The sequence below is a fragment of the Bombilactobacillus sp. ESL1197 genome (assembly GCF_058107145.1).
In genome coordinates, this window is sequence record NZ_JBYLTY010000001.1 from 1 (window position 1) to 57,671 (window position 57,671).

Here is a 57,671-nt window from a genome sequence, read left to right on the forward strand (position 1 = left end):
TGGAAATCGTATAATCTTGATCCGTAGGTAATTCATTAGGATACTCAGTTAAAAAACCGGCGTTCACAAATTTAACTTTGGTCGAGCCTACCCGCGGTTGCACTTGCCCATCGGGCACTGCCACGACTTGAATTCCTAATTTATCGGCTAAATATTTGTTGAAGTTAGCATGTTGTGCTAGCGAATGATTGCCTGCGACAACATCATGACCAATAATCACTGCGCGGCCCGTATTCCCGAACTTGGTCACAGCTTGGCCCGCCACATCACTAATATCTTGATTGCCATTGCTATCTTTGGAGCCAAAAAAAAGAGAATCATATTGATAAGCACCATTTTGATGATTTTGATATAAATAATAATCGGGATTTTTATTAAAAGTCGTCAGTGGCACTTCAGTGATATCTAACAAACTCGAACCGTCAGAGGGATCTTTATCATAGCCAGCAAGCCATTTTTTCAAAAAATTTCCTTTATCCGGATACACATTCAAAACTTTGAGGTGCTTGCCATAATTGATTGGTTCCATCAACCAGCTCGCATTACTCGCTGATGAAGAATAAACTTTATAGCCACCATTAAGCTGATATGGTGCCGCTGGTGCTGTCAAATCATCCCACTTTAACGCCACATCACAGCTTTTCGACTGCGGATTCCAAGTACTCGTACCAGTTAAGCGAAAGTTTGCCGGTTGATAAACCTGCGAGTTATATACAGGTTCACTCATCCGCGTCCAAGGCTCTGTTGCCATCAAACTGGCAGTTGGCGTTTTGCTAAGTTGCTTGCTAGTCCAAGGCAGCAATGACGAAATTTGCGCAGCCACCACTGTGGGATTACAACTTTGCTGATTAAATAAAATAATGCTCACTAAACTAACAGTTACCAAACCCATGAAAATTTGGAAAACTTTTTGCCTTTTTAACATCACTACACCTATTCTCACTGCATCTCTCATGGTTCTCGATGCAAAATTAAACAATTTTTCCAGTAAAGATTTACTTGAAAAATAATACAAATTATCAGTGTCTTTGATATCAAAGAATTTATTTAGCTATAGCATTTAATCAAAAAATAATTAATTATTTTATAAAAAAGTTCAATAAACTGTGTGTGCATCAACTACTACGTAACAATTGATACTCCATTTTAGTGCTCATTAATTCACCAAGTCAATGAAATTTTCCCCTTTAAAAAATCACTTTATTTGATATTAAGGCAAACAAACTGAGTATTTATTGTCAGTAAACCATAATTCATTTAATCTTAAAATCCTTAATAATATTTATGTTATTCTAAGCAGGATAATTATTAGAAAAATATTAAAAAAACACAATTAAAGTTATTCAAACGTCTCTGAACTTTAGTTGTGTTTTTTCAATCAATCAACTTTATGATATTAATTTCTGACGAACTTGGGCGCGAATTTTACGTAAATACCGCGGACTTTTATGAACTTGTTTCGCCAATTGCGTTAGTGGTACTTCTAGAATACAGGCTTGCAAGACTTGCCGTTCTAACGGTGCTAATTGCCGAGCCTTTTGGTGTAACACTACCTGCCAGTCGCTAAGTGCCGTGGTCGTCTGATCTGGTAAATAAAAGAGTTCTTCCACCGACTCATGTTGCTGGCGCTGACTTTGGCGCAACTGATCTTGCGTGCGCCAGACAATCTTTTGAAAAATATACGGTGCAAATTGACCAGCTGATTGCTCAAATTGGACCCACGTCGTGGCATACAGTACTAAGGCATCCTGAAAATAATCTTCATAATTCAGATTATTGCGCCAAACCCCAGCTTGTTTCAAGGCGCCACCAATTAAGCGTTGATTAGTTAAAGCTAAATCAAAACCTTGCTGTAACGAATGTTTCACTAGTTCAAACTCCCATCTTAAGTTTGCACAAGCGCTTGTGTAGCTTTAAGATAACAAGTCTGAACTTCCCATAAAACACGCACTAAACACGACTACCAAAGGATTGAACACAATTTTTTTGAATTAACTACCACTGGTTGTGCGCAACTAATCTGCAACCGCGGGCGCAATTACTACCATAAATAGTGCGCCGCATGTAAATTACTTTGCCAAAAACGCAGTTGCTCTTGCTGCAATTGCTCATTTAAATCCAAGTCGGGATCCTTTAATAAGTGGGTTAAAGACCAGGTCTGAAAACTTTGTAAAAAGTCTTTAACTTCTAAGTATGTGGTTGGTAATTGACGATGTAAGGAGCAGTGACAGTTAATCACCTGCTTCAATAAGCTACTCCAAACGATCGGTTTAAGTTCCAAGCCTAACTCTTGAGCTGCCAGTTCAAATGCCCGCACATTATATTGCGCGTAAAAGCCAGCTTGATGAATTGCCGTCCACAAATCATGCCGGCGGCTATAAGTAAATTGTAATTGCTGTCCGGACTCATCATAAAAAGTTGCTTGTTGGTGTTGAAGGTCTTGTGCACAATCAATCTGCCCGTGCAAACCGACCCAGTCGCTGTTGCCATGACCAATCGCCCCTAATGGAAAATACACCAATGAACCTAAGGACAGCGCCAATAATCGTGAGTGCCCGTGATATTGAATCAAGCGGCGGGTATGGTACAAATCGAAGATATGTTGGTGAAAATAGTTATTCCAAATTTGACGAGTCGTTTGGCGAAGCCCAAAATAGCCCAATTGGCGGTCAAAAATGACGGTTGGATATGCTGCTTGACCTTGTAAATCAAATAAAGCAATGGTTTGTGCCGTTAATTGAAATTCCTGGCGAATGGGTAATTGTTGGTGCGCAATCGCCGTTTTTAACACCTCTTTATTCATCACTGATACTTTGGTTAAATCGTAATCTTTCATATCCCAATACCTCTTCCTTATGATTGGAGCAGCCGCGTGTTAACGGTTGCAACAATAACAATTTAACGCGAATTACTTAAAAAGACTACTCTTTTTGGTAAAAAAGATCACAAAAAAAGACTATTAGCAAAAAATCACTAATAGTCTTTAAATAATTATGATAGTTTAGTGTGTAGAATAGCGTAAAACTGTTGCTTGAGTACTTACAGCCCATTCGTTAGGAGCAACCTTATAATAAGTATTTCCTTGATATTCTACCGACTTATTATAAATCCAGTCACTATTTGGTGCTAAAGCTCGAAGAGGAATTTTGCTAAAACTGCCATCAGAATTTTTTTGCAATAAATCAGCTTCTAAATTATTGATTTGAACAATTCCATCTTTACTGTTACCAGTATTACCGTTCAATTTATCATACTGAGATTGAACTAATTGATAGAATTGATCCATGGAGTAACCCCATTTACTAAACCAACCAATTGGGTCAGTATGACCACCAGCAGAAGGGTGATACTGATTAACCGCATTATGTGACCAAATGGTACCACTACCAGTATGATCAGCCAAGGATGGCTTCAAGCCATATTTCTTTAACATATAAGCGGTAAAGTAAGCTTGATTATTCACTGAACGAGCAAAACCATCATAAGTGTTTTCTTCACACAATTCAATTTGGATAAAGCGTTGGTTCGCCCAATAACCAGCTCCCCAAACACCGTAGTCGGTATTATGAATTTGTAAAATGTGGTTCGCATCCGCAAACGCATGTACATATGTTTGGGCGGTTTGCCATTCGCGGTTGAAGTAGGTTACTTCATCCCAAGCAGTAGCCCCTTGAGTTGCAGTTTCGTGAATAACAACCCCCTCAGGCTTACCAACGCCATTTTCATAGCCAAACATCTGGTCAAAAGTCCCATTGACCTGTTGAATGTTACTTGGTTGAATATTATTGCGTTGGATGTACTCATTAATTGTTTCAGCATGAGCTGGTTGCTGGTTAAAACCAAAGAAAAAAACAATCCCACTTAAAGCTGTTAAAATGAGCATTAATTTTCTTTTAATCATTTTACTTCTCCTCTATCTTTATACTATATATATCTTAGCAAGAATTAAATCAACCAACAATAGATTTAACAAATGTGTAACATAAACGAAAGATATACAGTAATTAATCATAAATTCAAATTTTATATAAAAAAATCTCCAGATTATACACAATCTAGGAGAAAATTAATGATACTTTATTAATTGAAAAATTATTGCATGATAGTTGTATCGTTAGATAATACCCATTGACTACCGTTGGGAGTTCCGGCAACTCGATAATATTGACGTCCGTTCATTGTTTTAATTTTATCGGTTTTCCAATCAGTATTTTTCTGCAGGTAAAGTAATGGAATATTCTTACCAGTATCACCATATATCCAAGCATATGATTCTACATTAGTAATTCGAACAACATGGCGAAAAGTTTGAATTTGTCCTTCGGCTGGAACACCACTTGAATTACTAGACGAGTTACTATTATTTGGTAAAGTAGCATCAGCTGCAGCCGTGTTATCATATTGCGTTAAATTATAAGTGTCGATAATATTATTTAACTTGCTGGCATAAGTGGGATCCGTCGCATAGCGCCCCTGCAACCAAGCTGTTGCATCGCGATAGCTAGTTGTATTCTCACGCCAAGTACCACTGTAATAGGAGCTATCCCAACTGACGCCATAACGTAATTTATCCCCATTATCATTAAAAGATTCCAAATAACTAGGATATTTACGGAAATAGGCATCAACTGAAACGTACTGGCCATTAACCCACTCTAAAGTTGGCATATCCACTGAAGCACCATTATAACTACCTTTAATGCCAAATAAATTATAATTAGGAGCTTGGGATAAAGCCGATGTTCCCCAACCACTTTCCAAAATGGCTTGGGCCATCATGACTGATGGATACAAATTACGAGAATTAGCAGCTTGTTGAGCATAAGGTGCGATTTGCTGAATAAAGGCTTGTTGAGTACTAGTTGTCGCAAAAGTGCCTTCAGTGACCATTTTTGGGCTAATAGCCGGGGTCGCTGCTGGTGATACTGGGCTAACAGTTGGATCACTATTTTGTGTCGAAACCGCATGACCACTATCTTGCGTTGCTTGTGTTGCTTGTGCCGCTGTTTGATCAGTAACCTGTGACTTATTAGCTACTTGTTGTTTTGAATTAACCTGCTCATCACCAATAGTTGATGAGTTATTGTCAGCTGCTTGCGTTAAATTAGCTACACTTGGTAAAACAGAAGTAGTTAACAAAGCAGCTGTTAAAGTTGAAGTTATGAATGTTTTCTTCAAGAAAATCCCTCCAGAATTGATTACACTTTGATACTAATGATTTCACTAAGTAATTGCAAGTTATTCAATCAATTGTAACTAAAATAAAACATACATTTAATAACCGTCACGGATATTATTAAGCAACAAAAAAAAGCCCCCCTGAGGGAGACTTTTCTAGAAGTTTTATTCGAATTATTCAGCTACGGCTTTACCGTAAGTAGAACTTACCCATTCGTTAGGAGCAACTTTATAATAAGTTACACCATCTAAAGTCAACTTCTTATCATAACGCCATTGTGAACCATCAGGAACACTGCGTAATGCGATAGGTGAAATTTTACCATCTTTTAATTCGCCTAATTGATTGACATAAGGCATAACATGAGTATCAACTGTGAAGATACCTTTTTCTTTAACAGCTGCACTATTGGATGTAGATGTTGAAGAACTATCACGTGGTGTGTATGATGCTACATCATCAGCAGAAAGGTATTCATTAGGAGCAACTTTATAATAAGTCTTACCTGTAGCTAAGATTGTTAACTTACCATTTGTATACCATTGAGAACCGTTACCAACAGCAAATCGTAAGTTGATAGCTTTTCCGTTCTTGTCATACAACTGAGAAGCAGGAACATCACTCTTCAATGTAACTACACCATTTAATTTTTCAAGTGTAGAATCTTGGTTAGCATCTGTCAAGTTAATACCTTGATAGAAAGAAACTTGATTGTTTGTAACTGGCAAGTCTTCACCATTAACATGGATTGTCTTGACGTTATTTAAGCTACCATCTTTTGGTAATGTCAAAGTAACTTTTTGGCGGTAAGCTCTAGTAGCACCAGCCACAACATTAGCATTAGTATCATTACCATCTTTAACTACTTTAGTGAAAGTATTAGGGTTATCATATAAATTGGAGTTATCTCCCCAGTCTGAACCAGTATTACCATTCGCTAAAGTAATCTTATTTTCAATAGCAACAGTAGTATTAGCACCTTTATCAAAAGCTGTTACAGCCTTACCATCAGGAGTAACTACAGAAGTAACACCAGCATTGTAACCCATAGAATAATCAGCAATATTAGTTCCACTAACTACGTTAGCTGTTGATGAAGCATTAACGTATAACTTAGTTGCGTTATTATCCTTTGGTGTAACATTTAATGTGAATTTTTGTGACTTAACAGTCTTACCAGAATTAGGATTTACAATATCAAACACAGCAGTTAAAGTACCACCATTAGTCCCTACTGCTTGAATAGCATTTGCATTTTCTGTGATGTCGCCTTTAGCATCCAAAACTTGAGAAACTCGAACTTTATAATTAGCAATATTGGCAACAGGACCACCATCGGGAAGATTTTCATCATTATAATCTTTCTGGAAAGCAGCCAAAAAAGCATCTTTAGTCTTGAACGTAGTTGCACTTGCTAAACTATCTAAAGTAAGAGAATTATTTGATACATCTGAAGCTAAAGCATTTGCAGCATCGGAAGCTTGAGTTGCTTCTTTAGAATTAGCTAAATCTTTAGTAGCAGAAGTTCCAAATAAATTCCAATAATTTGAAACAGCTGTATATTGTGAATCTGATGTATCGTCAGCTTTAACAATTTGTGTACCGGATACAGAGCTTACTGCAGGTGCTGCAATTGGAGCAACAGCTAACAACGCAGCAGCGACAACACTTGCACCCATTAATGAAGTTTTCTTCATAATTGGTATTCCTCCTCAAATTAATCATAATTTATACGATATGGTTATTATATCACAAATTACTTTGATTAGTAAAAGTGTGTAAAAATGATGGTAATTGGTAGTCGTCATGACACACAATAATCAAAGATAGTATACAACCAATATCTTATACCAACAATGTTATTTTAACTCTTAAATAAGCTTTTGCAAGCGATATTGATCAAAAAAACGCGAATATAATCTATTTGTAATTTTTTTGTTACATAATTAACATAACTTGCAAATATACATTATACTGTAACAGTTTTTAATTACTGAATAACGTTATTGAGGGACCAAGTAATTTTGGCGCTATATTGACCACTAACAGGCTTTTGAGAAAGATTCAATTGTGGCCCACCAATTTGTTGATGTTCAGCATTCCACCAACTATCACTAATTACTTTAGTCGTTGCTCCATCAGTATAGTGTTCTATGTTAATAGGCCCTGTTTCAGCAGTAATTGGCAACGAATTGTATTTTAAAATATTATCCAATTTAATTGAACTGTCTTTATCATTAACAAATTTGGTTACTTGTAGGTCCAACTGCCAGTTATTATTCTGAGTAGTATCCGAAACTGACAATTGCCCTGTCATCTTCTTAATAGGAAGTAATTGATTAACAGCAGGAGCAGTATCACTCCCAAAATCCAGCGTAGGCACTGACGTTAAGGTTAATGATCCTATTTTATCGTATGCAACAAAATTACCAGTCATATCATAGTTAATAGGTAATAATCCAAAATATCCACTTAAATCCTGAGTTTTGTTCTTATCAAGTTGATAGACGGAATTATTAACATATAAAGTCGACTTTCGATCAAAAGTTTTCCCCACATCATCATAAGGACCAGCAATTGCAATATCTGGATATCCAGCAGCTACCGCTAAATCAGTAAAATCATTTTTGGTACTAGCAGTTATTTCATAATAATGAAAGCGTCTGATTCTATTGGGAGCAATTTTAATCGTTTGTTGCGTTGCACTACTGTCTGAAGAGTCTTTAGTACCGTTATCTACTGCATAGATAACCACAGCATAAGAAGCAGTATAGTCCATATTCGTAGATGCTGGCGTGGCTATTGTTTGTAAGTCAGCACGATGTAATTCATCGTTAGGGATGGTCAAATTAAAGTGTGTATCCGTGTTAGGAGTAACATTAATAGTCTGTAATTTGTTTTTAGGATCAGTTGGTGGTGCTGTCGGAATAGCAGTCCGGTCATTTATTGTCCTGATTAAATAATAAAAAGTTATTTTAGAACTGTCTGCATCATTAACTGTCCCTGAAAAATTAAAATCCGGTAATTTCTCCGGATATTTATAATCATATCTATATTTCATAAGAGAATTATCAAGCGTCAGAACTGGTGACTGATTAACTATTTTAGTTTGTAAAACATAAGTTTCAGGATTACTGCTGCTACTTCTAGTGTTCATGCCGGTGAAGTTCTGTAGATCCTTAACATTATTAAAGACTTGTCCTTGAGGATGATGTGGTGTTCCTTCAGCAACTAATTGCCATCTGCCAGTAGTTGTGTAAGTGGAATTTTGATCTTGAATAGTGGAACCATCACTAGGAGTTGGCAAGAGATCTATTGCCGAATTAAAGGCATGAAGACCAACCGTGGCTCCTAGCGTTAAGCACCACAGCTTGGGATTATCCACGCTACTATATAAATAGTTATAAGAGTAGTCACCGTCAGCAGGCAAATAATCCTTTTGAACTTGATTAGTATAAGGTATGTTCATTTTCCAACCGCTTAAATTCAAAATTTGCAGATTAGTACAACTAATAAATGGACGAATCATCTCTGTTACTTGATCAGTTTTAAAAGAACCGACATCCAACTTGGTCAAGCTCAAACAATAGGCAAACATATAATTTAAAATCGTTGTTTGACTAGTATCTAAATTATCCAAGCCCTCAAAATCTTTAACATTAATTAATCCACAAAATAGCATTCTAGCATCTGTAGGCGCTTTAACCAAAGGATCGATCTTAACAGTTTGAATATTTCGAAAATATTTAGCAAAATTGCTAACATAATTTTTACGAATATTGTTAGCATTCAATCCTGGATTCATAGCATCAGAAACCTTAAAATCTGCTAATTTGGTTGTTCCAAGTGTTCCTTTATGAATGGTCAATACTCCATCTGTGTTAATATCCCATTTGCACGTTCCTGAAATACCAGATATTGATTCCGTGGGTGCCTGATAAGCATCAGAAGCAGGGATGGTAGACGCACTACTTACTGATATAGAGGAAATTGGCCTTGAACTTTTAGTAACGCTATTTACATCAATATCAGTACTCGTTTGTTTCTGTTTTAAAACTGCTTGTGTCAGTCCTCCATTATGTAAAAGGTTTTGCAACTGTGAGTTTTCACGCTGTACCAAAATAGCAGGTTGTCCAGCCTGAGCTTGCACATTACTCTCACATTCCAAATTTATGAAAGCAATTAATAAAATTATTAACGCCATCGTAATTAACTTCAAACGATAAATAAACTTACAGTTCATTCTAGCACCCCTCATATCGTCTCAAATCAAATTTACATTTCCCCAAATATAAAAATTAACAGTTAAAGTTCAATGAGTTTATCATTAAAATTACAGTAATTTAACTACATTACTAAAGTTTTAAAAGTTAATTAAACAACTCAAAAAAGTTATAAGCAGATACTAATTACATATTTATCTGAGATAGTACTAATAAATATCATTAGTACCTTTAATAAATTTATTTTAAATTATCGTTTTTTAAATTTCAAGCTTTAATAGTGGATAAGAATCCTCAACATTAACGATTTATGATTAGAACAACAAGCTTATTTTCTATAATTTTATCTTAATGAGATAAAAAGTACTCAAGCAATCTAATTAAATTAACAAGTTTAAGATCATCCACTTTTTAATGTGTACTTAATTTTATAGAATTAATACAGATAACAAAATGATATGCATCATAAAATCAGGTCATATTTTTAAAGCTTAGCTTAGGAATAATTTCTTTGATCAATACCATCATCTTTCCATAAATGGAAAATCTAATTTTTCACTTAGATAATTTAGACATAAAATAACCCCCGAAGTTTTTCTAACTTCGGGGGTCACATCAAACAATCTAAAATTTATATTACTTGAATGAGCCAGTATTTGCTAAAATCCATTCATTTGCCGCCACGCGATAATAAGTTTGCCCATTAACAGTAGCTTTTTTGTCAACTTTCCAAGGTGTATTTGCTGCAACTGAACGTAAGTTAATTGCCGTAAAAGTTTCATCTGGACTTAATTTATATAAAACGCTTTGTGTATTACCAACAGTAAACACACCATGCTGTTTTACAATTGAAGCTGCACTCTTGTCAGAAAATGTCACAGCATCTCCTGAAACATATTCATTAGGAGCAACTTTATACAAAACACGACCATCAGTTAATGTTAATTTTTCTGTTGTTTTCCAATCTGTACCTGCAGCTAGCGAAACTAAAGGTACAACTTTACCATTTTTGTCATAAACAACAGCATCTTGATTGTTGATAGTTACTACACCGCTAATTTTAGCATCAGTAGTTGTTGGTTTACTTTCTACAGAATTGTCACTTGAAGTAGTATTCATATCAGGAATATATCCAATATCACTAGCGTTAAAATCTTTCGCTACATTATTAATACTTTGAACGTAAGAATCTAACGTATCACTGATCTCAGTTAGATCTAAGTCTGTTGCCGCATCATTAATATCAGTTTGCCCTTGTGCCAGTAATTGATCTAAAGTAGTTTTGGCATTAGTTTTATCTGTTTCACTAGCATTAGAATCTTTAACTTTATTGACAGCTGTTTGATACGTACTGTTCAATGTGTTTAATGCGTTAGTTTTTGCAGTGTTAGCTTGATCAGCAGTTGCAGCTGGATCTGGAGTAGGATCTGTATTACCACTGGCAACACTATTAATGATATCATCGAAGTCGGCCATTGTATCATTGATAATGGCATTAACAGCATCAACAGTAGTAGCATTTGCTAATTGATTAGGCATAGTAATCGTTCCGCCGTCACCATCATCAATATCACCACCAACCACAGACTTATACTCACTTTCAAGACCTGCAAGCATCATAGCTTTGGCATCCTGAGATAGTGAAGTACTATTATTAATGGCAGTTTTAGCGTCATTATATTTATTTGTAAAATCTGTCTTCCTTTGTTCAGCAGCAGCATCTTTAGTTAATACATCATTTGAACTAACAACATCTGCCAATACATTAGGTACTTGACTAGCAATTGGAGCAACCGCTAACAAAGAAGCGATTACAATACTTGAATTTTTAAAAATTGATTTTTTCATTTCTCAAACCTCCAAATAAATTAAAAAACTATAACCTATATACTAAAACTAGTTATCGATTTAAGTGTAGCACAAAAATATCATTATTAGTTAAATAATGCTCACTTTCATGAAATTTAATCATTTTTATAATTTAATGATAACTTTATATCACTTTTTTCTCATTGCAAATAAGTTCAAACATTTGAAAATACACGTGAAAATAACAAAAATAAATAGTCCAACTGGAATACTTACTTAATAAGAAAGTCACTACCATGTCGGAGCTATTTATATATTATTAATACGCGTGGTGCTAGTTAAAAAATAAATAGTTGAAATAAAAAAGCCTGATTAAGATACACATTGGTTATAATAACCAATGTGAATTAGACCTACATCAGACTTACTTAAACTTATTCAAGAATTATTAGCTAACCACTATTCATTAAAGATCGGATTAATAGTTTAACTCCGATTTATCAAAAATTGATTTTCTTGTTATTTAAACCCATTTCATAGAAGTATGAACAAGAATCACTAATTCTAAATTATTTTTTATAGTTCGTTTTACTAACTAAAAAACATTATTTGTGGAATATTTTTAATATTTGACCTATCGTATAGGCTATAGTTAATATACTACCTAAGGTAGTCAAAGATAACTGCATTCGCTTTTTAAAGTTATCACTAGAATCTTTAGAAAGAACAATATATTTAGAATCAGATAGATAATCATCTCCATACTTTAACCAGGAGTAGAATTTCCAAAATGCTCTCAACAATAAATATGCTATCGCCGTAGATATTATCCAAAGTAATATTATATATATCCAAAATAAAACCAGTCCGGGATGATTGTCAGTTGAAAGCGCACAACTAATTATAACAACAATAAACATAGCAATTATCACAAAATAACTAGGAGAATTATTATTAGCGATTAGTACAAGAATCATTAAAATCATAATAAACATTACTACAACTAATATAGTAATTTGATAAATTAGAATTAATGAACCTGGTTTTAACCCCCAGAAGGAACCAAATTTCGAATTAAAGAAAGAACTAGATTTCAAACTAAAAAAATATTTCAAGAGTTCAATGACTTTAAGTAATACAGGAAAAACAACTACCAATCCCAAATATAAAAGCTGCAATCATCAATTTATAATTGTTATTATGTTTAATTTTTAATTTCAGTTTTTTGAACCAAAGAAAGTGTTTTTTTTTAATTCTTTTTCGTCATCCTTTAGGTCTATAATGTTATCTAACTTTCGATAGTTTCCTAATAAACCAACCACACAATCATATTTATAACTGTCAACAACAAATACATCTTGTATATCAGCACCAACCATATAGGTAAAGAAACAGATAAAAATAACCGTTATTATAAGAACAACAATACTAAACATCCCCATTTTTTTAGCCAATTTTAATATTAATGGAAAACCTAAAGCAGTAATTATCAATCCCACGTAATGAAAATATTCTTTCTCCCATTGTCTATTAGCTTTAATCGTACTATTTATAAAATCAACAATTTTTTTCGTATTATAATTATCGCCTGTAATTAAATTACCTTGATCCAAGATTTGCTTAATGTCTTGATGTAAACCAAAATACTTAATCCTTTTTTTGCAAATTACTTTCCCAATGTGTGGTATTTTAATTATATGTTTCCAATATTTCCAGTATTTACTTGGCTTTAAATTTGAATTTTTATTAACAAATTTAGTTATCCTTTCTGAACTTTGAAAACAAATCCAAGCATAAAACAAAAATATACCTGCGGTTAAGAAGTATATAAAAGTTGATAATCCTAAAACGTTTACCCTTATACCTTTAAATTTAAATAGAACATACGCTGGATTGAAAACGTTGTTAGCTAATATACTTAAAATAATAATCACGCTACTAATAATATAGACCGACCAGCTGACACTCATATGATATTTTTTAGAAATTTTATATAACGCATCCATATCGTCTTTATAATTATCATATTTTTTGTACTCAGAAATTATTTGCTTTTTATCATCAGTAATACTGTATTTATTCACTGCTATTATCCCCCCTAAGTATTTCAATTAAATTTATTACTTATGAAAAAGTAAGAGCTGTACTTTCTTATGTGATATACCAAAAGCATCGAAAGCACAAGCTCCACTCCTAATTCATAAATATTTAGTATCATTAACACTTTTAAAGTATACTACTAAAAGTTTGAGTATTCACACATACAATTAGAAATGATTACTTTTGTTAAAAATAAAACTTACCTTTTTAATAATTTCATATTTTTTAAATTATACAGTTGACGATAAATGGCTAAAAGTTTGCATTTATAGCTTATTTTCATGAATAAAGCCCAAAGCAAATTGAATAAATCGTGTAAACATTAAATTAATTTATACAGATAAAAATTCCCGCTGTTTAATAATATTTCAGGATTGGGTAGTGTCTTACACTTAAATATCTAGCTCAGCCATTTTTTTTGATCTTATGCATATAAACTTATAAATCTAATTTAAGTCTTGTTCCACAAAAAAATGCCGATGAGTAAACTCATCGACATTCACCATTATCAATTAATGCTATTCAACTTTAACGTAATTACCGCGAATCCATTCATAACCGGCAACTCGATAATAAGTGGCATCATTAATTTTTGCCTTTTTATCGTAGAACCACCGTGTATTAGTTGTCACTGCTCGATTAGGTAAAACTTTGAAACCAGGACCTGCATCTTCCCAAGTATTTAAGAAGACAACTCCCGGAGCAGTCACATCAACAATTCCCCGTTCTTTTGAAATTGTGACGCTACCCATTTCCGTAAAGGCTGACTTCTTATCACCAAAGTTTACATCTGAAGCCAAAACATATTCCGTTGGTGAGACCTTATACATCACTTGACCATTATTCAAAGTCCGCTTGCCATCAGTAATCCAAGCAGTTCCGGCTGACAAAGCACGATCTAAGATAATTGTTCCGTTAGCATCATATAAGTGCACGTAACCATCAGGAACATCATTTTTCACAGTCACCACACCAGAAATACTGTGAGTCACTACAATTGCATTTTGATCATTGTCATTTTTATCTTTGTCTTTATCAGCATCCGGTTTCTTATTAGCATCTGGTTCGTCAACGCTTGCTTGCTTATCGACATGAAGTGTTAATTTAATAGAGTTACCTAATTGTGTAGAATCGGTCGTTTTTGGTTGCACAACTTCCGGTTGATTCAAGGTTAAAGTTTCAGTAATGTCGCCACCGTTAGACTTTAAATCCGTAATGGTATCCGCTAATTTATCTTCTGGAACATCGCTACCCTTATATTGATAAGTTACCTTCACAGCTAAATCGGGATAATCATTCGCTATTTGTTTCAACACTGCTTGCTGATCAGTCTTTAAGAAATCTTCTGCCATACCATGAACTTTATAAGTACCATCGGTATTCTTCTCCAATAAACCAGCACTATTAGCGTCACCAGTTTTACCAACTAAAACACCACTATGATTGAAGTAATTAGGCGTTAAATCTTCGGATCTACCTCGATAGTTAGCTTTGGAATAAAATGCATTAGCAAAGTTAACAGCATCCTCTTCTTTGCCGCCAACAATTTTAGCTTTTAAGACAATAGAATCGCCTACTTCTGTACTAGAATCAGTATTTTTTACAAATTTGATTGTTTCAGTCACTAGGCCACCATTATCCTTTAAATCTTGGACAATTTGCTTTAATTGATCGGTTTCTTCATCAGGTTTGGCTTCAGGATCCATATTATAATTAGTGCCTTGATCGTCAGCGTTCTTTTTCACATTAACTGTGACTTTAGTACTATATTTGTCACCTATTTTCCATAAAGCTTTGGCATCGGCGTTATCTTTATCGCCACTGTAATAACGTGCTGCCATCCCAGATAATTTACCATCTTCATAAACTAACCCGGGCTTGCCATTTAAAACACTTACTGGTTCACTCATATTAATAAAGCTCTCTAAATTGTTTGGTAATTGCGATTTAGAATATACCACTTGCTCAGTGTTAAAATGCTTCACGAAATTATTAATTGTTGTCACATCAGCCTTTGTAGCGTCATCGTCTTTATCTTCAGCATGAACAATTGTTGGCAACACTACACCATTAACTGCTGTATCCGCAAGCGGTGCAACAGCAATTAAGGCCGCTGCAATCATTCCTGATTGCCATAACTTGGAATATTTCATTATTAGATCCCCCTCAAAATCCAATTTTTATACAATTGAATTCTAACATAAACTTCAACTAATAATGATAATTAAAAAAATATTTATCCATTTCATTTTTAAAACTAAGATCTTCATTTTAGTTTACTTATTAAACGGACCCATTTCGATCATCAATTGGCTCAACTCTTCAGGGGAAATATCTAAGTCATTCTTGAGCCACAGTTGCACCATGGCTAAGCCTCCAGCAATTGTATAAATCTGCTGGTAAACATTCCCCGTATAGGTATTATTCTCCTGGGACAAGTTCAGTAAATCGGTATGAAACTTATCATTAATTGGATAAGTAAACATCACTTTCATTGCTTCTTTATTTTGTTGCACAAACGTCAGAATTTTTAAATACAATTGATCCATCTGTGACTGATATTCGGCCATTGATAACTGCTTTTGTTGGAACAAATATTCTATGAAGGCATGCATGACGTGATCTTCAACTTCTAACAACACATCATACGTTGAATTGTAATGCGCATAAAACGTCGACCGATTAATCGGAACCTGATCACATAGTTGCGTCACTGTAATATCATCTAAGTCATTTTTTTGCATCAAATTAATCAGTGTGTGTTGAATCTGAGTTTTCGTCCGTTGGACGCGCCGATTCTCTTTTGCCATAATATGTCTCCTTAATTGTTATTTATTGATCATACTACGATCTATCATACAACTTATCCAACAAATAGTCTAAAAGTGTATGAAATCTTTTTGAACTTTTCTGAAACCTCAATTTTTGTTTTCATTTGATTAAAAGCTTAATTTTCATTCTAATTAAATAACTCCTGACAGCTTAAACTATCAGGAGTTATTTTCATTTTAAAGATTCAAATTAATTCAAAAGTACTTTGTCAGCTTCTACCCATTCATCAGCAGCCACCCGATAATAAGTATGGCCGTTAACGATTAATTGACGATCATAGCGCCAAGGGTTTTGGTTGGTAACTGTGCGACTATTGGACTTCACCATCAAACTGCGAGCCGGATCATAATGATAAACGGGCGCACTGGCTTGATTAATGACTAAGGCACCCACTTTACGATTTAGAATCATCGCCTGTGGTGTCCAAGTAACATCGTTGACTGAGACAAATTCATTCGGAGCCACTTGATAATAAGTTTGACCATTAATTGTTTGCTGATTATTCGTCAACCATTGCGTATTATGACCTAAAGTCCGTTCGGCAATCACCTGCCCTTGGGCATTATAGACTGGCACTTGGGCTTTATTAGTTGTTACAACGCCATCTACAATTTGGTTATTGCCAGCTTGCTCTGGAGTCAAATCAACATCACTAGCTTTGACATATTCATCAGCACCAACACGATAATAAGTTTGACCGTTAATTATACGCTTATAATCAATCTTCCAAGCAGTATTCGCACCCAATACTTGACTATCAATCTGGTTGCCATCTTGATCATACAAAACAACATAACCATTAGTAACATTAGGTTTCACTGTGACCACACCTTTTTGTTTTTGCATAGTTGTCTCATCAGGCTTAGTCGGCTGGTCAACATCAGGATTAGTTGCTGGTAAAGTTGGATATGTTGGCACAGGAGTATTCTTAGCATCCGTTATTGCTTGGTTAATCGCAGCTACGCCCGCATCTTGTTGGGTTGTGACATCAGCCGGAGTCGTAGCAGCCTTAACCTTGCCAACGGCCTGATCATACGCCGCTTGAATAGCTTTTTTAGCAGCAGCTTGTTGACTAGCATCTAAACTAGCTACTTGACTGTCCGCATTTTCTTTAGCCGTTTGTAAAGCAGCTAAAGCTGAGTCTTTTGCCGTTTGTAGTGCTTGTGCAGCAGTTTGCGCATCCGTTACTGCTTGATCAATCGCAGTTATTCCGGCTGCTTTTTGCGTATCAACACTCGCCACATCTTGTGCATTATTAACTTGGTCAACCGCATGTCCATAAGCAGCAGTAATTGCTTGTTGCGCAGCAGCGGCAGCGTCCGGATCCAAATTAGCAGCAATAATCGCTTGTTGGGCAGTATCACGCTCATCTGCTAAAGCGGCTAAAGCCGTATCCTTGGCAGCTTGCAATGCTTGTGCATCACTTTGTGCTTGATTAATCGCAGCCACACCCGCAGTCTTTTGCGTATTAACCCCGTCTACATCACTAGCGGCGGTAACGGCAGTGACTGCTTGATTATAAGCAGCAGCAACTTGAGCTTTTGCCGCTTGCTTTTTAGCATCAGTATCTAAACTAGGATCAGCATCAATAACATCATCAGCAGCTTGCTGAGCATTATCTAAGTCCTGTAAAGCATTATTTTTAGCAGTTTGTAAAGCTTGAGCAGCAGTTTGCGCATCGCTTAAAGCCGCTTGAATAGCTTGCTTACCTGTATTCTTGGCATTAATCACGGCTGTGGCAGAATTAGCAGTTTGTACATTGCTTACAGCGTCATCATAAGCAGCTTGCGCAGCTTGAGTAGCGGCAGCTTTTTGAGCGTCATCTAGATTAGAATCAGCTGCAATTGCTGAATTCGTTTGGTCTAAGGTCTGTTGTAACTCAGCTAAAGCCGCTGTTTTATCAGCTGCTAATTCACTAGCACTCGTATTAGCGGCAATGACAGCCCCAGCAATAGCGGTCACACCATCAGTTTGTGCTGTATCAACTGCCTTCGTCGTGGTAGCGTCCTCTACCTCAGCTTGACTTTGCTTAAAGGCTTGGTCAACCGCCGCCAAAGCAGCTTGCTTCTGAGCGTCAGTTAAATTAGAATTATTAATTTCATTATCTGCATTATCTTTGGCCGTTTGTAAAGCTTGTTGGGCCGAAGTCTTAGCAGCTGCTAAATCTTTAACGGCTTGTTGAGCTTGCGTATAAGCATTAATAATGGCCGTTTGGGCAGCTTGTTGCGTCTGCGGCACATCATTGACATCACTCACGGCATTAATACCACTGACACCTTGATCGTAAGCTTGTTTAACGGCTGCTCTAGCAGCTTGCTTTTGTGCAGGTGTCCAATCAGCTTGGTCAATCTTGTTATATTGATCAGCCTGTGTTTGCGCAATAACCAATAAGGCCTGATTTTTCGCTTGTTGTAAAGCATCCGCCTTACCTTGGGCATCAGTCACGGCTTGCTCAATTTGTAATGTCGCACCGTCTTTAGCATCTGTAATATCAGACGTCGTAGTTGCGGTCTGAATGGCTTGCTTACCAGCGTCATAAGCGGCTTGGACATTAGCTTTAGCAGCAGCTTTTTGATCAGCATTTAAATTGTCATCCGCATCAATTTGATTATTAGCATCCGCTTGCGCCGTATCTAACGCGGATAAGGCAGTAGCTTTCGCATTTGCTAAATCAGCGGCCGCAGTTTGTGCATCCGTGTAGGCTTGATCAATTGCACTAATGCCGGCAGATTGTGCGCTGGTAACTCCCGCAGTATCGCTAGCCGCATTAACTTGCGCTACAGCTTGATCATGGGCTTGTTTAACTGCTTGTTTCGCCGCCGCTTTTTGGTCAGCATTTAAATTAGTATCATCGTCAATAGCCGTATTCTGCTTAGTTTGTTCATCATCTAAGGCTTTGATGGCGTCCGTCTTCGCTGTTGCTAAATCAGCCGCAGCCTTCTTAGCATCCGTGACTGCTTGGTCAATCGCAGTGACACCATCACCTTGAGCAGTTTGAACAGCTGTCGGCGTAGCCGCTTGATCAACATTATTAATTGCATTGTCATATTGATCGTCCACCTCAGCTTTAGCGGCTTGCTTTTGAGCTGGCGTTAAATCAGAATCATTAATTGCTTGATAAGCTTGATTTTGTGCAGTCATCAAAGCATGCTTAGCAGCACTTTTATCATCTAATAAATCAGCCGCAGCTTGTTGAGCATTAGTTAATGCTGCATTGATTTGGTCTAAAGCTGGCGTTTTAACATGATCCACTTCAGTCGTCGATGTGGCACCGTTAATCGCGTCTACTCCATCTTGATAAGCGGTAGCGACAGCTTGATGAGCGGCAGTCTTTTGGGCATCACTTAACGAACTATTATTAATGGCTTGATCTGCTTTATCTTTGGCTGTTGCTAATTCGGCAATCGCGTCATGTTGCTTATTCTTCAAGTCTTGGGCCGCATTATTAGCACCCACAACATCTTGTTGAATTTGTTGCACCCAAGTACTTTGTGCCGTTGTCACACCAGAAATATCACTCGCAGCATTAATGGCCGCTACCCCACTGGTGTAGTCAGCTGCGACTTGTTGATGAGCAGCTTGTTTTTGAGCCGCTGTTAAGGAACTATTATCAATATCATCGTCAGCCTTGACCTGAGCAGCTGCCAACGCTTGAATCGCATCTAAACGAGATTGTTTGAGATTTTCAGCATCTGTATTGGCAGCAATTACGGCAGCGTTCATGGCCGTAATGCCGTCATCGCGGGCAGTATTGACATCGGCAATCGTTGTTTGATCGTCAATATTAGCTTGCGCCGCCTTATAAGCAGATGTGACTTGTTGGTGTGCCGCTGCTTTTTGCGCAGCCGTCAATTTCGTATTTCCATCAATCTGGGCATCAGCTTTTTGCTTAGCAGTCGTTAATTGCGTTTGCGCATCAGCTTGTGCTTTTTGTAAATCGTTTTGGTCAGCAGCCGTCGTCACGACATCATTAATTTGCTTAATACCAGCATTAGCAACATTTTGCACCGCACTAATCGCCGTTTGGCTATCCAAATTATCATTAGCTTCTTTAAAGGCTGATTCAATTTGCTGAATATAATCTTGTTTTTGTGCATCCGTCAAATTAGCATGCGCATTAACCTGCTTTTCAGCGGTATCTTTAGCAGACTCTAATTGCTCCTTAGCCAAATCTTTAGCTTGCTGCAAGGCCGTCGCTGTACTATTGGCATCGGCAACCGCATTATTAATCTGCGTCACTCCATCTGCTTGCGCTTGGGCAATGCTTTGCACATTACCAGCTGCTTTGACATTAGCCACCGCTTGGTCAAAGGCAGTATTCACAGCAGTCGTAGCAGCAGTTTTTTGATCCGGTGTTAAATTCAATTGGTCTAACTTAGCTAAAGCCTGCGTCTTAGTTTCTTGTAAAACAGCAATGGCGTTGGCTTGATCATTAACCAAATTCTGGGCATCCATCGCTGCTTGTTGCATTTGGTCAATACCCGTTTGTTGTTGAGTCGTGACAGCTGCGGTGGTGGTTGCATTATCAACAGCCGTTACGGCAGCATCATGGGCTTGGTTGACTTGCTGTTCAGCCGCCGTTTTTTGTGCTGGTGTGTTCCAATTTAATTGGTCAATTTTAGCTAAAGCAGCTGCTTGTTCTTGGTCTAAAGCTTGTTTGGCACTAGTTTGAGCAGTCGTTAATGCGGCTTTATTTTCTGTTTGCGCCGTGGTCAAAGCGTCTGCAATTTGCTCTTCGCCAGTTGTTTGTTCAGTGGCTATTTGAGCTGGATCAGTTTCCTTGCTAATTTGGGCAAAGGCCTGATCATAAGCAGCTTTAGCTTGATCTTGATAGGTTTTCTTTTGTGCACTTGTTAAATTAGTCAAGCCATTAATATCCGTGGTGACCGATTGTAACTTATTAGCTAACGCTTGTTGCGCATTGGTTTTAGCAGCAGCTAATTGGGCAGTGGCTAAAACTTGGTTGATGGCTTTGACGCCCGCGGACGTTTCCTGATCAGCAGCTGTTTGCGTCTTAGCTGCCGTTAAATTAGCTGAAGCTTCATTATAAGCAGCTGTCAAATCTTGTTGTGCTGTTGTCAAAGCAGTTCCTGTAATGCCAGCACTCGTCAATTGGGCTTCCACATTAGCTTTCGCGTTATCTAATTGGGCTTGATCTTGTAATTTATTAATAGCTAATTCACCAGCAGTTTGCGCCGTTGTAACATCATCGTTAGTGGTAGCAGAATCAATGTTTGATTTAGCACTAGTTGCGGCATTGTCAACCGCGTTTTTGGCAGCAGTAATTTGTTCTGGTGTTAAGCTCGAATTACTTTCAATTGCCGTTTTGGCAGCCGTAGCGGCGGCATCAATCGCGGCATCGGCATTATCCTTAGCTTGTTGTAACTGGTGCGCACTGACAGCAGCCGTAGCAGCTTGCGTAATTTTGGGCAAATCAGTACTAATTACTTGATTAACCGCACTTTGTTTAGTTGCTGCCGTCAAATTGTCAGTAGCTGTTTGATACGCTTGACTGATGGAAGCTTTCGCAGTACTTAATTCTGGATCTTCAGTAATGCCAGCGTCACTTAATTGCTGCAAAGCACTAGCTTGAGCATTATCTAATTGCGCCTGGGCTTCTAGTTTATTGATTGCTAACTTACCAGCGGTTTGCGCAGAATTAACAGCGCTTGTAGTTGTAGCAGTATTAACATTATTCTTAGCTTGATTGGCAGCAGTCGTAATTTGATTCTTAGCCGTATTACGTTGAGCTGGTGTCAGGCTCGTATCGTTATCAATTGCAGTCTGAGCAGCATTAGCGGCAGCATCAATGGCCGCATTAGCTTCATCTTTAGCTTGTTGTAATTGATGATCATTCACAGCAGATGTGGCCGCAGCGGTAATTTTTGGTAAATCAGTACTAATGACATCATCAACACCGGCTTGATCATTAGCATTCGTTAAATTCGTATTTGCTGTTTGGTAAGCTTGACTAATGGCGTTTTGTGCAGTAGTTAAGTCTGTTCCCGTTAGGCCAGCGTCACTTAATTGCTTCAAGGCGCTTGCTTGGGCGTTATCTAATTGCGCTTGCGCTTTAGCTTTACTAATTGCCAATTCACCGGCTGTTTGAGCAGTGTTAATGCCATCGGTGGTTGTAGCAGAGGCAATATTGGTTTTAGCATTGGCTGCAGCATCATCAACCGCCGTTTTAGCAGCAGTAATTTGCTCCGATGTTAAGCTTGAATTACTTTCAATTGCCGTTTTGGCAGCACTGGCGGCGGCATCAATGGCGGCATTGGCTTCATCTTTAGCTTGTTGTAATTGATGATCGTTCACAGCCTTTTTGGCAGCAGCAGTAATGGTTGGTAAATCATTATTAATAACGGCATCGACACCGGCTTGGTCATTAGCATTCGTTAAATGATCAGTAGCCGTTTGGTAAGCTTGACTAATGGCATTTTGTGCAGTAGTTAAGTCTGTTCCCGTTAGGCCAGCGTCACTTAATTGCTTCAAGGCGCTCGCTTGGGCGTTATCTAATTGCGCTTGCGCCTTGACTTTACTAATTGCTAATTCACCGGCTGTTTGAGCAGCGGTAATACCATCAGTAGTCGTAGCAGAGGCAATATTGTTTTTAGCTGCCGTTACAGCATCATCAACCGCCGTTTTGGCAGCAGCAATTTGCTCCGGTGTTAAGCTCGAATTACTTTCAATCGCTGTTTTGGCAGCCGTGGCAGCAGCATCAATGGCGTCATCGGCCGTATCACGACTGGTTTGTAAAGCAGCGGCCACTTCAGGATCCACATTCAATGGTGTCAAACCGTCAACAAAATCTTTATTGGCACTGAAAGTTAAAGTGTCACCGGGTTGTAATGTATCAGCGGGAATATCAAAACTAAAGTTACCAGCAGCATCAGTCTTCGCCATATATTTAGGAGTAGTATCGCGCCAATAATCAGCAGCGACAGTACCTGTCATTGGTGTCTGCGTACTACCGTGGTTCACAGTCACGTAGATATAGGTATTGCTGAGATCAGCACCAGCAGTCTTCGAACTAACATGACCTGTAACGTGTGTCTTATCAGTATCAATAGCCACATTATCCACGTCAATAAACGGACCTGCGGAAATAAACTCTAACTTCTTACCTGTCAAACTTTGATCACTTAACCAACCAACAACTTGTTGTTCAGCGTCAGAAGTTTTGCCCACAATATCACTCGTCGCACTAGCATCACTAGGTGCATTAATTGTGCCAATAGTATTGTTATTAACTTTTAAAGATAACTTATCTAATGGACCGGAAGTTTCTGTTCCGTGAACAAACTTCACATCATTTAACGTTAAGGTACTATTGTTAATCAATTTAGCATTGGCGTTATTGCTGGCATCTAAGACAAAGTCTTTCGGGTTATCAATATTGACCTTGGCTCCAGAAATATTCAATAAGGTCATGGCGCCGGTACCATCAACCGCCACCTTAAAAGTTCCACCGGTATTATTGATAGAACCGTTGCTACTGATATTAACGATAGAGCCCTTAAATGTATCCATGTTCTGACCATTAATATTGAAGCTAGAGCCTTCGTCAAGGTTTAAACTACCACCAACGGATACCAAGTTTTGATAAATGGTACCATCACTATTGATGTTTACAGTGGAACCCGATTCAAGATTAATTTTAGAACCATTACCAATATTAATGGCTTGCGCTGTATCTTTAGCGTCTTCACCAGCTACGTTGATATTTAAAGTGGACCCATCTTTGGCATCAATAGTTCCTGCACCATTAATATAAATACCAGCAATATTACTATAAAAAGCTTCTGACCATTGGCCATGGCTATGAGGATTTAAGGTAACCTTAGAACCAGAATCTAAAGTAACATTGCCCCCAGCACCAATTTGAATAACTTGATCTCTGTAACTAGTACCTGTAAATGTTGCATTTGATTCAAATTCAACGGCACCAGAACCACTAATTTCAATAACTTGTTGCGGATTGTAGCCCGTGCTAGTAACCGTGCCCGACCCATCTGGTGCATCATAACTTGGAACTGACGTGGCTTGAACGTTGTTCCGAATCACCACGGTTTGCCCATTAGCGTGAATCATCTGTTTGCCGGTATAAGTAATATTGTCAAAAACAATGGTCTGACCACGATTAATACTACCATCACTATTAACAGTATTGGATTTACCTGATGGATTAATAATCCCCCAATAATTAGAACCATAGAAATCAATATTCTTAAAGGTAATTGTATTGTCACCATTACCTGTAGTAAAACGCATATCCCGCATATCCAAATAATAGCGATTAGTTCCAGCTGACTCAATTGTCACATCTCGATTAACTATCTGCATATCGGTATTACCAGTTAATGTCATATCATTGTCCAAGATAATCGTATTAACATTGGCATTAGCGGCAGCAGCAGCTAACTCTACTTGATTCGTGACATGTGCAACTGTGTCATCAAAATTACTAATTTGTGGCTTCGTTGTGGTGTTCGTTGCTGCCACTGCAGCAGGTTTAACTTGTTGTTCATTATTTGTAGCCGCAGTTTCATCTGGTTGCTCATTGGTTCCTGTATTGGTTGACGTGTCCGTATTACTACTTGATTCGTCGTTAGCAGTAGTCGGGGTCGCGTCAGTAGCACTTGCTGTCGTAGTTTGAGCAGTATTGGTGTCATCTTGAGTTGGTGCTGGAGTAGTTGTTGTATTGTTTGCTTCAGCCTGATTATCGACAGTTTTAGTTTGTAAGCTATTAGCTTGTTGTACAACGGTTTGAATTTGGGCTTTCGCCGTAGTTTGGATATTAGTTAAGTCAGAACTGGTTTGTGCTTGGTCAATTTGAGTAGCAAATTGCGTACTAATCTCCTGCAACTTTTGTTGCAAGGAAGATGTTTGCTCTGCTGCTAATTGCAAATCAGTAATTTGATTCTTGGCCGTTTGAACATTCAGTTGCAAAGCACTATTGGCCGCTACTTTACCAGCTGCTAAATCAGTTGTTTGATTCGTGGTAGACGTAGTGGTATCCGGTGTTGCTTGGACATTGGCTTGACTGGCGGCATTATTATCATCAACATTGTCAGCTGCGGCGTTAGTCTTATTAACGCTCAACCATAAAGTTGATGAAAATAATGTCACCCCTAAAGTCATAAGTAATTTCTTTTTCTTCATTATGAGTCCCCTCAATTCAGATTAAGTAATAATTGTCAGCTAATTGCTTTTTATTAGTTGCCAAAAATCGCAAAAATTATCGTTAAAATAAGAATATTAACTAATTTAATACTTAAATTTAACCACTTTTATATAAAAATAGCCAATTATTCGCATTATTTTTATTGATATATAACTTTATAGCAACAAAAAAGCGACAATTGTTGGAGTAATTGTCGTTTTTTAAATATTTTTAATTTAAATTAATTAGTTTTTTAGGTAGTAAATATCCACAATTTGATTAGCATCAGTAGCTACAACATCCTGCGCATCAACCTTAGACTGATTGGCTTGATAACCGTTAATTGTAGGAACAGTAACTGCAGCCCATTTGCCGGTATTCCAATCACCGTAAACTGTCTGTCCAGTATTTACATCAAGATCAACACTGCGATTGAGAACAACTACTTGGTTTTGTGTCTTGATAATGCCACTGGGATAATGAATATTGATAGTCCGTACCACCGTCTTCGTTTGCATTTGCGTTTGTTTAGCGACTGCAACTTGCAACACTTGATCTCCAGACGCATCAACTGTGACTGTTGCTTGCGGAAAATCAATAATATCATAACCAGCAGGGGCATGATAATTGATATTCAACACATCACCAAGATAACCGGTTAATTTTTGAGTACCAACTATTTGACCGGCTAAAACATATTGAATTGTGACAGTCTGTTCAGCTGGTGTGTAATAAATATCCACAGTTTGATCTGTTAAATCAGCTGTAATGTCAGTTGCTGGCACTTGTGTGATAGTTGCTTGATAACCCGCAATCTCTGGAACATCATATTCTGACCATTGCACTTTAGACCAATCACCATAAGTTGTGGTGCCATCATCATGCTTAGTAACAATCCGTTGAATCATGCCTGTTTGCGTCTGCGTTTGAATCGAACCATCTGGTTGGTGGAGATTAATAGTACGTGTTACTGCCTTAGCTTCAACATCTCTTGGAACTGGATTTTCAGTATCCCAATCATAAGTAGTAACTTGATCCCGTCCTGGCATATTCATCAATTCATGAGAGGTGTATTTTGTTCCTTGATCTGATCCACTAGTTGCTATCCAATATGGTGATTGAACAACCAAATTGGTACCTGCTACTGGTGTTCCTTGCACAGGAACATCTGGTAAATCAGCATTACTAAATGCCTCCATATCATTATCATAATAATTATAAAAACGCAGGTTGCTTCCCAATACTAAATGAGAAAGATTAACATCATTAGCAAACATATACTCAAATTTATAATTCTCTAAATTATTCATTTTAAAACTGCTGAGATTGAGACTTTGTAAAGAAATATTATTATCAAATATCCCCATCATGTCGTCAACTTTATCAGTATTAAAAGTACTAAGATCTAAATTCTTCAGACTTCTATCTTGAATAAACATATAACTCATATCAGTCACATTAGACGTATCAAGATAATTTAAGCCGTTGATTTTCTGTAAATTGGGTAACTCAGCAAAAAAGTACACTAAATTATCGTTTACCGACACACCTTGATCAAAATTTATTTCGGTTACTTCATTATTGTATTCATCATATCTCAATACTTCATCATAAATTCCGGTTCCTCGATTTTCTATCTGTCCGGCATGAAAAGTTAAAGTATAGTCATTTCCTTGATGTATAAAATCCCAATTACTGGTTCCCCAAGTACCACTGGTAATTAACTCACTACTTGATGGGGAATTATCTGAAATAGAATTACTGTCAGGAGTAGTTGTCACAGAAGTAGCTGGAGCAGTAGACTCCGATTGTTCACTAGTTGAATCAGTAGCTGCACTATCAGCTTGTAAAGCAGGACTATTATTTGCATCATTAATGTCACTTGGCTGCAAACTATTATTAGCAGCACTATTTGAAGTATTGGCAGCAATCTCAGTGGTCGCATCTGGCGTTGTTGCCACAGGATTCACATCAGTAGTGGAATTTGTTGGAACTTCTTGAACTGTGGTTTCCGCAGTGGCATTCGTATCGGCATAGATTCTTTGCTGCGTCAATAACAAACCACAGACTAATCCCAAAAAGACCCCAGCTGTTGTTATTTTTTTCTTCGAGTTCATTCGTAGATTCCTCTTTGCATATTTTTTAAATTATAATTAAATATTAAGGCTATTAATTAAAAAATCAAGTATAATATTTAAAATAATGTAATATAAAAATCAAACATATTAAACACCGATGAATTAAAAATTACATTTTAAAACATATAAAAAAGCAATTCTTCTCATTAGAAGAATTGCTTTTCTTTGGTTCTAGTCATTTAAAACGTTCTGTTGTTCAACCCATTCATTAGCGGCAACGCGGTAATAAACATGACCATTAACAATTAATTGGTAATCGTAACGCCATGCATTAGTATTCGCTAAGGTTTGAGTGGTCGATTTAACCATTAAGCTTTTGGCTGCATCATAAACATAAACTGCAACATTAGAATTATTCACTGCTAATGTGCCCACTTTTTTATTAATAACCATAGCTTGTGGTGTCCAATTAATATCAGAAGCTGCCAAGTATTCATTTGGTGCAACTTGGTAATAAGCCTGACCATTAATCATTTCTTGAGCACCATTAGTCAACCACTGAGTACCAGCAGTCAAACTGCGGTTAGCAATGATTTGTCCTTGTGCATCATAGACAGGAACGGTCTTTTGTGCTAAGTCTGAGCGTACGGTCAAGACTCCATCAACTACCGTTGCTTGCTTAGCCGTATTAAAGTTCACGTCACTCGCCTTCAGATATTCGTTTGGTGCCACGTGATAGTAAAGTTCACCATTAATCATAGTACGATTATTGGTCTTCCAACTAGTCTTTGCTCCGACTACACGATCAATAGCTTGACCATTTTGATCATACAAAGTCACAAAGCCCGCACTAACGTTTGGTTTAACCGTCACTACCCCCGAAATAGCAGTATCCGTTGGTGTCGTAGTTGGTTGTTTATCTGCATCCGAATCATCTGTGCTTGGCAACGTAATGATTGGTGGTTGATTATCTAATACCATATCCCGTAATAAAGAATTAAAGTTTTCAATACCAGCAATTCCATTCAAGGCCGCACCCGTATTCGTAGTACTATCATTCACTTCTTGTTGCGCTGCAGCATGGTTATCAGCTAACTGTTGTTTTAACTGATCCTTCTTAGCTTGAGAAATATGCAAATCATCAATTTGCTTATTAGCCGTTGCTAAAGCCTGATCTAAAGCTTGGTTGGCATCGGCCTTGGCTTGATTGACATCACTAGCAACATTTTGAACGGTCACCACATGAATTGCTTGAATACCTTGATCACTAGCGATATGCACAGCTTCTGAAGACTGAGCTTGCTTGACTTGCGATTTGGCTTGATCAAACGCACTTTGGGCATTGGCCAGTAAAGCTTGCTTTTTATCATCGGTTACTGTCATAGCATTGATTAACTGATTAGCGTTAGCCAAAGCATTTTGTAACGCTGCAATGGCATCAGTTTGCGCTTGCGCTAAGTTGTGATTAGTATTGGCTGCTACCAAATCATTGAGCGCTTTAGAACCTGCAGTTTGCGCCGTTGTAGCGGCAGTAATTTGTGTAGCCTGATTAATTGCCGTCAGCGCTTGATCATAAGCTTGTTGTGCTTGCTGTACTAAAGCAGTCTTTTGCTTAGGTGCTAAGTTCATAGCATTAATAGCCTGATTAGCCGCATTCAACGAAGCTTGCAAATCATGTTGAGCATTTAACTTGGCAGTTGCTAACGCGTCAGCGTCAGCCTGTTGGGCGCTAGTCACAACCGCCGTCAATTGTTTTACACCGTCAGTTTGCGCTGTCGTTACAGCCGCTGGTGTTTGAGCCGCATTTACTGCTGCTACTGCTTTATCATGAGCTTGTTTAGCTTGATTCTTGAAGTCTGCTTTTTGCTTAGCCGTCAAGTTGGATAATTGATCAATGGCCGCATTAACTTGAGCTAGCTGATCAGCTAAAGCTTGCTGGGCAACAGTTTGGGCATTAGTCAATTCAAAAGCAGCAATAGCAGTATCGGCAGTTGTAGCAATTTGCTTCAAACCATCAGCTTGGACTGCCTGCAAATCAGTTGGATTATGAGCACCATTAACTTTGGTTTTTGCTTGCTCAACAGCAGCTTGAACTTGTTGTTTTGCTGTGGCTTTTTGCTCGGCTGTTAAGCTGGAAGCAGCAATTTTAGCATTGGCCGCCATTTGCGCATTGGTTAATGCTGTCACTGCGGCTGCTTGAGCTTGACTTAAAGCATAGGCATCAGAACCTTCTGCAGTGTCCAAAACTTTATCAATATTCGTCTTACCTTCATCTTGGGCGCTGGTCACATCAGCAACCGTCTTTGCCGCATTAACTGTCGCTATTGCAGCAGAATGTGCTTGTTGTACTTGGTTCTTCAAGTCACTCTTTTGTTGATCCGTTAAATTCTTGAGATCATCAATTTCATTTGTAACCTTGGTCAATTCAGTGTCTAAAGTAGACCGAGCTGCTGCTTGGGCATTGGCTAATTCACCAGCGGCAATGGCATCAGCACCGGCTTGGGTAATCGCAGTCTGACCGTCAGTTTGCGCAGTCTGCATATCAGCTGGATTAGTAGCTGCATTAACTTTAGCAGCAGCGACATCATAAGCAGCTTGTACTTTTTGCTTAGCAGCTTGCTTTTGCGCATCACTTAAGCTGGAAGCAGCAATCTTATTATTAGCAGCTTTTTGTGCAGCAGACAAAGCAGCTAAAACGTCAGTCTTACTATTTTGGAGTGCCGTAGCATCAGAATCGTTGGCAGTATCCAATGCTTTGTCAATGTTCATCTTACCTGTATTTTGAGCGTTTGTTACATCGCCTACATTCGTTGCCGTGTTAACTGCTATCATCGCATCATCATGAGCCTTTTGTGCTTGCGCTTTAGCTGCGACTTTTTGATCAGCTGTTAAGTTCTGTAATTGATCAATTTGTCCGTTAACTTTATCCAATTCAACGTCTAAAACACTTTTGGCTGAAGATTGTGCATTGGCTAATTCACCATCTGAAATGGCATCATCACCGGCTTGCATAATCGCATTTTTGCCATCAGTTTGTGCTTTGTTTATATCAGTTGGATTAGTAGCACTATTAACTTGGGCCGCTGCCGCATCATAAGCGTCTTGAACTTTTTGTTTAGCCGCTGTCTTTTGATCGTTACTTAAACTGGACGCGTCAATCTTATCATTAGCAGCTTTTTGCACATCACTTAATGCAGTTAAGGCAGCTGTTTTACTTTGACCTAAAGCATTTTTGTCATCAGTTTGAGCAGTCGTTAAGGCCGAATCAATATCGTCAATACCTGTACTTTGTGCACTGGTAACCTCAGCTACTGTTGTAGCATTTTTAACCGCTTTTTGTGCAGCATCGTAGGCTTTTTCAGCCTGGCTCTTTAAATCAGTTTTTTGTTGATCAGTTAAGTTCTTGAGTTGATCAATTTTATTTGTAACTTTATCCAACTCAGCGTCTAAAGTACTTTTGGCTGCAGACTGTGCATTCGCTAATTCACCAGCAGCAATGGCACTGTCTCCCGCTTGCGTAATAGCTGACTGACCGTCAGATTGTGCCGTCTGCATATCCGTTGGGTTAATAGCAGCATTAACTTGGGCCGCTGCTGCGTCATAAGCATCCTGGACTTTTTGTTTAGCTGCCGCCTTTTGATCAGCAGTTAAGCTTGAGGCAGCAATCTTGGCATTAGCAGCTTTTTGCGCCGTAGCTAAGGCAGTTACGGCGGTAGCTTGGCTTTGACCCAAGGCGCTAGAATCATCACTCTTAGCTGTCTCTAAAGCGGCGTCAATATTGGTAATCCCTGTAGTTTGTGCACTAGTTACGTCAGCCACCGTTGTCGCTGTATTAACCGTCTCAACCGCATCATCATAAGATTTTTGCGCTTGCGCTTTGGCATCGGCTTTTTGGTCATCTGTTAAGTTCTGTAATTGGTCAATCTGATCCTTGACTTGCGATAATTCAGCGGCTAATTTTTGTTGAGCTGTAGCTTGTGCATTGGCTAATTCAGCTACGGCAATAGCATCAGCACCGGCTTTCACAATCGCATTTTTCCCATCAGTTTGCGCCGCTTGTAAATCTACTGGATTCGTTGCTTCCTTAACTTGTGTTGCAGCTGTATCATAAGCATCCTGCACTTGTTGTTTAGCAGCTTGCTTTTGCGCATCACTTAAACTAGAAGCATCAATCTTATCATTAGCATCCTTTTGCGCATCACTTAATGCAGTTAAGGCAGCTGCTTTACTTTGACCTAAAGCATTTTTGTCATCAGTTTGAGCAGTCATTAACGCTGAGTCAATCTTGGTAATTCCAGTATTCCGTGCATTAGTGACATCAGCTACCGTTGTGGCCTGATTCACAGCTGCGAGCGCAGCATCGTGAGCCTTTTGTGCTTGCGATTTAGCCGCGTCTTTTTGATCAGCCGTTAAGTTCTGTAATTGATCAATTTTACCTTTAACTTTATCTAATTCAGAATCCAAAACCGTTTTAGCTGCTGTTTGCGCGTTCGCTAATTCACCAGCGGCAATAGCATCCTCACCGGCTTGCGTAATCGCCGTCGTGCCAGCAGCTTGTGCTGTTTGTAAATCTGCGGGATTCGTTGCTGACTTAACTTGTTGTGCGGCTACATCATAAGCAGCTTGCACTTGTTGTTTGGCCGCTTGTTTTTGCTCATCACTTAAGCTAGAAGCATCAATCTTATCATTAGCTGTCTTTTGAGCAATAGACAAAGCAGATAAAACATCATTCTTACTATTTTGGAGTGCTGCTGCATCAGAATCACTAGCAGTATTCAAGGCTTTATCAATGTTCGTCTTACCAGTATCTTGGGCAGTTGTCACAGCATCTATTGTAGTGGCTGCAGCAACGGTATTGACTGCTTCATCATAGGCTTTTTGTGCTTGTTCTTTGGCGTCGGCTTTTTGATCAATGGTTAAGTTCTGAAATTGATCAATATGATCATTAACCTGAGATAATTCAGCAGCTAATTTTTGTTGGGCTGCTGTTTTTGCGTTCGCTAATTCACCCATCGCAATAGCATCAGCACCCGCTTGGGTAATCGCCGCCTGACCAGCACTTTGGGCCGCTGCTAAATCAGTTGGGTTAGTAGCACTATTGACTTTTTCTACCGCAGCATCATAAGCAGCTTGCACTTGTTGTTTAGCAGCTTGTTTTTGCTCATCACTTAAACTAGAAGCAGCAATCTTGGCATTAGCGTCGTTTTGCGCAGCAACCAAGGTATCTACAACATCAATCTTACTATTTTGTAATGCCGTTGTATCAGAAGCACTAGCAGTATCCAAGGCTTTATCAATGTTCGTCTTACCCGCATCTTGAGCAGTTGTCACGTCAGCTACCGTTGTCGCCGTATTCACTGCCGTCATTGCAGCATCATGGGCTTTCTGTGCTTGCACCTTAGCAGCGTTTTTTTGATCAGCTGTTAAGTTCTGTAATTGATCAATTTGTCCGTTAACTTTATCCAACTCAGCGTCTAAAGCACTTTTGGCTGCAGACTGTGCGTTAGCTAATTCACCAGCAGTAATCGCATTATTAGCAGCCGTATTGATGTCATTAACGCCGTTGTTTTGCGCAGAAGTTAACTCAGTTGGACTGGTAGCTGCTTTAACATTATCTACTGCTACATTATAAGCAATTTGCACTTTTTGCTTGGCAGCTGCTTTTTGTTCATCTGTTAAAGTAGAATTATCAATTTGACTATTAGCCGCAGTTTGCGCAGTTGTTAAAGCAGCAGTGGCAGAGTTTTGACTGTTTTGAAGATCACTGGCGTCATCATTATTAGCCATATTCAGTGCTGCATTAATATTTTCAATTCCCGTCTTTTGAGCATTAGTGACATCAGCTACTGTTGTCGCCGTGTTAACTGCCGTTACAGCATTATCATGCGCCGTTTGTGCTTGGTTCTCAGCGTCGGCCTTTTGATCAGCCGTCAAGTTCTGTAATTGATCAATTTGGCTCATGACATCGGCTAAATCTGTGTCTAAAGCAGTTTTAGCAGCATCCTGAGCATTGATCAATTCACTAGCGGCAATCGCAGCAGCGCCAGCTTGTATAATCGCATTTTTACCATCAGTTTGTGCCTGGTCTAACTCGGCTGGATTAGTAGCAGTATTAACTTGGGCTACGGCTGCATTATAAGCTGCTTGAACTTGTTGCTTAGCAGCAGTCTTTTGCTCGTCTGTTAAGCTGGAAGCAGCAATTTCATCATTAGCAGATTGTTGAGCAGCAACCAAAGCAGCCAAAACATCATTCTTACTATTTTGGAGTGTTGTTGCATCAGAATCATTGGCGGTCTTCAAGGCAGCATCAATATTCGTTTTGCCTGTCTCTTGGGCAGCTGTTACGTCAGCCACCGTTGTCGCCGCATTAACCGTCTCAACCGCATCATTATAGGATTTTTGCGCTTGCGCTTTGGCGTCAGCTTTTTGGTCAGCTGTTAAGTTCTGTAATTGGTCAATCTGATCCTTGACCTGAGATAATTCAGCAGCTAATTCTTGTTGAGCTGTCGCTTGCGCATTCGCTAATTCACCAGCGGTAATGGCATTATCGCCAGCTTGGGTAATCGCATTCTTACCATCAGTTTGTGCTTGATCCAAAGCAGTTGGGTTATTAGCACTATTAACTTGGGCTACGGCTGCATCATAAGCGTCCTGAACTTTTTGCTTAGCGGCCGTCTTTTGCTCATCACTTAAGCTAGAAGCAACAATCTTAGCGTTGGCATCGTTTTGTGCCGTAACTAAAGCATTTAAAGCGGTAGTTTGATTTTGACTCAAGACATTATTGTCATCAGTCTGGGCCGTTGTTAAGGTAGCATCAATATTGGCAATCCCCGTATTCTGTGCACTAGTGACATCAGCTACCGTTGTCGCCGTGTTAACTGCCGTTACAGCATTATCATGCGCTGTTTGTGCTTGATTCTCAGCGTCGGCCTTTTGATCAGCGGTTAAGTTCTGTAATTGATCAATTTTACCTTTAACTTTATCTAATTCAGAATCCAAAGCCGTTTTAGCTGCTGTTTGCGCGTTCACTAATTCACCCGCGGTAATAGCATCAGCACCGGATTGCGTAATCGCCGTCGTGCCAGCAGTTTGTGCTGCTTGTAAATCTGCGGGATTCGTCGCTGCTTTAACTTGTTGTGCTGCTGCATCATAAGCGTCCTGGACTTTTTGCTTAGCCGCCGTCTTTTGCTCAGTCGTTAAACTGGAAGCCTCAATTTTAGCGTTAGCATCATTTTGTGCCGTAGCTAAGGCAGTCAAAGCCGTAGTTTGGCTTTGACCCAAGGCACTAGCATCATCACTCTTAGCTGTCTCTAAAGCAGCGTCAATTTTCGTAATGCCCGTAGTTTGTGCACCAGTGACATCAGCTACTGTTGTCGCAGTGTTAACTGCCGTTACAGCATTATCATGCGCTGTTTGTGCTTGTGTTTTAGCGGCGTCTTTTTGATCAGCGGTTAAGTTTTGTAATTGGTCAATCTGATCCTTGACCTGAGATAATTCAGCAGCTAATTTTTGTTGAGCTGCCGTTTGCGCGTTCACTAATTCACCCGCGGTAATAGCATCAGCACCGGATTGCGTAATCGCCGTCGTGCCAGCAGTTTGTGCTGCTTGTAAATCTGCGGGATTTGTCGCTGCTTTAATTTGTTGTGCTGCTGCATCATAAGCGTCCTGGACTTTTTGCTTAGCCGCCGTCTTTTGCTCGGCCGTCAAGCTGGAAGCCTCAATTTTGGCGTTGGCATCGTTTTGTGCCGTAGCTAAGGCAGTTAAGGCATTAGTTTGGCTTTGATCCAAGACGCTAGCATCATCACTATTAGCTGTCTCTAAAGCAGCGTCAATCTTAGTGATCCCGGTATTTTGTGCACTGGTTACGTCAGCAATAGTTGTTGCCGCCTTCACATCCTTAATCGCAGCATCATGATCCGCTTTTGCTTGAGACTTAGCAGCCTGCTTTTGATCAGCTGAAAGGTTTTGTAATTGATCAATCTGATCATTAACCTGTGATAATTCAGCGTCTAATTTTTGTTGAGCTGCTGTTTGCGCATTGGCTAATTCACCTGCTGCAATAGCATCCTCACCAGCTTGCGTAATCGCAGCCGTACCAGCACTTTGTGCCGCTGCTAAATCAGTTGGATTCGTTGCTAAATTAACTTGTGCTGCAGCCGAGTTGTAAGCAGCTTGCACTTGTTGTTCGGCAGCTTGTTTTTGCTCATCACTTAAGCTAGAAGACTCAATCTTGGCATTAGCGTCGTTTTGTGCCGTCGTTAAAGCAGTTAAGGCATTAGTTTGGCTTTGACCCAAAGCCTTATTGTCATCACTCTTAGCCGTTGTTAAAGCAGCGTCGATCTTCGTAATGCCCGCAGTTTGGGCACTAGTAACATCAGCTACCGTTGTGGCCTGATTCACAGCTGTGATGGCAGCATCATACGCTGTTTGTGCTTGGGCTTTAGCAGCAGCTTTTTGCGTATCCGTTAAGTTTTGCAATTGATCAATCTGATCGTTAACCTGCGATAATTCAGCAGCTAATTTTTGTTGAGCTGCTGTTTGCGCATTGGTTAATTCACCTGCCGCAATAGCATCAGCACCGGCGTTCGTAATGGCTGTCTGACCAGCAGTTTGTGCTTGGTCCAAATCAGTTGGGTTAGTAGCGCTATTAACTTTTTCTACCGCAGCATTATAAGCAGCTTGCACTTGTTGTTTGGCAGCTTTTTTTTGCTCATCGCTTAAACTAGAAGCAGCAATCTTGGCATTAGCGTCGTTTTGCGCCGTAGCTAATGCGGTTAAGGCCGTAGTTTGGCTTTGACTCAAAGCCTTATTGTCATCAGTCTGAGCCGTTGTTAAAGCGGCGTCAATCTTACTAATTCCCGTTTTTTGAGAAGTTGTGACATCAGCTACCGTTGTGGCCTTATTAACGGCCGTAACAGCAGCATCACGAGCTGTTTGCGCTTGTGCTTTAGCAGCAGTTTTTTGCGTATCCGTTAAGTTCTGTAATTGATCAATCTTTGCATTGATACTTGATAATTCAGTATCCAAAGCTTTTTTAGCGCTAGCTTGCGCATTGGCTAATTCACCCGCAGTAATCGCAGTATCTGCTGCATTGGCAATAGCACTTTGACCATTCTTTTGGGCCGTTTGTACAGCAGTTGGGTCAGTCGCAGCATTGACTTGCGTCTTGGCTGAATCAAATGCTGTCTGTACCTTTTGTTTAGCGGCTTTCTTTTGGGCAGCACTCAAACTTGAACCATCAATTTTGGTATTGGCTGTCGTCTGTGCTTGAGTTAAAGCTGCTAAAGCGGCTGTTTGCGCCGCATTCAAAGCATCACTATTATTAGCAGTATCTAAAACTGCATCAATATTAGTAATCCCTGTTTTTTGCGCTAGAGAAACTGAGGCGTGATCAGCAGCGGCGTTCACATTCGTTACAGCGTCATCGTGAGCTTTTTGTACTTGCGCTTTTAATGCAGTGACTTGAGTGGTTGTCAGGTTTTTCAAACCGTCAATTTGATCATTAACCGTTGCCAACTCAGTATCTAAAGCTTGAGTAGCAGCTAATTTATCGTTAGCCAACACACCAGTATTAATTGCGTCCATGGCTGCTTGATTCATCTGTGTTTGACCAGTTTTTTCAGCAGTCGTGGCTGCCTGGCTATCAGTAGCAGCATTAATTTTCTTTTCAGCAGCTGTATATAAATTATCGACTTGAGTCATGGCCGCTACTCTTTGCTCAGCTGTTAATTTCGACTTGCTCAATTGATTATGTGCTGCCGTTTGCGCAGTCTTTAACGCCGTAATGGCATCCGATTTAGCCTTCGTCAAAGCGGTAGTGTCATCATCTTGCGCCGTCTTAGCCACGGCATCAATTGCGGTCACACCAGCTGTTTGCGCATTAGTTATATCAGTTGTATTTGTAGAAGCTGTTACTTGAGCAACAGCTGTGTCATGTGCTTGTTGGGCTTGGGCTTTTAAAGTAGTTTTTTGCGTATCTGTTAAATTCTTAAAACCATTAATCTGACTATTAACTTTCGTCAATTCATCATCCAAGATCTTTTGGGCAGCAGACTTTGCGTTATCTAAAGCACCCGTTGCAATGGCGGTTTGCGCCGCCGCATTAATGGCTGTTACCCCGTTAGTTTGAGCAGTGTTAATCGCATCAGCAGACGTAGCCAAATTAACATTTTTTGCTGCCGTTGTATAAGCGTCAGCAACGGCTTGTTGAGCAGTTTGTCTTTGGGCATCAGTTAAGTTAGCTTTAGCGATTTGGTCATTAGCTGCTGTTTGGGCGGCTTGCAGTGCTTGAATAGCCGTATCTTTGGTACTTTGTAAAGCAGCGGCCGCGGCGGCGGCGGCCTCTGGATCAAAGTCTAAAGGTTCAATACTATCAACAAAATCCTTATTAGCTGACAGCTCTAAATGATCACCTGGTTGTAATGTATTAGCCGGGATGGCAAAGGAGAAATTACCTTGCGCATCACTTTGCGCCACATACTTAGGTGCACTATCACGCCAATACTTATCCGATGTGTCAAGTGTCCCCGGTAATGGCGTCGTTGTGCCATTACTATGTTTCACTACCACATAAATATATGCATTGGTGTTATTGGTATGACCTGATACAACCGTCTTATCTGGATCAATCGTTGCTTGGTCAACGTCCACAAACGGTCCTGCCGACACAAATTCGATTCTAGAGCCAGTTAAATCCTTACCACTTAGATCACTCACTACTGGTTGTTCGGAGGCATAATTCTCACCGACGATATCACTCGCTGCACTGGCATCTGCAGGATCGTTAATCGTACCAACTGTATCGCTACTGATATTCATGTTTAACTTATCTAGCGGACCAGAAACTGTACCATCAGCACTAATATATTTCACATCATTTAAAGCAAATTGCCCGTCACTAATTAAATGGGCATTACTATTTGTAGTGGCATCTAAGACAAAGTCTTGGGGGTTATCAATATTCACATGGGCACCCGCAATATTTAACAGCGTCGTCGCCCCCGTACCGTCAACTTGAGCTTTAAATGTCCCACCAGTTAAGTTAATAGTACCGTTAGTAATATTCAAAATAGGGCCATTGAAGTCCTTCATATCTTGGCCGACAATTTCAAAATCAGCTTTGTTATCAACCTGTAAGGTACCACTAATATTTACTAATCCCGAGTAAATAGAACCATTGTTTTTTATATTGACTTTGGATCCTTGTTCCAGATGTAAACTAGAACCAGATCCTAAATTAATCGCTTGAGCCGTATCTTTAGCATCATCACCAACAACATTAATATTCAAAATAGAACCAGCTTGAGCATCAATGGTTCCAGCACTACTAATATAAATTCCAGCAACATTACTACCCGAATTTTGAGCACTAAGCCCATGACTATGGGCATTAAGGTTAACAGTTGCGCCCTTTTCTAAGGTAACCGTTCCAGCCCCTTCAATATCAATTACATCATCTTTATAAGTTGTTCCAGTAAAAGTGGAGCCCTCAGTAAAGTCAACTTTCCCACTACCACTAATCTCAATGACTTGTTGATAATCATCAATTGGTTTAATTACACTATTATCGTACGGACTGACGTAACTAGGTACTGATGAAGCCGAAACATTACCCTTAATGATTACTGTTTGCCCATTGCTAGCATGAATCATCTGGGCTCCAGTATAAGAAATATTATCAAAGGTAATCGTAGGTGTTCCTTGAGGATTAACCACCCCCCAGTAGGTGGAACCATAAATATCTAAATTTTGAAAAGTAATATCCCCCGAGGTAACAACTCGATTGCCACGCATATCTAAATAATAACGATGATCATCAGCTGATTTAACAGTTACCGTTCGATTATCTCCAACGTAAATATCACTATTAGACATATCAGATGCAGTGATTGTAATATCGTTTAACAAAACAATAGTTTTAATTTTATCAATATCAGCTGAATAACCCCCACCAATATTACGAGGAGCCAGCGCGGCTAAAAACTGGTGTGCTGTACTGATATAAACCGTTCCAGTATCGTCTGGTTGTAAAGCGGGATCATCGTCGTATAAGTAATTCGCGATGTGCGGTTTCGTACTTGTAATAGAATTAGATGCACTCGCTGCTGGCGTTGCATCAGTAGCAGTTGGAGTTGTAGAAACATTTTGACTAGCATCCGCGGCTGGCGTTCCGGAAACACTCGCTACACTGGCTGGCGTTTGATCAGTATTAGTAGTTGAAGTGGTATCCGTAGTATTAGTCGTTGCTGGTGCAGACGCAGAGTCAGCTACAGACGTAGTAGTCACATTTGTATTTGTTGTAGATGTATTATTAGCATCTGACGTCGTATTAGTTGTGGTCAAACTCGTTGCTTGTTGCACAATCGTTTGCACTTGAGCTTGCGCCGTAGCTTGAACTTGTGTGAACTCAGTGGTGGTTTGGGCTTGTTCCACTTGAGCGGCAAATTGGTCGTTGATTCCCTGCAACTGTTGTAACAAGTTGGCTTTTTGCGTAGCATCAATGGTTAAATTGTTAATCTGGCTAGTTGCCGTCTGCACACTTAAATTAATTGCATTTTTGGCCGCAATTTTGCCAGCTGCTAAATCACTTGTTGTTGCAGTAGTATCAGCAGTATTTTGATTATCCGTTGTAGGCGTTACTTGATTAACACTATCTGGCGTGGCAGTTTCATCAGCTTGCACGCTCGTTTTATTCGTAGCCAACCACAAAGTGGACGAAAATAAAGTCACACCCATAGTTGCTAAAATTCGTTTCTTATTCATTAGTACGTTCTCCCCAATTAAGCAAAAACTATTTCAAACAATTGACAAAAATAAATTACGTTAAAACTGACTTTTCATTGTTTAACGATTGGAAAATTCCATTTGTTTATCGGCAAATAAACAAAAAAAGATACGCGCTTTTTACATTAGCACAATTAAATTCAAAATCCAACTCAAAAAATTGTGACAAATGCAACAAACACATATCTTGTTAATTAATTTTAATTTATTTTTTATTTAAATAAGAAACGCTCATTCAGCTAACTAATCATGACCTAATTGCGCTAATTCTTTACTTAATTGCTCCACTGGCGTTTGCATATCTTCTTTAAACCACATCTTCACCGCCGCTAATGTGCCAAAGATGATATAAGTCACTTGAAAATTGCTTAACTCATTGCCCTGCAAGCTACTAATCTGGTTCGCCAAGCGTGCTAAATCCCTTTCAAATTTTTCTGAAACGCTAGAATTGATCAAGATCAAACTGCGCTTCGGGTAACGCTTGATATAATTAAAAAAGCGCACGTAATAGTCATACATTGTTAACGGTTGATTATGATTATCCACTAATTGCGTTTGAATAAAGTTATCAATGATCGCAATCATCTCTTGTTCCATTGCTTCCAACACTTCGCTAGTATTGCGATAATATATGTAAAAAGTTGAACGATTGATGCCCGCTTTTTCACATAACTTCTTCACAGTAATTGTCATTAAATCACTATGTTGTAATAGTTCAATTAACGACGTTTCAATTGCTTTTTTTGTATATTCCACACGCCGATCTTGTGTCCTCATTTACTCTATAATCCCCTTAATTGCCAACAGATTGCTTCCCATTCAGCATTCAACTGGACTAGTAACTACTTTCATCCAGTTGTCGAATCCACCAAGTATCTAGCTAAACACTACTATTAGCTAAATTGTTCTTAGATTCCTGATTTTTCAACTACCTTTTTGCAAAATTTCCTATTACTTGTTAAACACTAATTGTTTTGATTGACATTACATTAGAATTCATTGAAATATCTTCAATGATATCAGAATAATTCATTTTACTAGGAATTTCAATCTCATATACATTAGTGTAAATGTGCTCGTCAGCATCTGCTTGTTGCACGTTAAAATTAACATCACGCACCGTAATATTATGCTGATTAAAATACTCCTGAATAAACTCTTTGGTTTCTTTCTTGTGATGATACTGTATCATAATTTTCTTAACGGGTGTAATATGCAAAACGCGTTTTAAAAAACCTAACACAATAAAGACCACAATGGTGCCCGCAATGGCAATATCATAATTCCCCATTCCAATTGCCAAGCCTAAACCAGCGACCGTCCACAAACTAGCTGCGGTGGTTAAACCACGCACTGTATGATGATGCACCAAAATTGTTCCAGCACCTAAAAAACCAACCCCACTAACTACCTGTGCAATCAAACGCGCATCATCAGCGCGTAACACGCCCGCATAATGCGGATATCTAGCTGCCATGTTCAAAGCATTAAACCCAATCTCTTTTTGCATCATTGCAATTATACAAGCCCCAACACAAACTAAAATATGCGTTCTCACACCAGCGGAATGATTTTTTTGCTGGCGATTATAACCAATTAACCCCGCACAAAGCACTGCTAGCAGTAACCGCAAGATGATTTCGGTTAAAGGTAAATGTAAATCCATACGATTCTTCCTTTCTTCTATAAAATTTAGGTACAATGCTTTTAATTATACTCATTTTAACTGTGAATTTAAAATATTTATTATCGATTACATAAAAAAACGCTTTGCAAATTTTTTCTTTTGCAAAGCGTTCAGTTTAAACTTATTGATTTAAAACAACGGTGTTTCGATTGTTTCGACATATTCAGCCGTAGCTGGTTGATGATAGAGATCCACACCATCTTTTTGACACAACTGAGCTTGGGCAATCTGTTGCATTTGACTTAACACAACTTGTGAAGTCAAATCTTGGGCCACATTCTTCAAAGTCAAAGAAACAATCTTACCTTCTTGGGTAGTGAAATTCATTTTTAATACTTTCATCTGCTAACCTCCTAATTTGCCTGATCAAAAATTAATTGCGAATGGACTGTTAAAGCGGCATCAATTAAACTTGCCCCTGGATTTAAGGCCGCTAACGCCCGACCGACGGTTGCGATTTGGTCATCACTCGGATCAGCAATCACATTCGTTAAATTTTGTTTGAATTGTTGATCACCATTACTTAAGTTAAAAACGAGACTACTATCTTGCCAATTACGTTGTTCTGCCATATTAATTCTCCTCCCTATTAATAGCAGTGGTTACCGGCCGGTAATTACTTGCTACACTATTAATAACGTTTAACCAAATAAAAACGGAACCAAATTAGTCAAAAGAATTTCCTTTTTATAAAATTTATTCTATAATGTAGAAGGTAGTTATCTTATAGCTTCATAATTTTGGTTTCTAACTCGAAATTTTCATCAATAAAAAAAGCCTACTTCAATAAGTAGACTTTTTTTATTGATGAAAATTATTATTTGATTCCACCATTATAGTAGTGGATTAGCTAGCTTTCTCGCTCAACTGTCGTTACTGACGATCTCTTGTCACATCAATATGAATACAACTCACCATTACAAAAATCAGTAATACTAAGCATGAAACTTTAAAGCTCCAACGGTCAACTTTAGTTGGTTGATAAGTTACTGTCACTTGATTAGTGCGTCTAGTGGTCTGAACTGTCAATAATCCGTGCGTTGAACCATATGCGGGCACCAAATGCTGATTAAGCCGCACTTGATACAATGGTCCATAATAAATTAACGGTAACTGCACTTGCGCAGTTCGAGGTTTCGTTTGAAAGTGATACGTTAATTGATTTAACCTACCAACTGGGTGAAATAACTTTTTCTGATCATTCACGTATCCTTGTCCCCAAGGTAACATCTTAATGACCTTTTGTGCGGATTTAGGATAATAATCATTTGGAATTGGATTGTTGGCGTACTGAGCAAAATTAGCGTCCGTTAAATTAATTTTATCCCAATTAAAACGGTAATTAACTACTTTTTGCATGGAATTTAAAGTTGCACCACAACTGAGTAGCAACACCAACGCAGTCATCACTAAGCGCCCGTTACGGGCCGTGATTTGTCCACACGCTTGTGCGGTACACCAAGTAATGCCAAGAGTATAAAATAAATTCAAGCGAAAAGGAAATTGCAACGTATTAATCACCGAATTTTTAAATAAGAACCAAGGAAAGCTCGGCGTCGTTAGCCAAAAGCTCACTAAGCTTAATGCAAAAATCACTTTCCAAGCGCGGGATAATTGGCGCCAACGCACAATTAAATACAGCAGTAGTAGCAAACTCAGGCCGAAAATAACAGGACCCGCGGTATGGGCCGGAAAGGTTAAATTATGCCATAAGGCCACTTTTTGCGCTCCCCAAGAGTAAGCCTTCATTTGGGTAGGAGCTACTTGCGTGGCTTTCAAACCACTAGGGGTCATTAAATAATGCTGAATAAATGGTCCCCAATACCAAACGCTTAGCCCCAAAGTCCATAGTGTCGCCTTGAGATAAGTTTTGGTTTGTGCCCAACCAAGCGTACGCCGGATTACTAGTCCGACATACCAAACAATCAAACTCACGATGACTAACAACGTGGTCAAGACATGGCTAAATATCAAACCCACCATTGCCAAAATTAAAGCTTTCTTACCACCTTGTTGCCGAGCGATACAATAAAAGCTGGCAAAAGCAAGGGGCACAAACATCGTTGCCAAAAATTCGCCCAAGTCAAAGCGCGTATACAACACTTGCATGCGGTAAAAAGAAAAAGTATACAAAATGGCAAAACTGACGCTAACTAAGCGTTTTTTAGTGACCTTATAAGCCGCAAAATCACACAAAATTAAGCTCAATAAATTACAGAGTCCCACGTATACATAAAGTGCCAAGACCGGATGATGGGTTAATTTAATCAAAATCACTAGCGGATACAATAACTGCGCTGGGTAAAATAGATTCACCAAATTACCGGTTTGCCCAAAAGTATGAGTCGCCAGGTAGGGAAATTGCGTGAGCTTCACTTGTAACAATTCACTCAAGCGTGCCATATGAAAACTAAAATCATCGCCCCAAATAAATTTGCGGTACCGAAAATAAATATAACTAAAAACTAGCCCTAAAACTAGATATAGTAAACCGATCCACCAGTTGATGGACCCTTTACTTTTAGTGGTAGTTATCGTTACGGTTGTATTCATTATTTTAAGACAACCCGATTGGCTTTAATCCAGGCGCTATCAACAATATGATAGAACAAATCTTGGCCTATTTGGATTTGCCGATCAATTTGCAACTCCGTGCCATTATCCAATAATTGCTCTGGCAAATGATTAGCCACCGACTGATTTTCATCAATTTGCCATAACGTCACTTGCATATTATCTGGAATATTCACCGTGGCAGTGGCGTTAATTTGCTGTTCACTGGGACCATAGTCTTCTTCAATTTCTGGACGCAATTCTACATCACTAGCTCGCAACCATTGGTCACTGCCAATGTTATACAAAGTGGTATCGCCAACTTGCTTTTGGCGCAAATAATTTAGATACATCTTCGACCAAGCCGTGGTGCCTAATAACGGATGGTTATTTTCATCAACCACCGGGACACTATCACCTAGCTCGCCCAACACTTCCAATTTATTGCTCATTTTACGGGTGCGTAATTTCGAAACATGAACCATCTCTTGAAACTGTTCCACTGTTTGATAGCGTAGTTCAATTTCTTGCACTTGATCGGCAATAAAGACTGGTTGTTGATCCGCTTCAACATCTAACTCTAATTTGGAAAAGTACAAATAGCCTTCAATTTGCGGGATTTCATATTCAATCACCGTTCCGACTTCACCTTGCAAAGTTTTGGCCGGCAATAATTCTTGACGTTGTAAATCTAAATACTTCACGACTGCTTGACCTTGTGTCATTAATTGGTCCTCCATTACAGTTTTTCACTATGGCAAAAGCTCAAAGTCACGACACCATCCCCAGCTAACTGAAACTGAGACAAAAAGGCTTTTCCGTCAATTGAAACGAATATTTGCTTTTTTTAGTGTCCCAATCCTTTGAATTTTTAACCTTAGTCTCTTTATTATACCAAGCACAATTTATTTGCGTGCAAGATTATGTGGGAAATCTGAAAATTTTTCCCATAATCAAAAAATTGGATTCTCGACTGCCGCCAACATCACTGCTAATTTTCAACCTTAGCTAGTTTTTCAGCCGTCTACTAAAACATGGTATAATGTGCTTATCGGAGGTTCATATCATGAAAAAATATTTAACGTCGGCTTTAATTCTAAGCGCTAGTATTTTAACCTTAACTGGCTGTCAAACCAAAGATAATAGCACCAATAGTCAGCCAGCCTATCACAATTTGATGACTAAAGCTGATCACGCCGTTCAACAGCACAATTACGCTGCAGCTGATGCCTACTATCAGGCCGCCGGTGCTGTCAAAAAAGGTGATAAACAAGCTAATACCAAGCAACGCCAAGCTCATTATCTCAAGCTGGCCCAAAGCTACCAAACTAATTATCATTTTGCAGACGCCAAAAACGCCTTAACCAAGGCCAAACAAATTGACGCTGGCTCACAAAAATTGCACACCATCGCTCAAAAGCAATTGACCAAGATTAAGCATGTGCAAGCCAAGCGCCAAAGTTTTAATCAACAACTCGAACAAATCGAGCAAGCTAATGATCACAATCAATTTAATGATGCCTACCAACAAGCAGTTAAATTGTTAAAAACCAACGAATTTCACCAAAAGTATTATAGTGATCTGTATAAGCAAACTGTTGAAATTTTATTAAATAGCTCACAAAAACTGCAACAAAAGACTGGCGCAACAACCACAAACAACAATCAGAATACCAATTCAGCTAGTCATGCCAATTCTTCTAACGCTAATAACCAACAGGCTAATAATAGTGCAGCTCCCGGCGAAACTGATATCGTTAAAAATAAAACAGCTAACGGTAAACAAATCACCGCAGCTGATATTCAAAAAGCTCGTCAAGAATTAAGTTCCCAAGGCATTCAAGAAAAAGCGGCTAGCGATAGTGATATTATCCGTGCTATTCAAAAAGCTGCCGCGGATGGTCGGAGTAAAGTCACACCGAAAGATATTGATTCCTAAATGGAATTAAACGTATGTCAAAATAAAAGAGATTGCAATTACCAAAATGCAAGTTTGTCTCATGACAAATCTGCGGTTGGTTATTCCAATCTCTTTTTTAGTCTTTAATTTATTTACGTCCTAAACCTTCCATCGGAGCTGGATGATGTAAATAATCATTAGCCGCCGTTTGATCAGTAAAATCAATCACCTGTAAAAATTCTGTTAACAAGGAGCGTTGCAAACCGCGCGGAATCTTGAGTTCATCCATTTCTGCTGGGTCTAGTTGATAGCGAATATTCTGTTCTTCACCTAACTGCACTTTATCTAGCCATAATGGTTCCCGAATTAATTCTCGACCGAGCGCCGCAAAACTCGCGCCACTCGCTAAAGCTTGATCAGCATCTTGCGGTGTCGCAATCGATCCCACTTCAATTAACGGCTTGCGCCCATTAAGCACCTGCAAAATCTTTTGGTTCAATGGCTCTAAATCCGCAGTATCATTTAAAGACGTTCGTTGATAATTACCCATCGAAGTATGAATATAATCAATTGGTTGTTGGGCCAGTTGATCAATCAACTGCAATGTATCAGCAATTTGAATACCAGGTTTTTCAATTTCTTCCGGCGAAATGCGATAACCCAAAATAAATTGCTCATTACCATAACGTTCAATTACTTGCCGAACTTCTTGGATCACTGCTAGAGGAAAATTCATACGCTTAGCTAACGAACCACCCCAATGATCTTGACGCCGATTAGAATGTGGTGAAAAGAATTGTTGTAGTAGATAAGTATTCGCACCGTGTAATTCCACACCATCAAAGCCTGCTTGAATGGCGCGCCGTGTAGCCGCACCAAAGTCTTTAATCACCGTATCAATTTCTGCTTCACTTAAAGCCCGTGGCACTTGCGAATCACTGCGCGTGGCAGCGATGGCACTAGCACTGACTGGTTGTTGACCCCGCAAAATCTTACTATTAGTCATCCGCCCAGCACTAAAAATCTGCAAAATTGCTTTCGAACCTTTGGTTTTAATGGCACTTGCTAGTTGTTGTAAACCAGGGATGAAGCGATCATCAGTGACCGATAATTCACCTTCAAAACCTTTACCCAAGTCATTAACATTTGCAACTGCGGTAATGACCATTCCTGCTCCTGAACGTTGCCGGTAATATTCAATTTCATCATTCGACACGGAACCATCATAAAAACTAGATTTCGTTGTCATTGGCGCCATGACAATGCGGTTTTGAATCGTTACCCCAGGTTTCAAGTCCATTGGTTGTAAAAATAAATGTTCTGTCATCATTAACCTCCTACATATTCACATCTCTCATTATGCAAGCAGTTTTAGTTAAAACAAGTAGGCACTTTTTTGTTCCTATCATTTTTTACATTTTTTCAAATCCGGTCGGCTCTGGATGCAATAATTCAATCTCTTGTCCTGCCTGAATTTGCCGTTGAATTAGCTTTTCTCCCCAATCTGACATCGCCAACAAAATGGTCCGCAAACTTTTGCCTTCAGCAGTTAAACAATACTTCACCTTAGGGGGTACTTGATCATAAGAACAGCGTTCAATTATCTGATCTGCTTCCAACTCTCGCAATTGTTTCGTCAATATTCGTTGTGAAATTTGCGGAATTTTCCGCCGTAGTTCACCCGTTCGTAGTGGTCCCATGCCCAAATGACATAAAATAACGGGTTTCCATTTACCACCAATCACATCAATCGTCGCTTCTACTGCTAAATTGTAACTTTTTTTCATCTTGACGATTCCTTTCTATAATTTTCAAGATGCATCTCAAAATTATAATAACTATTTTTAATAAAATGTCTAAAATGATGGATTTTAGCTATACAATAGCAAATAACCATCTTTTTTAATCATTTTTTGAGCTAAAAATTATATTTATCGTTTTAATTGTACTAGCATAAGGTCTGAAAAGGAGATCAAGGTTTGAACTATTAGTGATTGCCGTTGGCCGCGATGACGCTGGCTTGTTAGCGGTCAGTCTTATTTAACTGGCAAACGGCCTTGGATAAAGGAGATCTTCTTATGCGACGTTTCAAACATTGGTTATTTTGGCTAGAATTTATTAGTATCTGCTTTTGTCTCATCAGTCATCCTAACACCATTTTAGCCGATAGCATTGGTGAAGAAGATCCTAATCAAGTTGATTTTTCGGATAATGATTTAACACAACTCCCGCCAGACTTTCAACCGTTAGCTAAGCTCAACAACGCACACGAAGTTTCACCAACCAGTGCGCCTATTGCTGATGATACTTATACTTTTCGTCCCACCTTTACCCAACAAACACAAACTGATTTTACCGCCGATTCCGATACTGATGCCCAAATTTCTGAAGTATTCAATGATCCTCAAATGAATGGCAAGCCATATTTGAAATTAACTGCTCAAAATCAGGCCACTAAAATTGGCGCCACGACTACCTTTAGTCACGTTGGAACCTTTCAAGGTCAAGCTTTAGATTTGAAAATTCATTCAACTTTTAACTTGCCGGGTACTAGCAGCGAACGTTATGGCGCAATTGGCATTGCCGCCAATGATTTTTTAAATGTTCATCTCAGAGCTCGCGGAATCGGTTGGTCAGCTACTAATCAAATCCGTTTTTATAAAACTGGCACCAATCAGTTGGTCAACGTTCAAGGCTATTGGAACTTTTTAGGCATTAATAAAGCTAAAGTTTTAAATATTGATAGTGATGCCTTAGATAATCAGCAAGACCAACTTTATTATCCGGCTAACTCCACTTTCGGCTACCGCCATCTAGCTGGGCAAGCCTATCAATTCATGAGTCAGGAAAAAGCGGGCAAAATGGATAATCCGTTAACTTTGCGCTACCGCGCCACCCCCAGTACCAGTTTCACTTACAGTTTTGCTGATCCCACAGGTAATGAAGAACGGGCTTCAGTCGGGATTGATTATACTAATCAAAATTTATTTTCTTATGCGCCACCCAAACCCACCAAAACTGGGCTCACTGCGAGTGACTTTAGTGCGCCCAACAATGCACTTTATCGCGTACAACAAAATATTCCGAATGCGACTACGGTCGCCAAAGCTTATAACAGTTTTCAAATTCAAGATCAATTAAACTCCCATTTAGTCATCGATCAACAAAATACTCGCGTGGTGGACCAAAATGATCACGTCGTTTCCGGAGCTGGCAAACTATTTCACTTAACTTTTGGTCCTCATAATCAAATTACGGCCACCGCTGATCCCACAGCTTTACAAAATCTTACCGACCCCAGCCAAGCCAATTATTTTTACGATAACAAGTATGTACTCAAAATTTATGGACAACTCGATCCTAAGCAAGCTCTCGATGATTTTCCCAGTAGCGTTGGCACTGATCAAAACACTTACTATGGTGTACCTAATACTGCTCAAGTGTTGCTGAATCAAAACGCAACTGCTACCCCACAAGCCACCGCACAAGTTCTGAGTCCTAATAATTGGTGGTATATCAAAGATCAAACTCTCTATATTCGCGATAATGCTGTGGGCCAATACGCGGGAATGCCACCTTGGAGTCCGCAAAGTTATAATGTGACACAAGTCCACTTCGGGCAAAATGTCACTTTAAATAATACCCAACAATTTTTAGCCCAGATGTCCCAATTAACCACGGTTACTTTGCCTAGTGATCTGAATACTAGTCAAGCTACCAATTTTTCTCAATTTTTTAGTGGCGACCGTCATTTGGAACAAATCAACGGCCTAGATCATTTAAATTTCACTCAAGCCACGAATATGGCGGGAATGTTCGCGCAAACAGGCCTGGATACTTTAACTTTGCCTAGTAACTTTCAGCAAGCGGCCCAAGTGACTAATTTTGATGACTTTTTGACCAATAATCCCCAGCTCACACTCTTAAATTTAGCAACTTTAAAGATGAATCCGGCAGCAACCACGGTGGACTTTTTCGCGAATGATACAGGTTTAGCCAGTTTGACTTTAGGAGCAGACAACAACTTTTTACCTAACACACAAACTAACTTAGCTGCATTACCACAAGATGACCAGGCTGGCAGCCTGCAAGGTAAAACCGGGAAATGGTTGCACCTTGCTAGTGAGCAAACGTATCATTCTAACGAACTCATTGCCCAATACCAAAGTGACAATCCCCAACATACAAAACAAGCTGCCACTTATATTCCCCAAGTTGGCAACTTATTATACTTGACCCAGATTCCCGCTGATTTAACTTTTGGTCCGATCATCGCTGACAGTAGTTTACTAACCAAGCAATTAAAACCTAATCAAAACCCGCAACAAAACGTGAGTGTCACAGATTTACACGCCAGTTCAATTCAAGGTCAAAATTGGAATGTGCTCATTACTGCTACTGCCTTTACGCCTTCGTCCCAATCCTTACAATTGCAGCTCAATCACCACAACTTAACAACAGATCAACCGTACGAGTTAAATCCCCGCAAGCAAACTATTCACAATCAACAATTCACTTGGGATTTAACGGCTGATTCTCAAGCTGGTTTTACCTTGCAATATGTTCCCGCTACTTTAACAGGCGGCCATTATCAAGCGACGATTCAATATACTATTAAGAATAGCCTCGATTAAGACTCAGGAGTGAAGTGCAATTTTAAAGACGTATAATTTAACAATACTGAACTGGTGACGACTGATAGTGAGCTTAAAGCCATAGCCAAGCCAGCCAAGACAGGGCTTAAACTCAGCCCCCAAAAACTAAAACAACCAGCCGCAATCGGAATGCCTAACAAATTATAAATAAAGGCCCAAAATAAATTAGCCTTAATCCGCCGAAAGATTTTTTGACTCAACACTAAAGCGCGTACCACGTCTTGCAAGTCATTTTTTAATAACACAATCCCTCCAGCCGCAATCGCAACGTCCGTTCCCGAGCCCATGGCAATCCCTACATCTGCTTGGGTTAAAGCCGGAGCATCATTAATACCATCACCAATAAACGCTACCGCGTTGTGCTTTTGTAACTGGGCAATAGTTTGCGCTTTTTGTTTGGGCAACACTTGCGCAATCACTTTTTGCACTCCTACTTGCTGACCAACAGCTTGGGCAACGCTGGAATTATCTCCTGTCAGCATTACAGTTTGGTAATGATGTTGCTTCAACCAATGAAAGACTGCTTGGGCATTGGCTTTTGGTGGATCTTGTAGCGCAATCACGCCCTGAACTTGCTGGGAAGTGCCGACTAACACCAAAGTTTTGGCTTCTTGTTTTAAGTGATTGATTTCTTGTGACCACGGATTTTGGGCGTGAGTAAATAAGGCTTCACTGCCGACTAACACCGTTTGATCTTGTACATCACCCTGCAATCCTAAGCCCGGTAATGTCTTAATAGCCGTCGCTTCTAAGGGTGCTATTTGCGCTTGACGGGCTTTGGTAACAATAGCTTGCGCTAGTGGATGGTCTGATTGCTTCTCTAAAGCTGCCGCTAACTGCAATACTTGCTTGCTATTGCCTAAAACGTCAACGACACGGGGCTGTCCTTCTGTAATCGTCCCCGTTTTGTCAAAAACTAAGGTCTGCACCCGATTGACAGCTTCCAAAACAGTACCATTTTTTATTAAAATACCCGCTTTAGCGCCTAAACCAGTACCAACCATTAATGCCGTTGGCGTCGCCAAACCTAACGCACAAGGACAAGCAACGATAATCACGCTCACCGCATAAGTTAAAGCTTGCGTGACACTAGCTTTTAGTCCAACACTCCAAACCCAAAACGTCAATAACGCAACAATTAAGACGACAGGGACAAAGACATTGGAAATTCGATCCGTTAATTTTTGAATCGGTGCCCGGCTAGTTTGCGCTTGTTTCACTAAAGCAATAATTTGGGCTAAAAAAGTTTGCTCTCCCACTTTTTGGATTTGTACTTCTAGACTATTATTGCCATTAATCGTGGCCCCAATCACTTGATCACCGACAGTTTTAGTAATCGGTAAACTTTCACCGGTAACCAAAGATTCATCTATAGTTGAAGTTCCTTGAATGATTTGACCATCTAAAGGGACCTTGGCTCCCGGCTTAACTAGAACCACGTCCCCCACTTGTAAGGTGGCTAGTGGCACTTCTTGCCAGTGACCATTTTGCTGTAACAAAGCTGTCGGTGCTTGCAAGTCGAGTAACTGATCCACAGCACTAGCGGCTTTTTGTTTCATATGCTCTTCTAAGACTTGGCCTAACAAAATAAAGACCACGATAAAAGCCGCGCTCTCAAAAAAGACCGCGTGCTTCGTTAAAAGCGCATAGACACTATATAAATAAGCTGTCGCTGTCCCGATGGCAACCAACGTATCCATATTGGCATGGTGCAACTTCAATGCCGCCCAAGCACTTCGGTAAAAAGGCCCCGCCGCAAATAATAAAATAATGGTCGTGCAACCAAAGCTAAGCCAGTCAGCTCCGTCAATCATAATGTGTCCCAGCATGAGAAGCATCAAAATTAACAACGGAATTGAAAAAACTACGGCTATCACAAAGCGTTGTCTTAGATTCAACTTCATCTTTTCACCCCAGTTTATTTCACCACAATCTTGCCGTGAAACATTTGCATCCCACAGGAGTACTCAAATTCCCCAGCTTGATCAGTATTAATGGGAATCGTCACCGTTTGATCTTGTGGTAAATGTTGCTTAATACCCCAATCACTAAAAATCACTTCTTCTAAACAGCTGGACGGATCTTTACGAACAAATTCCAACTGTGCTGGTAAATCTTTTTGTAAAGTGACTACTTCGGGTTGGAAGCCGCCGTCGACCTTAATTTTAGCAACCTGGGTCTGTCCCTTAATTTGTGCCGTTTCTTTAGACGTGGTTCTTTGCGCAAAGAACCACCAACTAATTAAACCAATTAAACCTACGACGATGATTGTAATGATTACTTGTAGCATAACTTGCACCTCCAACTTTAATTTACAAATGTAATATAGCACTAAAAACTACAATTGTAAATTTTTAAAACTAGTCATTTGCTCATTGTTCAATCCTATTATTTTCCCCCCACTTCTCACTGACAATTCATACTCCGGCTTAATTAAACTTTCGTTTAGTGCTAAAATGAGTTGGATACTCAGATCAAAGCATGCGAGGTTAATTATATGATTAAAGCAACGCCGATGACTGATAATTTAAATATTATTGTTACCAAAAATTTAACACTGGATGACCGTAAGCAACTCCAAGAATTTTACCAAATCAAACCGGATATTATTAATTACGTCACCGACTTAGATGAAAATCCCAATTACGACTATGATCCGTTATATCATACGCAATTAATTATTATCCAAATTCCCAAATTGTTAGAAGCCAAAGATTTACAATACACGACTCAACCGGTTGGTTTGTTATTATTCCGCGAAAATTTGTTTACTTTTAATCCAGACAATAGTATTTATTTCGATCAGGTAATTCAGCAAGTTGTTAATAACCGACCCCAATTAGAACCCCAACAATTAATTTTAAATATTATTTTAAAGTTGATGGATAGCTTCGTGCCGATCATTCATAAAATTACCCAAAAAAGAAATCAATTGGCACATACCTTACGCCAAAAGATTAAAAACAGTGACTTAATCGCGTTATCTTTCTTGCAACAAACCTTAAGTTTATTCTATAGTGGCATTTCCTTAGACGTCAGTGTGATTAAACGCTTGCCTCAGACCCAATTTGTCAAGCACATCAATGAAACCAAAGCCGTCAATGCTGCTTTAATTGATGCCTTAGTTGAAGGTCAACAGGTGCAACAAATGGTGGAAACCGAATTGGGCGTTGTCGAACAAATCTCGAGCACTTTTAATGTCATTGCCAACAACAACCTGAACAGCACCATGAAACTATTAACCGTCTGGTCACTGACCTTAACGATCCCTACGGTAGTTACCGGCTTTTACGGGATGAACGTTGAATTACCTTTTGCCAAATTACATAGTGCTTGGTTACTAATCATTGGCATTATCATCTTGTTGTCACTCTTATTGTTACTGTTATTAAAACAACACAAAAAATTATAAGCTGTGCGCACAATTGCTGGCTAAAAGCCCTTCATAACAAGCAAAAAGGAAATGTTCTGGTAAATTTTGAACAAATTTACGAACATTTCCTTTTTTTATCTTGCTCTTGAGTGAATAGGTAACTCTCAACTAAAATTTTTTAATTGTCCAAATTATCGCCTGTTGTGCCATGACGAATGCCATAGCCTAAATAAATGATCACGCCAATCGCAAACCAGATTAGAGAAGCAATCCAAGTAATTAGTTTTAGTTTGGTCATCAAGTACAGGCACAGTAATAACGAAATAATAGGCAAAATAGGATACAAAGGTACCTTAAAGCCATCATTATGAATATCCTTGCGTTTTCTTAACGGAATAATACCAATGGAAACAAAGGAGAAGGCAATTAAGGTTCCAATGTTCACTAACTCAGCTAAATGGTTCAAATCAACCACGCCACCCATTACCGCAATAATAATCGTGACTACTAGTAAACTATGATTGGGTAAATGATGTTCGTTCACATCACCTAAAAAGCGTGGCAATAAACCATCGCGCCCGATAGCGTAAACTAACCGGGAGCTACTATAAATCATGGTCACCATCATCGTAAACATACCAGCCATCGCGCCAATGGAGATAATGCCAGCTACCCCGTTCAAGTGGAAAAATTGTAAAGCAAAAGCCACAGGATCCGCCACATTTAACTTGGTGTAAGGTAACATTCCTGTTAGAACGGTCGAGACGGCCATGTATAAAATTGTGGCCACAATCAAAGTCCCGATAATCCCAATCGGCAAATTACGCTGCGGATTTTTCACTTCTGGTGCTGAGGACGAGACTGCATCAAAACCTAGATAAGCAAAGAAGACAGTGGAAGCTCCCGCCAAGACACCGTTAGTGCCAAATGGTAAAAATGGTGTCCAGTTCTTAGGCTTAACATAAAAACAACCCACAACAACAAACAGAATAATAATGGCAATTTTGATAACCACCATCCAATCGTTAATCTTCATGGACGTTTGCATTCCGTGCGATAACATCAAAGCAATGAGGACAACCACAATCATGGCTACTAAATTGAAATAAGTTCCTTGACTCGGATTATAAGCACCCGAAATGGCTTTCGGCAAATGAATATTAAAACCACTCAAGAAGGAATTGAAGTACGCTGAAAAACCAACTGAAACCGTCGCAACTGCTAACATGTATTCCAAAATTAACGCCCAGCCAATTACCCAACCGATAAATTGGCCAAAGACAATATTGCCATATGAATAAGCACTACCAGCCACTGGCAGTGATGAAGCAAACTCCGCATAGCACATCGCGGCGGTCGCACAAACAATCGCGGCCAATAAAAAACTCAAAATTACTCCCGGACCGCTCAGCGTTGCGGCAACTGTCCCCGGCATAATAAAGATGCCCGTGCCAATTACCGCCCCAATTCCTAACGCCATTAAATCTTTAGCCGTCATGGTTTTTTGGAATTGTTGATCAGACTCGAGATATTGCTGTACATCTGCTTTTTGGGTCATTTTTTTCCAAATTGACATTTTCACCATTTCCCTTTAATCAAAAATTAATTTTTAGAATAAATTAAATTGTCTGGTCTGTCAAATTTCATTTTTGCTTGGCGGCTAAATTTGATAGGCACCAAAATAAAAGCTTAATTAGTCGACAGACCTAAGCACCCATTATACCAGTTTTTAAAATTAACTATTTTGAAATTGCGTGGTGCTAAATTTATGATTCTAAAAATTACTAGTGCTTATTTTAAATTAAAATAAAATGAGAGCAAGTCTTGACAGTTTGTTCAAAATATATTAAATTAAGTTTATTCCAACAGTTAGGAGTTTTGACCATGAAGTCATTTACTTATCAACAGTTGAATACTTGGTATTATAACTTTCGTTTCTTTAGGTAGTGTTTGCAATCTCCAATACTGGCGAGTGCAAACACTGAACTGTTCGCACCCGCGAGAAATGAAGGCTTATTTGAGATTAGCCCATCAGGCCTTGCAGGTAAAATTGAAACTGCTAGGCCGATATCAAAATTAAATTGAAATTTTTTGAGTCTAGCAGTGAGATAACAACTGCTAGGCTTTTTATTTAGCATTATTAAGAGAGGAATGAATCCTAATGGACATGACAGACTATTTAAATCACAATTTGGCCCAGGTGAAACCATCTGCTATTTTAGCTTTTTCCACCTTTGCACAAAAAATTCCCAACATCACTAATTTTACGGTAGGTGAACCGGATTTTGATACTCCGGAACATATTAAGCAAGCGGCCATTGACAGTATCAACGATAATCGTAGCCACTATGCCCCGTCTAACGGTACCAAGGAACTACAACAAGCTGCGGTTAACTTCTTAGCTACTAAATACCAACAACACTTTGAACCGGGTGAAATTATTATTACCGAAGGAGCTACCGAAGCCATTTATACAGCTATTGTTTCTGTACTAAATCCTGGCGAACAAGTGATCATTCCCACACCGACTTTTCCGCTCTACATTGCCGATGTCACCATTGCTGGCGGACAACCAGTCCTCGTTAATACTGCTGCAACTGGCTTTAAGTTAACTCCGGATTTATTACGCCAAACTTTAGCACAAAATCACAACGTGCGCATGCTCGTCTTAAATTCACCGGCGAACCCTTCCGGTGTAACTTATAGCCAAGAAGAACTACACGCTTTAGCGGAAGTTCTGAAAGATCAACCAATTTTTGTCTTGTCTGATGAGATTTACAGCGAACTAAATTATGATCACGAGCACGCTTCGATCGTCAATGAATTGCCACAGCAAACGATCCTAATTACGGGGGTTTCGAAGTCCCATGCCATGACCGGCTGGCGGATTGGCATCATGGCTGCGCCGCAAAAAATCACTGATGAATTGAGCAAGATCCATCAGTTCACAATTACGACGACTGCTACCGTCACACAAGACGCCGCTTACGAAGCCTTGTCTAACGGTTTGGATGACGCTTTAGCTATGAAGGTTGAGTATCAAAAACGCCGGGACTACTTAATTGAGCACTTACAACAATTAGGTTTCACTTGCGCACAACCGAATGGAGCATTTTATGTCTTTACCAAGATTGCGCCCGATCTTAATCAAGACGATGAAGCCTTTGCTTATGATCTGGCTCAAAATGGACTCGTAGCTGCGGTACCCGGCTCTTATTTTGGTCCTGGTGGTGAACATTACTTACGCTTCAGCTATGCAACAAGCTTAGACACCATCAAAGCGGGTATGCAAAACTTAACTAACTATGTACAACAACAACGACAAGCTAAAGGAGA

Annotated in this window: 28 protein-coding genes and 1 pseudogene (1 of these 29 running past the window's edge); 4 read left to right on the top strand and 25 right to left on the bottom strand. The window is 39.2% G+C overall.

Going from position 1 to position 57,671, the window contains the following annotated elements:
* The 20 genes and pseudogenes from AC3B6B_RS00005 to AC3B6B_RS00100 all read right to left on the bottom strand — a co-directional run.
* Positions 1-925 (bottom strand): annotated as a pseudogene (locus AC3B6B_RS00005) (hypothetical protein); the annotation flags it as partial.
* A gap of 463 nt (positions 926-1,388) precedes the next feature.
* Positions 1,389-1,868, bottom strand: coding sequence for a sigma-70 RNA polymerase sigma factor region 4 domain-containing protein (locus AC3B6B_RS00010; protein ID WP_489756667.1), 480 nt, complete (start codon positions 1,866-1,868; stop codon positions 1,389-1,391).
* Positions 1,869-2,041: 173 nt separating this feature from the next.
* Positions 2,042-2,836, bottom strand: coding sequence for a hypothetical protein (locus AC3B6B_RS00015; RefSeq protein WP_489756668.1), 795 nt, complete (start codon positions 2,834-2,836; stop codon positions 2,042-2,044).
* A gap of 165 nt (positions 2,837-3,001) precedes the next feature.
* Positions 3,002-3,901 carry a peptidoglycan recognition protein family protein gene (locus tag AC3B6B_RS00020; protein WP_489756669.1) on the bottom strand — a complete coding sequence of 300 codons (900 nt, stop codon included), beginning with the start codon at positions 3,899-3,901 and terminating at the stop codon, positions 3,002-3,004.
* A 191-nt stretch (positions 3,902-4,092) separates the two neighbouring features.
* A complete protein-coding gene (locus tag AC3B6B_RS00025; protein WP_489756670.1) occupies positions 4,093-5,178 on the bottom strand; it encodes a glycoside hydrolase family 73 protein in 1,086 nt (361 codons plus the stop codon).
* A 174-nt stretch (positions 5,179-5,352) separates the two neighbouring features.
* Positions 5,353-6,876, bottom strand: coding sequence for an SLAP domain-containing protein (locus AC3B6B_RS00030; RefSeq protein WP_489756671.1), 1,524 nt, complete (start codon positions 6,874-6,876; stop codon positions 5,353-5,355).
* Between the two features lie 293 nt (positions 6,877-7,169).
* On the bottom strand, positions 7,170-9,422 hold the full coding sequence (locus AC3B6B_RS00035) for a BspA family leucine-rich repeat surface protein (protein ID WP_489756672.1): 2,253 nt from the start codon (positions 9,420-9,422) through the stop codon (positions 7,170-7,172).
* A 616-nt stretch (positions 9,423-10,038) separates the two neighbouring features.
* Positions 10,039-11,250, bottom strand: a complete 1,212-nt coding sequence (locus AC3B6B_RS00040; protein ID WP_489756673.1) for an SLAP domain-containing protein — start codon at positions 11,248-11,250, stop codon at positions 10,039-10,041.
* 1,178 nt (positions 11,251-12,428) lie between these two features.
* Positions 12,429-13,295 carry a hypothetical protein gene (locus AC3B6B_RS00045; RefSeq protein WP_489756674.1) on the bottom strand — a complete coding sequence of 289 codons (867 nt, stop codon included), beginning with the start codon at positions 13,293-13,295 and terminating at the stop codon, positions 12,429-12,431.
* Positions 13,296-13,829: 534 nt separating this feature from the next.
* Positions 13,830-15,464: an SLAP domain-containing protein gene (locus AC3B6B_RS00050; RefSeq protein WP_489756675.1), complete on the bottom strand. Its 1,635-nt coding sequence runs from the start codon at positions 15,462-15,464 to the stop codon at positions 13,830-13,832.
* A gap of 123 nt (positions 15,465-15,587) precedes the next feature.
* Positions 15,588-16,121 carry a TetR-like C-terminal domain-containing protein gene (locus AC3B6B_RS00055; RefSeq protein ID WP_489756676.1) on the bottom strand — a complete coding sequence of 178 codons (534 nt, stop codon included), beginning with the start codon at positions 16,119-16,121 and terminating at the stop codon, positions 15,588-15,590.
* Positions 16,122-16,332: 211 nt separating this feature from the next.
* Entirely contained in the window at positions 16,333-25,305 is an 8,973-nt protein-coding gene (locus AC3B6B_RS00060) for a DUF1542 domain-containing protein (protein WP_489756677.1), read from the bottom strand.
* 246 nt (positions 25,306-25,551) lie between these two features.
* Positions 25,552-27,423 carry a mucin-binding protein gene (locus tag AC3B6B_RS00065; RefSeq protein ID WP_489756678.1) on the bottom strand — a complete coding sequence of 624 codons (1,872 nt, stop codon included), beginning with the start codon at positions 27,421-27,423 and terminating at the stop codon, positions 25,552-25,554.
* A 192-nt stretch (positions 27,424-27,615) separates the two neighbouring features.
* Positions 27,616-40,146, bottom strand: a complete 12,531-nt coding sequence (locus tag AC3B6B_RS00070) for a DUF1542 domain-containing protein (RefSeq protein ID WP_489756679.1) — start codon at positions 40,144-40,146, stop codon at positions 27,616-27,618.
* 264 nt (positions 40,147-40,410) lie between these two features.
* On the bottom strand, positions 40,411-40,944 hold the full coding sequence (locus AC3B6B_RS00075; RefSeq protein ID WP_489756680.1) for a TetR/AcrR family transcriptional regulator: 534 nt from the start codon (positions 40,942-40,944) through the stop codon (positions 40,411-40,413).
* Positions 40,945-41,125: 181 nt separating this feature from the next.
* Positions 41,126-41,833, bottom strand: a complete 708-nt coding sequence (locus AC3B6B_RS00080) for an MgtC/SapB family protein (protein ID WP_489756681.1) — start codon at positions 41,831-41,833, stop codon at positions 41,126-41,128.
* A 150-nt stretch (positions 41,834-41,983) separates the two neighbouring features.
* Positions 41,984-42,196: a DUF2922 domain-containing protein gene (locus AC3B6B_RS00085; protein ID WP_489756682.1), complete on the bottom strand. Its 213-nt coding sequence runs from the start codon at positions 42,194-42,196 to the stop codon at positions 41,984-41,986.
* Between the two features lie 11 nt (positions 42,197-42,207).
* Positions 42,208-42,426, bottom strand: a complete 219-nt coding sequence (locus AC3B6B_RS00090; protein ID WP_489756683.1) for a DUF1659 domain-containing protein — start codon at positions 42,424-42,426, stop codon at positions 42,208-42,210.
* Between the two features lie 301 nt (positions 42,427-42,727).
* The gene (locus tag AC3B6B_RS00095) at positions 42,728-44,407 is read right to left on the bottom strand and encodes a hypothetical protein (protein WP_489756684.1); all 1,680 of its coding nucleotides are present in this window, start codon (positions 44,405-44,407) and stop codon (positions 42,728-42,730) included.
* Complete coding sequence (locus AC3B6B_RS00100; RefSeq protein WP_489756685.1) at positions 44,407-45,132, bottom strand: MucBP domain-containing protein; 726 nt, start codon at positions 45,130-45,132, stop codon at positions 44,407-44,409. The genes AC3B6B_RS00095 and AC3B6B_RS00100 overlap by 1 nt, the downstream gene beginning before the upstream one ends.
* Positions 45,133-45,473: 341 nt before the next feature.
* Here AC3B6B_RS00100 and AC3B6B_RS00105 point away from each other — a divergent pair, with 341 nt between their 5' ends.
* Complete coding sequence (locus AC3B6B_RS00105) at positions 45,474-46,346, top strand: hypothetical protein (protein WP_489756686.1); 873 nt, start codon at positions 45,474-45,476, stop codon at positions 46,344-46,346.
* Between the two features lie 109 nt (positions 46,347-46,455).
* Here AC3B6B_RS00105 and AC3B6B_RS00110 read toward each other — a convergent pair whose 3' ends face one another.
* Together AC3B6B_RS00110 and AC3B6B_RS00115 are read right to left on the bottom strand one after the other, a co-directional pair.
* Positions 46,456-47,634, bottom strand: a complete 1,179-nt coding sequence (locus AC3B6B_RS00110; RefSeq protein WP_489756687.1) for an NADH-dependent flavin oxidoreductase — start codon at positions 47,632-47,634, stop codon at positions 46,456-46,458.
* A gap of 85 nt (positions 47,635-47,719) precedes the next feature.
* On the bottom strand, positions 47,720-48,094 hold the full coding sequence (locus AC3B6B_RS00115) for a winged helix-turn-helix transcriptional regulator (protein WP_489756688.1): 375 nt from the start codon (positions 48,092-48,094) through the stop codon (positions 47,720-47,722).
* A gap of 291 nt (positions 48,095-48,385) precedes the next feature.
* On the opposite strand from AC3B6B_RS00115, the gene AC3B6B_RS00120 reads away from it, so the two are divergent.
* Entirely contained in the window at positions 48,386-50,941 is a 2,556-nt protein-coding gene (locus tag AC3B6B_RS00120) for a hypothetical protein (protein WP_489756689.1), read from the top strand.
* Here AC3B6B_RS00120 and AC3B6B_RS00125 read toward each other — a convergent pair.
* Both AC3B6B_RS00125 and AC3B6B_RS00130 read right to left on the bottom strand, forming a co-directional pair.
* A complete protein-coding gene (locus AC3B6B_RS00125) occupies positions 50,938-52,860 on the bottom strand; it encodes a copper-translocating P-type ATPase (RefSeq protein ID WP_489757686.1) in 1,923 nt (640 codons plus the stop codon). The genes AC3B6B_RS00120 and AC3B6B_RS00125 overlap by 4 nt on opposite strands.
* A gap of 20 nt (positions 52,861-52,880) precedes the next feature.
* Positions 52,881-53,252: a cupredoxin domain-containing protein gene (locus tag AC3B6B_RS00130; protein WP_489756690.1), complete on the bottom strand. Its 372-nt coding sequence runs from the start codon at positions 53,250-53,252 to the stop codon at positions 52,881-52,883.
* Between the two features lie 207 nt (positions 53,253-53,459).
* Between AC3B6B_RS00130 and AC3B6B_RS00135 the strand changes: the two genes are divergently transcribed.
* Positions 53,460-54,374, top strand: a complete 915-nt coding sequence (locus AC3B6B_RS00135; protein WP_489756691.1) for a magnesium transporter CorA family protein — start codon at positions 53,460-53,462, stop codon at positions 54,372-54,374.
* A gap of 139 nt (positions 54,375-54,513) precedes the next feature.
* On the opposite strand, the gene AC3B6B_RS00140 is transcribed toward AC3B6B_RS00135, so the two are convergent.
* Positions 54,514-55,911, bottom strand: a complete 1,398-nt coding sequence (locus AC3B6B_RS00140; RefSeq protein WP_489756692.1) for an amino acid permease — start codon at positions 55,909-55,911, stop codon at positions 54,514-54,516.
* A 585-nt stretch (positions 55,912-56,496) separates the two neighbouring features.
* Here AC3B6B_RS00140 and AC3B6B_RS00145 point away from each other — a divergent pair.
* Positions 56,497-57,671 carry the 5' portion of an aminotransferase class I/II-fold pyridoxal phosphate-dependent enzyme gene (locus AC3B6B_RS00145; protein ID WP_489756693.1) on the top strand. Its footprint extends 7 nt past the window's final position, so only the first 1,175 of its 1,182 coding nucleotides appear in the window; the start codon lies at positions 56,497-56,499; the stop codon falls past the right edge of the window.

Bases quoted from the DNA above. Each gene is read 5' to 3' on its own strand.
- AC3B6B_RS00015 (WP_489756668.1), bottom strand. From the start codon at position 2,836: ATGAAAGATTACGATTTAACCAAAGTATCAGTGATGAATAAAGAGGTG.
- AC3B6B_RS00020 (WP_489756669.1), bottom strand. From the start codon at position 3,901: ATGATTAAAAGAAAATTAATGCTCATTTTAACAGCTTTAAGTGGGATT.
- AC3B6B_RS00030 (WP_489756671.1), bottom strand. From the start codon at position 6,876: ATGAAGAAAACTTCATTAATGGGTGCAAGTGTTGTCGCTGCTGCGTTG.
- AC3B6B_RS00035 (WP_489756672.1), bottom strand. From the start codon at position 9,422: ATGAACTGTAAGTTTATTTATCGTTTGAAGTTAATTACGATGGCGTTA.
- AC3B6B_RS00040 (WP_489756673.1), bottom strand. From the start codon at position 11,250: ATGAAAAAATCAATTTTTAAAAATTCAAGTATTGTAATCGCTTCTTTG.
- AC3B6B_RS00050 (WP_489756675.1), bottom strand. From the start codon at position 15,464: ATGAAATATTCCAAGTTATGGCAATCAGGAATGATTGCAGCGGCCTTA.
- AC3B6B_RS00055 (WP_489756676.1), bottom strand. From the start codon at position 16,121: ATGGCAAAAGAGAATCGGCGCGTCCAACGGACGAAAACTCAGATTCAA.
- AC3B6B_RS00060 (WP_489756677.1), bottom strand. From the start codon at position 25,305: ATGAAGAAAAAGAAATTACTTATGACTTTAGGGGTGACATTATTTTCA.
- AC3B6B_RS00065 (WP_489756678.1), bottom strand. From the start codon at position 27,423: ATGAACTCGAAGAAAAAAATAACAACAGCTGGGGTCTTTTTGGGATTA.
- AC3B6B_RS00070 (WP_489756679.1), bottom strand. From the start codon at position 40,146: ATGAATAAGAAACGAATTTTAGCAACTATGGGTGTGACTTTATTTTCG.
- AC3B6B_RS00075 (WP_489756680.1), bottom strand. From the start codon at position 40,944: ATGAGGACACAAGATCGGCGTGTGGAATATACAAAAAAAGCAATTGAA.
- AC3B6B_RS00080 (WP_489756681.1), bottom strand. From the start codon at position 41,833: ATGGATTTACATTTACCTTTAACCGAAATCATCTTGCGGTTACTGCTA.
- AC3B6B_RS00085 (WP_489756682.1), bottom strand. From the start codon at position 42,196: ATGAAAGTATTAAAAATGAATTTCACTACCCAAGAAGGTAAGATTGTT.
- AC3B6B_RS00090 (WP_489756683.1), bottom strand. From the start codon at position 42,426: ATGGCAGAACAACGTAATTGGCAAGATAGTAGTCTCGTTTTTAACTTA.
- AC3B6B_RS00095 (WP_489756684.1), bottom strand. From the start codon at position 44,407: ATGAATACAACCGTAACGATAACTACCACTAAAAGTAAAGGGTCCATC.
- AC3B6B_RS00100 (WP_489756685.1), bottom strand. From the start codon at position 45,132: ATGACACAAGGTCAAGCAGTCGTGAAGTATTTAGATTTACAACGTCAA.
- AC3B6B_RS00105 (WP_489756686.1), top strand. From the start codon at position 45,474: ATGAAAAAATATTTAACGTCGGCTTTAATTCTAAGCGCTAGTATTTTA.
- AC3B6B_RS00110 (WP_489756687.1), bottom strand. From the start codon at position 47,634: ATGACAGAACATTTATTTTTACAACCAATGGACTTGAAACCTGGGGTA.
- AC3B6B_RS00115 (WP_489756688.1), bottom strand. From the start codon at position 48,094: ATGAAAAAAAGTTACAATTTAGCAGTAGAAGCGACGATTGATGTGATT.
- AC3B6B_RS00120 (WP_489756689.1), top strand. From the start codon at position 48,386: ATGCGACGTTTCAAACATTGGTTATTTTGGCTAGAATTTATTAGTATC.
- AC3B6B_RS00130 (WP_489756690.1), bottom strand. From the start codon at position 53,252: ATGCTACAAGTAATCATTACAATCATCGTCGTAGGTTTAATTGGTTTA.
- AC3B6B_RS00135 (WP_489756691.1), top strand. From the start codon at position 53,460: ATGATTAAAGCAACGCCGATGACTGATAATTTAAATATTATTGTTACC.
- AC3B6B_RS00140 (WP_489756692.1), bottom strand. From the start codon at position 55,911: ATGTCAATTTGGAAAAAAATGACCCAAAAAGCAGATGTACAGCAATAT.